Genomic DNA, 57,671 nt, shown 5'->3' on the forward strand with positions numbered 1-57,671 from the left:
GTCATAGCGGTAGAGTCGGCTGACGCCTTCATCGCCTTCGAACTGCAGCACCGAGAACGGCGCCGGATGCGGCGCAAGTTTGACCTCGTACGCCTGGGACGGCAGAACCATGAACCCCATCAACGACTCCCTCGAACACGTGTGACATCAAACACAACGAAGCCGGGCCGCCCATCACCGCAGGCCGGCCCGTTAAATCAACCGCAACAGGTCAGCTCTTCGCCTTGGGCATCTGCGACACCAGCGACAAACCGATGTCCATTCCCTCCACCTGGAAGTGCGGGATGACAAACAGCTTGATGCGGAAGAATCCCGGGTTGTCCTCGATGTCCTCAACCGTCACCTTCGCCTCGCGCAACGGATGCGACGCCTGCAACTCGTCGCCCGGATCCTTCATCTCGGTCACCAGCCCCTTAACCCAGTTGTTCAGCTCAAGCTCGAGCAGACGGCGGTCCTTGGTCGTGCCAATGTTCTCGCGCTGGATCAGCTTCAGGTAGTGCGCGATGCGCGAGAGCAGGAAGATGTACGGCAGGCGCGAGTTAATCCGGCTGTTGGCCGTCGCTTCCTTGGTCTCGTACAGGGCCGGTTTCTGCGCCGAGTTGGCCGAGAAGAAGCACGCGAAGTCATGGTTCTTGTAGAACGACAGCGGAATGAAGCCGAGATTGGCAAACTCAAACTCGCGCGTCTCCGGGATCAGCACTTCGGTCGGAATCTTGGGCTGATAGCCGGTGCCGAGGTCATACAGGTGAACCGGCAGGTCCTCGACCTTGCCACCCGCCTGCGGGCCGCGGATCTGCACGCACCAGCCATTGCTGGTGAAGCTGCGCACCATGTTGGCAGCGAACGCAAACGATGCATTGACCCATAGATAGCGGTCGTGGTCTGGTCCCTTCACCGCCTCTTCATAGTTGAACGCCCGCACCGGTGTCGTGTCCTTGCCGTACGGCAGACGGCCCAGCACGCGTGGCATCGTCAGTCCCACATAACGGGCATCGTCCGTGTCGCGAAAGCTTTTCCACTTGATGTACTCCGCCCGGTCGAAGTAGTTGCCGATATCCTGAATCGCGGCCACCTCTTCCATCGACTGCTTGCCGAAGAAGGCCGGTCCGACGGAACCGATGAACGGCATGTGTGCGGCGGCGGCCACCTTCGAGATATTGCGCAGCAGGCCGATGTCCTGCGGTAAATTCGCGAACTCGAAGTCGCTGATCAGGGCGCCGATCGGCTGGCCACCTGGGGTGTCGTATTCCTCGATGTATGTGAGGCGATACAGGCCGCTCTGGATGAGTTCCGGCGTGTCCTCAAAATCACGGATCAACGCATCCTTCGACACGTCGAGCAACTCGATACGCGTGTTCTTGCGGAAATCCGTGCGGTTCACGAGCATCTTGAGGCCCCGCCAGCGTCCTTCCAGCGCCTGGAATTCCGGCGTATGCATCACGGCGTCCAACTGACGGCTGATCTTGCGGTCGAGCTGGCCAATGTGGAAATCGAGCAGCGACTTGTCCAGCCGGTCCACCGGCTTGCTTGCTTCACCCACCAGTTGCAGAAAGGCGCTCATTCCCCGCGCCAGCCGCTCGTCGGCCGACGACTCGGAGAGCAGGTCGTTATCCCGGAACGCTTCGAGCGGGCGCGCCGCGCTCACGGGCTTCAGGTTGATCTTGCTGCATAGCGACTCATAGACGCTATTGCCATGCCCCGCCCCAAGGGCGCTTCCTTCGGGGCGCAAGGGAACTTCCTTATGGGCGTCGAGCACGACCGTCTTAGTCGTGCCACCTTGCTGGGATTCGTTACGTGACATGTTGGATCCTATCTCTACCGTCCCACCGGGACTCGCGTTGCTCGTTGTCCGAAATGCAGTGAAGGCCGTCTTGCCTTATGCATGACCCTCCGGCTGCGTGGCCGCCGTTGCGATCTGCGCAAGCTCGCCGCGCAGTTGCTGCGAGAGCGCGTTGTCCTTGAGGATCTTCTCGAACTCGCGACGGAATGTGCCGTTGTCCAGCAGGTTCGACTTGAGATCGCGCAGCAGATTGCGCATCGCAAGCAGTGCCTGCAGTTCGGGGATCTGGCGCGCCACCTGCTCCGGCTCAAAATCCTTCATCGACCTGAAGCTGAGCGACACCGGGAGCTCGGAACCGTCTTCGGCGAGCGTGTTCTCGGCGCCCACGTTCAGTTCCGGCGCCAGGTCGGACAGGACAGCGTCGAAGTTGTTCTTGTCGATATTGGTCTTGTTGCGCTCCGCGAGCGGCGCCTGCTCCTTGCCTGCGCTGAAGTCCCCGGCGACAAGCAGCTTGAGGGGCAACTCGACCTTCTTCTGCGCGCCGCCCGTGTGGAGATCCAATGTGATCGAAACCCTTGATTTAGGAATTTCTCGCTGGAAGCTATCCATTATGTAGTCCTTGACAAAAGGATGGTCACCATGACATCGCAAGAACTCGCTCCGTGCATGCGGCAACCCCTTCGTCCCTCCCAGGCGGCAACTGCATTCCGCTTTCGAATGACGCTTTCAGGCACCCCATAACGCGGCCCGCATTTATGCGATTGTTTTTAGTTGGAATCGCATTAAACACGGAACTCAACGACCAAGTCAAAGGCTCCGTTACTTAATCGCCACTGTCTAAATTTACGATGTCTGATAAAAGCAATTTGCAGATTGAGAATAATTGAGATCATTCCTATCTTCACCATGAAAGATGACTATCTTTAATCATCACCGCCAACCCCCTTGAGCCATGCCAGTCATGGATATCAAAATAATACAAGCCTCGATTTCAACAAAATAATTATGAGATATTAGTTTTGAATCGATGCGCGCCTATTGTTTGATATAGAGCAATATCGCAAGCTGCCGACACTTCTCCACCAGTCGATATAAAAATATTTATCGAGGGGTATACCGGCTTTGTTTATCGCGTATAGAATCCGCAATCCAGACCAAAGATAATCAGAGAAGACCACACTCATGCGGATCGACAAACCGCTCTGGCACGAAGGCCTGATCCTCAACCAGCAGCAATTCCAGCAGCAAGACCGGTGGACCGATTTCGTGCACCGGCAGTTCGCTTCTACCGTAATCGCCGAGCCGTGGGGCACGCTCGATGTAGGGATTGACGAGGAAGCGCTGCCCAACGGACGTCTCAAACTCACGCGCTTGAAACTTCGTTTTCCTGACGGAACGCTGTTCGACACGTCAGTGAGCGACGCATTGCCCTCTGCCCGCGATCTGACGCAAGGCCTGTCACCCGATACACAAAGCGTTGTGGTGCTGGCGGCGTTGCCGCTGATGAATGCCACGGGCAGCAACTGCCGCTTTGATGAAACAACGCTCGCGCGGCCACGTCGTTCATATAGGGAGTTCGTGAAAGTCACCGATCTGAACGGCACGGGCGAGGCGGAGATGGCGGCCGAACGGCACGCAGTGCGACTGCTGTTCGACGTCGAACAGCACGCAGACGACACGGTCTGTGCAATCGCCCGTCTTACGCGTGGCACGGGCGGTCATTTCCAGGTCGACCACCGCTACGTGCCACCGTGTCTGACCTTGGCGGGTCACCCGCTGCACGTCGAGCGGGCGAAGCGTCTTGCCGACATCCTGCAGGCAAAGAGCGCCGCACTGGGGGCACGCAAAAGCGAGCGTCTCGAGGCCGTCGCGGAATACGGCGTCGCCGACGTTTCACTGTTCTGGCTGCTCCACTGCATTCACACGTACTGGCCACAGCTCCGGCTTTTCGCCACACACCCAAGCCAGCCGCCTGAGCGGCTCTATTCGACACTCGCCCAACTGGCCAGCGTGCTGATGACGTTTTCGACCGGCGCACAACTGAACGAGATCCCGGCATACGACCACGCACGGGCCGACGAGATTTTCGCGAAACTCGAAACGACGATTCGCGACCTGCTCGACTCGATCATTCCATCGCGTGTGATATCCATTGGACTGACACGCAAGAGTCCCACCACATGGATGGGCCAGTTTCTGGACGAACGGCTCGGCGCCGGCGCGGATTACTACCTGTCGGTCAACGCAGCGGTCGCGCCGTTCGAACTGGTCGAGCAATTGCCGAAGCTGTGCAAGATCGGCGCACCCGACGACGTTGAACACATCGTCAATTCCGCGCTTGCAGGCGTTCCTCTCAAAGCGATTCAGCGCGTACCCGCAGCAATTCCTGTGCGTCTCGACAACCTGTATTTCGCACTCGATCCGAGCAATCCGGCCCACGCGAGGATGGTGGCTGCTCGTGCCTGCCAGATCTACCTGCCAACGACAGTGGCGGACCCATCGCTTGAACTCTACGCGGTACTGCGCTCATGACAACGATCAGTAGCCTGAATAATATCCAGTTGATGGACGCTCAGCCTGTCGCCAGCCGGGTAGCCGGCGGCGGTATTCGCGACCTGCTGCGCGACACGGCACTGCTCGTCAGCATGCTCACGCAAGGTGGCAACACCGAACCCGTAGGGCAGTTACGCCAGCGCTGCGTGCAACTGATGGCAACATTCTCTGCCGCACTCGAGCAGCGTGGCTTCGCCGCGGACGTGCGGGAAGATGCGCAATACGCCCAGTGCGGACTACTCGACGAGGCCGTGCTGCGCTGTCCGTCGATAAAAGACAGGTCCAGCTGGGAAGCTCATCCGCTGCAGGTCGAGCGGTTCGGCAAGCTGGACGCCGGCGATCACGTCTTCGACCGGCTCGCGGAACGCTTGCGCGAGACGCCGCCCAACGTCGACCTGCTCGAATGCTACGCTGCTGTCCTTGGACTCGGTTTCATGGGCCGCTACGCGCGTGAAGGCGAAGCAAAGCTCCCGACGTTGAGGACCACACTCAATGCGAGGCTGGAGAACCTGAGGCCTGCCGTCGCACGGACATTTATCGCGGATCGCACGGGTCGACGTGTGGCGGACTGGTTCTATCGTCTCTCACCGTGGGGAATCGCCGGACTCGGCTGTATCGTTGCCGCACTCGTCTACCTGATCTGGGGCCAGGCGCTCGATGCGCAGCTCGCCCATCTGGTGTCGTCGGCACCTGCGATCAAACCGTGATGTCCGATCTGCGTCTGGGGTATCCGTTTCGCGCAGTGATCATTCTTGCGGTGGTGCTGGCGCTTGCCGTGCTGTTTCAGGTTCTTCCCGCCGGCCGCGAAGTGGCCTGGGTAGTCGCCACTGGCGTGGTGCTGGTTGCACTCGCCGCGGTCGTCCTTCGTACGCTGCAACGCAATCGGGCCCGCGAGCAAAGCGCGCATGTGCTGGCCGCGTTAGGTGCCACGACCGCCGATCTACCGGTGAGCCTGCGCACGCGCATGCCGCTTGTGCTGGTCACGGGAGATTCGCTCGTCCAGCTGTTTAACCGCGCAGGCGACGAAGAGCGGCTGACGCACGTCGGCGACGGTGCGATCTGGCTGCGGGTCGACAACCCACGTGACCTGCCGCGAGTCGCCGTTGCAGTGAAGCAGTGGCGCGACGGCCGCGCACCCGACGGTGTCGTGCTGTCGATCGCGCCTGCCTTGCATGCAGGCGAAGACGTGCTGACGCAGGCGCTGCGCCTTGCGCGCCAGGCGGTAAGCGACGCTTCACGAATGCTCGGCACGAGGCTGCCCGGCTACATCGCAATCTATCAGCGGCTCACCGCGACGCCCGCTGCGGCCGCTGCGGCCGCGGGCCTGCGATGGTACGGCGTGTCGTCGACAACCAGACTTGCAGACGCGCACCGCTTCGAAGCCGTGATGCAGGCAGCCGAAGCGCAGGTCCACCAAACCGGAGGCGATCCTGTTTCCGCTGCGCGCGCGGCAGCGCTTGCGTCGGTCATCGGCTGGACGCAGCGCGTCGTGATCGGCCCGCTCACCGGACGGTTGCAGCCCGCGACGCCCTGGGCGCTTTTCGGCATGGGCTGGATTGATTGCGGCCCGGCAAGTGACCCTCGCTCACCGTGGGCGAGAGACGTCCGCGCGCGATCGGGAATCATGCCGCCGCCGATGGCCGCCTCTCCGGTTCCGTGGCCAATGCCGCAACCGTTGATCGAATCCATGCCCCGGCGACTGTGGGTGTCGCCTCGCCTCGCTGCGCTCGCTCACGCGATCGCCCTGCTCGCCTGCGCCGGAGCACTTGCTATCTGGGGATCGGCGAAAAACAACCAGGCATTGCTCGCGCACATCGGCGCCGATCTCGGCCGGTTCTCGATGATTCCGGCGGCGCATGACACCGCGCGCCGCGACGCCTTGCAGGCACTCGTCGCCGATCGCGACCAGATCGACCATTACGCACGCCTGGGCGTGCCTGCGCGCCTGTCGTTTGGCATGTACCGTGGGGCGCCTCTCATGCCTGTACTCAACGATGCGATCGCCTCTTATGAGACGCCGCCCCCGCCGCCTGCAGTGGTGACGCTCGACAGCATGTCGCTCTTTGACAGCGGTCGCGCACAGCTCAAGCCTGGGTCAAACCGGGCGGTGATCGGCGCACTTGAAATGATCAAGGCCCACCCGGACAAACGGATTCTGGTCGCCGGCTACACCGATAACGTCGGCAACGCCGACGGCAATCTGAGGCTGTCAATGGCGCGTGCTGGCGCGGTACGAGACTGGCTGGTCGAAGCGTCGGGCATTCCGGTGACGCAGTTTGCGATTCAGGGCTATGGCGATACCCGTCCGATCGCAGGTAACGACACTGACGCCGGACGAGCGAAGAACCGGCGCGTCGAGATCACGCTGGTGCCGGACGCCCCGAAAGAAGTCCCGTTGGGAGGCGCCCAGAAGGAAGCCCCCAAAGGGGGAGCGACTGGCGCCTGAGCAGGACACGAGCGCGCCGCTCGAAACAGTTCGGACCCGGAGCATCGCTTTGGGACATTCGCGGTCCGGGGATCGACTCCGGACGATTGTTGCAGTCAAAACGAAGGAGAATGAAAAAATGGCAATTCCGGCATACATGTGGATCAAGGACGATGGCGGCGCCGACGTCAAGGGCTCCGTCACGGTCCAGGGCCGCGAAGGCAGCGTCGAAGTGGTCGCCCTCGATCACAGCATCAACATCCCGACCGATGCGAATACCGGCAAGCTGACCGGCACGCGTGTGCATGCCCCGATCACCTTCACGAAGGAAACGGATGCCTCGACGCCGTACCTGTACAAGGCGGTGACCAGCGGCCAGACTCTGAAGTCGATCGAAATCAAGTGGTACAAGATCGACGATGCGGGCAAGGAGAAGGAATACTTCAACACCAAGCTCGACAACGTGAAGGTCGTCGCGGTCAAACCGACGATGCTCGACATCAAGAACCCGGCCTACGAGAAGCACAACCATCTCGAACACGTCGAACTGCGCTACGAGAAGATTACGTGGTCGTACAAGGACGGCAACATCATTCACGCCGATAGCTGGAACGAACGCTCGTAAGGTTCTGCGTTGATCGCCTGATCCCCTGCGTCAGGTGTACGTCAGCCTCTTTTCGCCAGCCCACCCTGTGTGCGCTGGCGCTTTCTCTTCACATCCCGGCGCCGGCCAAGGCCCGGGCTCTCTTTATTCGTGACGATCATGACGCTGCGCGACTCCACGTTTCTGCTTCGCAAGCTCAACCCGCACTGCGCGAGCGCGCTGGCCGACGCAGCCAGTCTGTGCAACGCCCGCGTGCACGGCGAGATTACGCCTGAACACTGGCTGCTGAAACTGATCGAGCGCGGCGACGGTGATATCCCGGCGATCCTGCGACACTACAAAATCGATATCGACTCGGTGTGGGATGCGCTGCTTGCCTCGCTCGAACGTCTGCCACGCGAACTGCGCGGTAAGCCTGCGTTGTCGCGAACGCTCGCCGACGTTCTGCAAGGCGCATGGCTCCGTGCGTCCGCCGGTGGGGACGGGCCAACGATACGTTCGGGCCATGTGTTGCAGGCATTGGTGGACGCCCCTCATTGCCTGCGTGCAACCGATGCGTGGCCGCTCCTGTCCATCAATGCGGCACAGATCCAGCGGCTCGCCGCAGTGATCGACCGACATTCTGTCGAAGCCCATGACAATGCAACTGCCGGGCCTGTCGACAGCGATTCGCCTGCGCAGACCACCGGTAAGGAAGACGAAGCGCGTCCGGGTCTATCGACGAAATCGAAACCGCAACCGCACGGGCGCGCGAGGCAACCGGAGGGTGAAGCCCTCGCCCGCTTCGCCATCGACCTGACCGCAAAGGCACAGCGCGGTGAAATCGATCCGGTATTTGGACGCGATCGCGAAATCCAGCAGGTTGTCGACGTACTCGCGCGACGTCGCAAGAACAACCCGATCCTCGTCGGCGAGCCCGGCGTGGGCAAAACCGCCCTCGTCGAAGGCCTGGCGCTTCGCGTCGCAGAAGGATCCGTGCCAGACGTGATCCGCGACGTACGCATTTTGACACTCGACCTGGGCCTGCTGCAGGCGGGTGCCGGTGTGAAGGGCGAATTCGAGCAGCGCCTGAAAACCGTGATCGACGAAGTGCAGCAATCGGACATACCGGTACTGCTCTTCATCGACGAGGCGCATACGCTGATCGGCGCCGGCAACGCGACCGGTGGTGCCGATGCGGCGAACCTCCTGAAGCCGGCCCTCGCACGCGGCGAACTGCGCACGATCGCCGCAACCACCTGGTCCGAGTACAAGGAATATTTCGAGCGCGATGCGGCGCTTGAGCGGCGCTTCCAGGTGATCAAGGTCGACGAACCGGACGACACCGCCGCGTGCCTGATGCTGCGTGGCCTTGCGAGCCGCTATGCAAAGCACCACGGCGTACACATCCTCGATGAAGCCATCACGGCGGCGGTCAAGCTGTCACGCCGCTATATCCCGGCGCGTCAGCTACCGGACAAGGCGGTCGATCTGATTGACACAGCGGCCGCACGGGTGCGCATGGGGTTGGAATCGCCGCCCGTTGAACTCCAGCGGGCCGGCGCCGCGGTCGCCGCACTCGAACTGGAAATCAGCACGCTCGCCGCAGACCAGCGGGCTGGCGCACTGGACCTGCAGGAGCGGCATGATGCCCTGCAGGCCGCGCTCACCGATGCGCGTGCGAAACGGGATGCAATGCAACAGCGCTACACACACGAACTTGAACTGGTCAACGCGGTGCACGCGCAGCGCAGCGCGGATCGGGACGCATCGTGCCATGGCGATGATGCGCTCGCCAGCGCCAGGCAGGCCTTGACTGACGCACAGGGAAAGGCGCCCCTCGTCTTTGTCGATGTGGATGGACAGGCCATCGCCCAAGTGGTGGCCGAGTGGACCGGTGTGCCGGTCGGCAATCTGCTCGATGACGAACTGGCCGGACTGCTCACGCTCGAAGATCATCTCGCCACGCGCGTGGTCGCCCAGGACGATGCCTTGGGCGCACTCGCGGAAAGCCTGCGCACCGCGAAAGCCGGCCTGAAATGCGAGCATTCGCCGCTCGGCGTGTTCCTGCTGGCGGGGCCATCGGGGGTGGGCAAGACCGAAACGGCACTCGCGCTCGCAGACCTGCTGTTTGGCGGCGAAGCCGCGCTGACGACAATCAACATGTCGGAATATCAGGAAGCCCATACCGTTTCGCAACTGAAGGGTTCGCCGCCCGGCTATGTCGGATACGGCCGCGGCGGGATTCTCACCGAAGCCGTCCGGCAACGGCCCTATAGTGTCGTGCTGCTCGATGAAGTAGAGAAAGCGCACCGGGATGTGCTCGACATGTTCTATCAGGTGTTCGATCGCGGCACGATGCGCGACGGCGAAGGCCGCGAGATCGACTTCCGCAATTGCGTGATCCTGATGACGTCCAACCTCGGCAGCACGCAGATCGACGAGGCCACGACGGAGACCCCCGACATCCCGCACGCGGCACTCCTCGACGCGATGCACCCCCAGCTTGTCGCGCACTTCCAGCCCGCGCTGCTTGCGCGTTTCCAGACGCTGGTCTACCGGCCACTCGACGCCGCGGCACTCGCGTCGATCGTGCGATTGAAGGTCGCGAAGGTCGCCGAACGTCTGCGCCGTCTTTACGATGTTGCGCTCACCTGCGACGACGTGTTGACGGGATCGCTCGCGCAACTTTGCCTCGCACGCGAATCCGGCGCACGCAGCGTCGACGCGTTCCTCAACCAACGCATTCTTCCCGCCGTGTCGCGTGAACTCCTGACGCGGATGGGCCGAGGCTTGCTGCCGGCAGAAATTCATCTGTCGATGTCCTCCGAGGGGACTTCCTTCGGGGCGTCGCAAGATGAGCGTCTCGTGATTGACTTCATCGATCGCCACGACACCCCGTCGCCTGCCGACGTGACCGCTGACGATCTGGTTGCGGCCGGTACCTGACGGAGAATACGATGCCAGTCGGCCCTTCCCTGTGCGACAAGCTGCTTGGCCAGATCGATGGTGAGCCGCTGGACGCCTACGACGACAGGACACTCGAGATACTGAGCATCCAGCAGAACGTCCGCCGCATTCTCAACGCACGGGCGGGCGCGCTCAAGCACCTGCCCGATTACGGACTGCCGGATCTCACGAACATCTACAAGGCGCTGCCCGCTTCGGCGCATCTGCTCAAGCAGCAGATGGAGGCGACGCTGCTTGTCTACGAGCCGCGCATCCGTTCGATCGACGTGGAGTACGTCGACAATCCTGACCCCGGCATCCTGGTGAGCTACGAAATGACGTGTCACCTGAAGAAAGCCGGACTGGTGCGGTTCGGAACATACTTCGAACCGCCCGGCCGGATGCGTGTGCAGCGGATTCAGGGGGAACGCTGAGCCGGGCGGGTCAGGCGAAACCTGGCAAAGCGTGGTGCCCGTACGCAGCGGTCGACGCACGGCATCAAGCCGAATCGAACCCCGTCCTTGTTGAATCAGAACTGATGCTGAATGCCTGACGTCACCACCAGCTGGCGTCGTGTGCTCGACGGCGACACACCATAAATCTGCGCCACCGCATGACGCCCCTGCTGCGCGACGCCGATCAGATAGAGCGTCGTGCGCTTGGATATCGCGTATTCGGTGCCGAGGTTGATCTGATCCCAGCCTGGCTCCGCGTCACCCGTACCATTGCCCGAATAGCGCCCATTGGTGCGGATGTAGGCCACACCGGTCTCCCACGCAGGCGTGATCTGCCAGGTCAGGTTCGCCTCGTAGTTATCGAGCGTCAACGCGGTCGCGTCCAGATAGCGATACTGCGTTTTCGAGTACATGCCGCCCAATGTGAGCGCGCCGAAGAACTGGTACGAAGCCCCCGCGAGCCAGATACGCTGCCGTTTCACCCCCGCCGTACTGGCAATGCTGTTCGAAAACGTATTCTCATAGTCGTCGTACACGCCGGCACCCGGCGCACCCAATGCGCCGGCCGGCTGCGCATCAGGCCGGTCCGCCTGCAGAAAGCCGATGCCTGCCGCGAACGGCCCACGTGCATAAGCAGCCCCCGCGCTCATCATGCGATTGTTCGCGAAGCCCGACGAACCGTCCGCGGCCGCTGCCTGATTGCTGAAACCATAGGTCGCGCCGAAGCTCAGTCCGGCGAATTGCGGACTCGCGTATTTGACGGTGTTGCTGACCTTGAAGCTCGCATTGGTGTTATCCGCATCGCCAACGTGTGCGCCGATATAACCTGCCCACGTTTCGTTGCTCGCGAAACCCGACACCGTATCGATCGTCGTATCCCATTGCCGGCCCATCGTCACCGTGCCGAAGCGGTCATCGGCGAGGCCTACGTAAGCGACGTTGAATGCGCGGCCGGTGCCGTGTCCGCTCTGCACATCGAACGGGCTCATCAACCGGAAGATCGCATGCGATCCGCCACCCAGGTCTTCGCTGCCGGTCATGATCCAGCGCGACGCCGTCAACTGCCCGCTGGTCGTCGACCAGTCGGAATGCCCGCCGCTATTGTTCGCGTACAGGATGCCCGCATCGATAATGCCGCTCAGGGTCACGCGGCTTTGCGCATGAGCGCCGAACGGCACACCGAACAACCAGGCGCAGGACGCAGCGACGAGCGTCATCCTCACGGCTTTTTCTCGTGATTTCAAAGTACTCTCCAAATCCAGGTGATCAGTTTTTTGCGGGTGCTGCTAACGCAGGAGCGCCTATGACCCGGGTAATCTCAGAACTGTGCGAAAACCGATGTGATTGGTACCCATCGTCACGTCCTGCGCATGGCGCGCGCTCGGCCGGTAGCGTTTGCAATAGATCGGCGAACAGAGAAACGAGCCCCCTTTGATGGTGCCGAGTTCGGTGCTGCGCGCCTTCGCCACCAGCGCGTCTTCGAGATCGACGTTCGGGTTCGGCGGCGGCTCGCTCGCCTGTTGCGCGTGGTTCTGCTGCCACGGGTCCTTCACCCACTGCCAGACATTACCGACCATGTCGTATAACCCATAGCCGTTGGCCGGAAAGCAGCCGACCGGTGAAGTCGACACGAAGCCGTCTTTCGCGGTGTTCTGAAACGGAAAGGCGCCCTGCCAGGTGTTGGCCATCATCTTCGACCGAATCGCGAAGGTGTCGCCCCACGGATAAGTAGTCGAGGTGCCGCCGTGCGCCGCGTATTCGTACTCGGCTTCGGTCGGCAAATCGCGGCCGCGCCACTTCGCGTAAGCCAGCGCGTCTTCATACGCGATATGCACGACCGGATGATTGCCGAGCCCGTCGATCGAACTGCCGGGCCCGGTGGGATGACGCCAGTCGGCGCCCGGCACGAAATGCCACCACTGCATCGCGCCGACCAGCAGGTCCTTCGGCGGCAGAAAAACCGTCGAGCCAGGCCGCGTCATCTCCGCCGGCAATGAGGGATAGCGCTTCGCATCGAGCCCGCGTTCGGCGAGCGTCTTATAACCGGTCGCGGCAACGAAGCGGGCAAACTCCGCATTCGTCACGTCGTAGCGATCGATCATGAAGCTGCCCACCTTGACGCTGCGCGCCGGTGCTTCTTCCGGATTGCCGCCGTCCGAGCCCATCACGAAGCTGCCGGCCGGTACTCGCACCTGATCGCTATCCGACGATGCCGGCGGCAAACCGTTGAAGGCCTCGCACGCCTGCAGGGTACCGAGCGGCACGGCTTGCGGTGCGGCGCCGGCCGCCACCGTCCCCGCGAGCGCCACCTGAGTCAGCACGATGCATGCAGCCGTTGCCCCATGCCGCGCGATCAAACGTCGGATATGCATGCTCATGCCAACGCTCCTCAGTAGTCCATGCGCGGATACGAGGTATCGCGCCACGTCTCGACGACGTTGTTCTGCTGCACGTATTGCGCCCACTCGGTCAGCATCTGTTCGAGTACTTCAGGACGCTTCGCGGAAAGATCGTGCAACTCGGCGCGGTCGTGAGCGAGGTCGTACAGTTGCCAATGGCCCTTGCCGTTGTCGTAGGAATACACCAGCTTCCAGTTGCCTTTGCGCAATGCGTTACGCCCCATCAGTTCCATGCCGTACACGTAGTCGGCCACATGCACGTTTTTTTGCTCGCCAGTCAGATATGGTTTCATCGACATGCCCTGCATCGGCAGCACGGTATGCCCGTGGAATTCGATACCGGGTTGCTGGATATTGGCGAAGTCGAGAATAGTCGGCGTCAGATCCTTGACGGTGAGCACCTGTTCGCTCTTGCCGGGTTGAACATGTCCGGGAAACGACACAAAGGCCGGCGAACGGATCCCGCCTTCGTTGGTGTACGCCTTGAAGAGGCGAAATGGCTGCGCGCTCACCTGCCCCCACGCCGGCCCCTCGAACACGAACGAATTGGCGCGGCCGATGTTATCGAGCGAGTTGTCGAAGGTCTGCGCGATCCACTTCGCGTTGCCGCTGTCCTCGTCCCATTTGTTGCCTTCCGGGCCGTTGTCCGACAGGAACACGATCAGCGTGTTGTCGTATTGACCGCTCGCTTTCAGGTAGTCGATCAGACGGCCGACGTTACGGTCGAGATCGGCCACCAGCGCCGCGTAAGCTTCCATCGTACGGGCCGAACGCGCCTTCTCGTCGGCGCTCAAGGCGCTCCACGGTTTCGTCCCATCCGGCAGCGGCGCGGGCTTCGCGTCGTTCGGCACGAGACCGAGGCGCTTCATCTTGTCGATGCGGCGCTGCGCGATCACGTCATAGCCGACGTCGTAGTTGCCGCGCACCTTCCGCAATTCATCGTCAGGGGCTTGCAGCGGCAAATGCGCCGCCGTATAGGCTGCATACGCGAAGAATGGCTTGCCGGCGCGCTGCGAGTCCTGCAGATAGGCAATCATCTTGTCGGTGTACGTCCGCGACGAATAGAAGTCGGCAGGCAGATCGATCTTCTTGCCGTTCTCGCGGTAGGTCGGCTCCGGTGCATCCGACGTGATCGTCATCACCTTCTGCTTGAAATGCGACGCGCCGCCGTTGATCAACGCATACGAGCGTTCGAAGCCACGCTGGTCCGGACGCATACCGTCACTGCCACCCAGATGCCATTTGCCGGCCATCACCGTCCAGTACCCGGCGTCTTTCATGATTTCTGGCAAAGCCGCCACGCGCTGATTCAAGCCGCCTTCATAACCGGGATGGTTGACCTCTTCCGGCGTCAGATGCGGCGTGATCATCTCCGCCATGTTGCCGACGCCGGCCAGGTGATTGTCCATGCCGGACAGCAGCATCGAGCGGGTCGGCGAGCAGGTCGGCGCGACATACATCGTGTCGAGCAGGCGGCCGTGCGCGACCAGCGCATCGAGATTCGGCGTCGCGATCTCGCTGCCGAATGCGCCGAGGTCCGAGCGCCCGACGTCGTCGGCCACGATCAGCAGCACATTGGGACGCGCGCCGGATGCAGCAGTGGACGCAACCGGTGCGGATGCCGCGACGGCCGCGTCCGCTGCCTGCGAGAGCGGCATCACAACAGTACATGCGCCACCCACGAAGGTTGCGGCAAGGATGGTACGAAAGCTCATTTGATCTCCATTTCCACGATGTCTCCTAACCTCGATTCAAATCCTGTTGCCACGAAGCTTTGACGAAATGCTTTACAACCTCGACCGTCCGAGCCGTTCAAACGCGTTGCGGTCGCGTTGCTTGAGCCTCTTCGCCGCGAGCACGCCAGCCACCGCGAAGATCGGCAGCAAGGCGGTCAACGCATACGACACGCCCACGCCCGCACCGGTCAGCAGCGGAAAATTCACGATGGCGAGCACCAGCACAACCGTCAGGGCGATACCGGACAACACCGGCAACACACCCACGCGCATCACACCCGCCTCGTCCCTGCCGATACGCCTGAAGAACACGAACACCGCCGCCGAGGAAAGCGCCATCAACGCGATGATGCAAAGCGTCGCTACATTCGTGAGCCACGAGAACAGCGTCAGAACCGGATCGGCGTGCGCGACGATGAACACCAGCACAACGATTGCAGCCACCGCCGTTTGCAACAGCGAGCCGATATGCGGACTGCAATGCACACGATGCGTGCGGCCGAGCGCTTGTGGCAGCAAACCCTCACGGCCCGTTGCAAAGAAATAGCGCGACGCCGAATTGTGAAACGCCAGCAGGCCCGCATACACGCTGGTGATGAACAGCACGCTCATCGCCGCGGTCAGCGTCTTGTTGGCGTAGTGATCGGAGAGCGTGTAGAGGAACGTGGTCGGATCGGTCAGTGCGGTGAGTGTCTTGACGATCTTGTCACTGCCCGCGCCAATCACCATGCACCACGCGGAGAACGCATAGAACACGCCGATCAGCAGCACCGAAATGTAGGTCGCCAACGGCACCGTGCGCTGCGGGTCTTTCGCCTCTTCGCTATAGATCGTGGTCGCCTCGAAACCGATGAAGCTGGCGAAGCAGAACAGAAAGCCGATCGCGGGCGTGCCGCTCATGAAGGCATGCGGCGTGAACGAAGCCGCATTGATCCCGCTGTCGCCGCCGCTTTTCAGAATGGCCAGATCGAGGATCAGCACGACAATGTATTCGCCGAATACCAGCAGAGAGAGCACCTTCGCGGACAGATCGATCTGCCGGTAGCCGAACACGCCGATGCTGGCCATCGCCGCGAGCGAGCAGATCCACCATGGCGTATTCAGGTTGAAGTGCGCGCTCAGGAAGCCCGAGGCCACCGCGCCGAACATGCCGTACAAACCGATTTGCATCGTGTTGTAGCCGAGCAGCGCGATCAATGCCGCCGCGCCGCCCGCGGTGCCGCCGAGACCGCGAGCCGTGAACGCATAGAAGCCGCCGGCGTTGGTCACGTGCCGCGACATGGCCGTATACCCGGCGGAGAACATCAACAGGATCACCACCGTAGCAACCAGCAAGGCCGGCGTGCCCGCGCCGTTGCCGAGCATGATGCCGATCGGAAAGCCGCCTGCGATCGCGACCAGCGGCCCGGCCGCCGAGATCACGAAGAAGATGATGAAGCCCAGTCCCAACGCCCCCTTGCGCAACTCGGTTGACGGTGACGGTTCAGCGACGACGCTCATAGTTTTGGCTCCTGGATTTTCCTTCGCCTGCATCACGACGAAGTCGGACGCAGCGCAAGTGTTGATGCACTGTAGAAAACCAAAAATACCGAGCGGGAGCACAAATCGGCAACGCAGTGCGAACTTGGGTTTACGCCTAGACGTCGGCACCTGTAGCCAACCAGGCATCGAATCCAGACGTGAAAGATCAGGCGGGACGTGCGCAAGCACGCCCGCGAGCGGGAACCGTTCATGGGTGAAAATCGGGCAGTGAATCGGACAGAGAATCTGGCCGGCAGGACCACGCACCGGCGCGGACGTGGAAACGCGCGCCGGGCGTTAGCTCAAGCGCGGCGTCTGCGACGGCAATTCGCCGAACAGATCTCGATACTCGCGGGCAAAATAGCCAAGATGCGTGAAGCCCCACCGGCAAGCGGCATCGCCGATCAGGAGTTCTTCCGCGCTCGTCATGCGCAGCAGCCGATGCACAGCGTTGAGTCGGATCGAGCGCAAGTATTCGACAGGCGTCACATTGGCGACGCGCTGAAAGCTGGTTTGCAAGGTGCGGCGACTGCACCGCAGCGCGCGGCACAGATCGAGCACGGTGATCGGTTGTTCGGCGTTGTCTTGCAGAATGCGTTCGCAGCGCCGCACGATGTCGCTGTATGTGGTGTGCGTCAGATCGCGCGGTGGCGCCTGCGATGCGCTTTCGATCAGGCCGAGCAGGACGCTGATCATTTCGTCGCGGAATACTTTGGTCGCGGCGGGATGCGCAAACGCGGCAGCATTGCGTTCGGCGGAGTCGAGAAACGGCGCAAGCCGCTCGCGCAGCATCACGCCGTGTTCATCGGAGAGCGCCAGCACGCCGCCTTTCACCTGACGGCTGGCGTGCTCGCCCACCGTCACGCTTAGCAATTCGTCCATCATCTCGGCGGACACGCTGATGCCGGCATAGTGCATCGACTCCGGCGTGTAGAAGCGAAACTCCTCGCCGGCACCGAGCAGCAATAGCGCGTACCCATCCACGCGCCGCCCCTGAAACGTGCCGACGAGCGGTGCATAGAGCGGCACGGCGATCGAAGCCAGACCGGCCGGCGACACGCCATGCTGCGCCACACGGCGATTGGTGGTTTCGCGAAAGAAATGAAAGTCGGTCGAACTCGCCTGGACGAGCGTGCTCTGGAAGCGGCCGGGTGTCATCTGACGATAAACCTGCTCCCAGCCGCTCACTGCCAGCGAATGATCGTGCACGTCGGCAAGCGTGCTGATCCGGAAGTCCATGTCCCCTCCCGCCTACTCTGAACAGGCTACATTCATGCGATGACAGCCCGGCCTGTCGTAGCGGACGTCAACCTGGACGCAGACGAAAGCCGCAACGCGCGGCCCCTCTGCTGCAAATGAAGAAGCAATGTTATTCCAGGCTGACGGATATGGCTCGATATAAAAAAGCCGCGACACTTCCACGGATTCAATTTCATCGCGCGCCGCAGCAACCCGGAATGCACCTGTGCATTCTGCAGCGCGCCTCAACACTTGACCAAGTCAATTATGCAAATTTCACTTCATCGAAGCCCGCAGCCAATGCGCCGACCAGCGCATCGAGCTGCGCCGATTGGACCACCAGCGGGGGCGACAGGATGATTTTCGTGCCGACCGGCCGTACCAGCGCGCCGTGTGCGCGCACGACTTCGGCCACCGCATTTGCATAGCCGGAGGTCGGGTCGATCGGCTCGCGGGTTTGCTTCGACTTCACCAGATCGAGCGCGACCATCAGGCCTTTGCCGCGCACGTCGCCCACAGCCGCATAGCGTTCGCTGAACGGCCGCAGCGCTTCGAGCAGATGGGCACCCTGCTGTGCGGCGTTGGCCGGCAGGTTCTCGTCCTTGACGATCTTCAGGTTGGCCAGCGCCGCTGCGCATGCAACCGGATGCCCAGCATAGGTATAGCCGTGCATCAACGCGCCGGTGAAATTCGCGTTGCTCATGAAGGCCTGCTCGATACGCTCGTTGAACGCAGTCGCGCCAAGCGGAATGTAGCCGGAAGAAATACCCTTCGCAAAGCACATGATGTCGGGCTTCACACCCCAGCCGCGACTGCCGAACATGCTGCCGGTCCGGCCAAAGCCCGTGACGATTTCGTCGGCGATCAGCAGAATGCCGTACTTGTCGCACACTTCACGAATCAGCGGCCAGTAGTTTTCCGGCGGCACGATCACGCCGCCCGCGCCTTGCACCGGTTCCGCGATGAACGCGGCGATCGTGTCGGGGCTCTGGAAAATGATCTCGCGCTCCAGCATCTCCGCGCAAATCCGGCCGAGCTCGGCGGGATCCTGAGTGAACGGATTGCGATAGAGCCACGGCGTTTCCACGTGAAAACAACCCGGCAGGTTCGGCTCGTAATTGCGCCGGAACGCGGTGTTGCCGTTCACCGACGCGCCACCGAAATGTGTACCGTGATAGCCCTGCTTCAGCGAAATAAACTTCGTGCGGTCCGCTTCGCCTTTCAGCTTCCAGTATTGACGCGCGAGCTTCAACGCGGATTCGACCGCGTCCGAGCCGCCCGAACTGTAGATCACGCGGCGCATGCCTTCCGGTTCGAGCATGTCGATCAGCACCTTCGACAATTCTTCGGCGCGCGGATGCGAAATACCGTCGAAGAGCTGGAAGTATTCGAGTTCGTCCAACTGACGCACGATCGCGTCCTTCACTTCACGCCGGTTGTGGCCGACGTTGACGTTCCAGAGACCGGCCACCCCGTCGACGAGCTTATTGCCGCGATCATCGAACACATAACAGCCATCGCCGCGCACGATACGGATCGGCTCGCGCTGCTGCATTTCGGCGGGGTGCTGCATCGGATGCCAGAAGGCAGAATCGTTCGTTCCCATAGTGCTCACTCCATTAAGTTCAGTATGTTGGTAGGTTCGCGTGCCAGGCATATGCCTGCGTTCGGCTCAGTGCGCAATGCACACGGACTTGGTTTCCGTAAAACCTTCGATGGCGTACTTGCCGAATTCGCGGCCGATGCCCGACTGTTTGAAGCCGCCGAACGGCATGCCCGGATCGAGCGGTACGTGGCAATTGACCCACACGGTGCCCGCCTCGATTTGCGGCACGAGGTTCATCACGGTCTTGAGGTCATTGCTCCACAGGCTCGCGGCGAGGCCGTACGGCGAATCGTTGGCGAGGCGCAGTGCCTCGAGCGGATCGTCGAACGGGACAATGGCGAGCACGGGGCCGAACACTTCGTCGCGTACGATGGCCGCGTCGTGCGGCACGTCGGCGATGACCGTGGGGCGAACGTAGTAACCCGGCAGATCGACCGGCTTGCCGCCCGCAAGGAACTTCAGTCCGGCGGCCTGAGCACGTGCGATGTGCTGATCGACGCGGTCCCGATGCAGCGCCGACACGAGCGGATTGATCTGCGCAGCCGGGTCGAGGCCCGGTCCCAGCGTCATGGCGTTGGCGATATCGGCAAGACCTTCGGCCACTTGCCGGTACTTGCTGCGATGCACGTAAATGCGCGAGGCTGCCGCGCACACCTGTCCCTGGTTGAAGAAACCACCCGCCAGCGCGCCTTGAATCGCCTGCTCGACGTCGATATCCGCAAGCATCACCGCGGGATTCTTGCCGCCGAGTTCAAGCGAAAAACGCGTCATGTTCTGCACGGCGGCCGTGCCGACCAATTTGCCTGTCGGCGTTGAGCCGGTGAACGAAATCTTGCTGATGCCCGGATGCGCCGCGAGCGCGGCCCCGCATTCCCGACCACCGGTGACGACGTTGAACACACCCGCAGGAACACCGGCTTCCAGTGCCAGCTCGGCCAGACGCAGCGCTGTCAAAGGCGTTTCCGGCGACGGCTTGATCACGATGGTGCAACCCGCTGCAAGTGCCGGCACCAGCTTCCACACGGCGATCATCAGCGGGAAATTCCACGGCACGATGCCGGCAACGACGCCGATCGGCTCCTTGCGCGTGAACGCCGTATAACGCGTCCCCGGCGGGAAAGGAATCGACACGTCCAGCGTCTCGCCGGTAATCTTGGTCGCCCAACCCGCCATATAGCGCACATATTCGATCGTCGCGCCCACTTCCACCGCGCGGGCGATGTTGATCGACTTGCCCTGATTCAGGGTCTCGAGTTGCGCGAGGTCTTCGGCATGGGCTTCGAGTAGATCGGCGAAACGCAGCAGAATGCGCTCGCGATCAGCGGGACGCAGACCGCTCCACACACGCGCATCGAAGGCGGCACGCGCGTTGCTTACCGCGCGATCGACGTCGGTTGCGTCAGCGTCCACTACCGTCGCGAGGCGTTCGCCGCTCGCCGGATTGAACACGTCCAGACGTCGCTCCGAATGCGCGCGTTGCTGCGCGCCACCGATAAACAGGCCGAAATCGCGTTGCACGAACGCACGAACCGCGTCGCTGACGACAACCGTTGCATCGTTACTCATATCCTGGGTCTCTCGTTGGTGTCTCGTTGCTGTCTGATCCATGGCCGCGGGGCCATCGTGTTGAGGAATGGTGTCACGCTGGTTTGGCCACCGTTAGCGCAAATCGGCAGGCATGCCATTGCTTTAGGGAAAACATCTAGCAATCGCGTGCGCTCAGGTGCCTTGGAGTTGCGCGCTCGCAATTGACCGCTTGCGGTTCCGCGTACAGGCAATGCTCGAATGCGTCGCGCTGCACGAACAATCGTTCGGGCAGCAGCACCGCTTCGGCCGCATTGATCTGCATGAACAACGCAAAACGCACACCATCGCTATGGCCGACAATTGCGCAATTTGCTTCGACGAAACCGCGGTTAAAACGCGGATCGCCGCTCAGAATATCGACGTCGTCATGCAAGCCGACGCACCGTGCGCCGTCGACGATGTTCCAGCTATCGGGCAGGCGCAGCAGAATGTCGGACACGTCTTCTTCGCGAGAGATCACCGCGGCCAGCGCGGCCGGCCTGCGTTGGAACCAGCGCATGCCATGCCTGCTGTCGGCGCGCTCCACCGCGACAGCCGCGACGGCGTAGAGCAGCATCGGCTCGTCGGCCTCGACCGCTTCGACGCGTGTGCCATCCATCGCCCAGGTGTCGATCATGGCATCGGCCCTCTATAGAAACAGCGCGCCGATCATTTCCGTGCGGCTCGACACGCCGAGCTTGCGGAACATGCGCAAAAGGTGGGTTTTGACGGTGGGCTGCGCGAGCGCGAGGTCCCGTGCGATTTCCTTGTTCGACAAGCCGTTGCGCACGAGACGCGCGATCTGTTGTTCGCGATGCGTCAGGTTTGGACGGATATCGGCGTCGACGTCTGCGCCGATGCGCACGTGTGTGCGCATCGGCCGCTGGTCACGCAGCGCCGGCACCAGCGCGGCTTCCAGAAGCGGTTGCACCGCCCTCGCGTGCTGCTGGTCGTTCACGGAGAAGGCTTCCGCCGGCGCCATGCGCAGCAGCGAAAACGCCGCCACCGGCCGCGTGCCTCGCGTGCCTCGCGTGCCTTGCGTGCCTTGCGTGCCTTGCGTGCCTTGCGTCCCGTCACGCAGCAAGACCTCCATCACATCGACTACCTGATGCGGATTCAGGAAGCGCCGCCAGTACACCGAGCCGCCGCGCGCCGTCTCGGGCAACGCGCCCGCGAGCGTGAGTACGCTGCCTGTCTGCATCGAAAAGCGCGACGGATGCATCGGATCAAGCGTGCAGTAACGCTGCAAATACGTGCGATGCATCGTCTCGGCCATGCCGAACAGCTCGAAGCCCGACGGTTCGTTATCCGCGCCGACCCAGTAGAAGACCGTCGCCGAAGGCCGGACCAGTTGCGCGAGCGTGCTCACTGCGGCGCCCAGCGCGGGCATGAAGGCGCTTTGGGACGCAGCTTCGTCGCGGATCGTGTTCAACATGACGCTCTCCCGGTTCACCAGCTCAAGACCATCGTACGAACGTGCGATTCCGTAGCGTGAGCACGAATTGGCAAATCGACGCGAGCTACGCGCTCAAACGGCGATTGCGTTGTCATCCTTTTGCCTGATTCCGTGCTGCGGGACGTGTGTCTAGACTCTGGGTTCACGCTTCACTCCTTTCATCAAGTCCAATCACGTTCATAAGGAACGCCATGTCCAAACAACGCACGGTTGTCATCACAGGCGCGGGCACCGGTATCGGTGAAGCCTGCGCCCGGCTGTTTGCTTCGCGCGGCGCACGCGTGGCGCTGATCGGCCGGCGCCGCGCGCCACTCGAACGGGTGGCGCGCGAAACCGGCGGGCTCGCGCTCGACGGCGACGCAGCCAGCGCCGCCGACTGGCAGCGCTTCATCGCCGCGATCAAGGCCGACGGCGGCGCTGTCGATGCATTGATCGCCTGCGCCGGCGGTTTCGGCACGGGCACCGCCACCGAAACCGACGACGCGGCCTGGTCCGCCGCGATGCGCGCGAATCTCGACACCGCCTTCGTCGCCGCCCGTGCCTGCCTGCCCGATCTGATCGAACGGCGCGGCGCAATCGTGCTGGTCGCTTCGATCGCGTCGCTCGCAGCGGGCCCCGCCGTATGCGGCTACACCACGTCGAAGCACGCGCTGATTGGCCTGACGCGCTCGCTCGCGCGCGACTACGGCCCCCACGGCGTGCGCGTCAACGCGGTATGCCCAGGCTGGGTCCGCACGCCGATGGCCGATGCGGAAATGCAGCCGCTGATGCAGCGCTACGACGATACGCTCGACGCGGCCTATCAGCGCGTCTGCGCCGATGTGCCGTTGCGCCGTCCCGCGCACGCAGAAGAGATCGCCGGTATCTGCGAGTTTCTGGCGTCGCCCGCTGCGTCGATCGTGACGGGCGCCACCCTCGTTGCCGACGGCGGCTCCTCGATCGTCGATGTGCCGACGCTGGCGTTCGACCATCTGTAGGCGGGGCCTTAGATCATGACGGCGGTCGACTCGGGCAAGGTCGAACCGCCATCGACCACGATGGTTTGGCCGGTGATGTACGAAGCCGCGTCGGAGGCCAGAAACAGCATGGCCGCCGCGATATCCGACGGTTCGCCCAGCCGCCCGAGCGGAATCGCCTGTTCGATGCGACGGTTATGCGCGTCGTCACCGAGATTGCCCATCGCAGGCGTGCGGATCATGCCGGGCTCGACACCGTTGACCGTGATCCGGTGCTTCGCCAGCTCCAACGCCGCGGCGCGGATGAAGCCGTTCACGCCCGCCTTGGACGCCGCATAGTGCGCGAGCCCCGGGTACGCCACGCGCGGCCCCGTCACCGACGAGGTGGCCAGCATCCGGCCGCCGCCCTGCCGGACGAACGCGGGCGTCGCCGCCTGCGCGAGCCAGAAGAGCGCGGCGAGATTCACGGCGAAGGTGCGCTGCAGAACCTCGGGCGTAATCGCATCGAAGGCGGTAAGCGGGAAATAGGCGGCGTTGTGCACGACCACGTCGAGCCTGCCGAAGTCCGCTTCCACTTCGGCAACAAGGCGCTCGATCTGCGCGTGCTCGGCCATATCCGCTTCGTACGCGCGGGCCGCGCCGCCCTGCTGCGCGAGACCATGCACCGCTTCCGAGGCAGCGTCGATGCGCAGGTCCGCAATCGCCACCGAGGCACCGCGCGCGGCAAACGCCAGGGCAATGCCGCGTCCGATGCCTTGCGCGCCGCCGGTCACCAGCACCGCCTTGCCGGCAAAATCACGCATGCTCGCCGCATGCTGCGCGGCGCTGCTCATTGCGGATGCCGCGTCACGTTAAGCACTTGTGCAAGCGCGCCGACCGGGAAATTCGACAGCGTGTCGAACTGGTTGCCCTGATAGCCGAAAATCTTGCCGTCGGTCTTCTTGCGTTCGAGGTCGATCATCACCACACCGAGCGTCGGAATGATTTTTTCGCGCCAGACGAACAGGTACAGATCTTTGGCGATGGCGATGTAGTGGCAACGGTCCACATCGGCGAGACCTGCTTCCACGCCCGCGAGGCATTGCCACGCATAGAAGTTGTCGTTCAGATAGACGTGTTCGTACTGTTCCGTGGCGCTGTACGTGTACAGGTTGCGCATGCCGATCAGTTCGCGAGTCGGATGATGCAACGCCCCTTGCGTCCCTGCTTGAGCACCCTGCTGCACGATCCTGCCGTGACGGAACTGCGCCTGTACGCCGGTCAACTCCAGGCCTCGCTCCACACGCGTGAATGCATCGGTACGGGCTTCGCTTTCATTCGGCAACGTGCCGACCACCGAGGTGCACAAGCCCTGTTTCACATCGAGCACGTAACTCGTCGCTGCCGGCCGCGAGCCGTCGCCACCGCCGATGTAATCGACGAAGTAAATGCCGTCGCGCACCGACGTGATCCGGCATTCGAATTGACCGTTTGTCGTACGCACCAGATCGGCGGAGACGAACGTCAACGCCTCCTTGGGCCCATCCACGAATTCGAGCTGCAACGTACGGCCAGTCAGATCGTCGACAGGCGGCAGGATGTGGCTATCGGGTGCGAAGCCTTCGGCCAGTGCGCCGACCTGGATGAAAACGGGTTGAGATGTCATATCTGTATGGCTCCAGTAGTTCGATGATTTGCCGCGGCTTGACTCGCGTCGAGCGCTAGGCCGCGGCGCCTTTGACTACTGTACGGAGGACGCGGGCGCGGCGGCATCAACCAGAAGGATGACAAAGCCCGCGACTTCAAGCGCCCTGAAAACACCCGATAGGCCTATCGCCCATGGGCCCAGAAGGCTTTAGATGTTTCAGCGCCGCGAAAGGCATTACAGCCCGAATTCGCCCGCCAGTTCATCGATCAGCCCGCGCTGAAACGCCTTGAAGCGCTCGTTAGGCTGCTGCGCGATCGCGAGATCCAGCATCGGATCGGTCACCTGCGTTCGCACGTCCGCCAGCGTCTCGACGATCGCGTGGCCGCAGAACGGCACATACGCTTCCGAATACCCGCCCTCGTGCACGATCACCAAGCGCCCGCTGCAATAACGTTCGGCAGCGTCACGCACCAGTTGCGTCATCGTGCGATAGCTCTCGCTGTGCAGCAGCATGCGCGCGAGCGGATCGACTGCACTCGCGTCGAGCCCGCTCGCCACGACGATCAGATCCGGCCTGAACGCGTCGAGTGCAGGCAGCACGATGCGCTCGAACGCATACAGATAGGCGTCGTGCCCGCCGCCCGGCAACAGCGGAATGTTCACGTTGGCGCCCACACCCGCGCCCGCGCCGCGCTCGTCCGCCCCGCTGTAGCCCGGCGGAAAGCAGCGATCCTGATGGAGCGAAATCGTCAGCGTATTGGGGTCGTCGTAATAGATCGACTGCGTGCCATTGCCGTGGTGGACATCCCAGTCGATCACCGCGACGCGTTCGACACCATGCCGTGCGCGGGCCGCTTCGATCGCAATGGGAATATTGGCGAACAGGCAGAAGCCCATCGGCTTGTCGCGCAGACAGTGATGACCAGGCGGGCGCGACAGCGAGAATGCGTTGCTTGCCCGCTCGCCGAGCACAGTGTCGATCGCGCTGATGGCGAGCCCCGCGGACAGTGCAGCGATCTCATAGCTGCCCTTGCCGAACGGCGCGAGGTCACCCAGATCGCCACCAGTCGTGTCGCTAAGCGCCTTGAAGCGGTTCAGATAATCGCGCGGATGGACGCGCAGCAAATCTTCTTCCGTGGCAAGCTCCGCACCCTGCATGTCGAGCGAAGCCGCCAGCCCCGAGGTCTGAATCAGCGCCAGCAGCCGGCGTTTCGAATCGGGCGATTCCGCGTAGCCGCTGCTCGACGGCGGCTGTACCCAGCCACCGACGGGAAAGAACAGCGCATGCGTGCCACCTGTATGCCAGAAGGTGCGTTCATCCGTGAAAAATGCTGTTTTGCTCATGATTTCTCTTACCTGTAGTTCACCTGCGGATTCAAATCGACTGAAGTCGACTGTTCGGTCACCGGCGTGTACCTCGCACTTCGCGCCCGTTACGCTCGACACGTAGCAGGCAAACGAATGACAAGATGCAGATCACCGCCGCGCCCTGAAACAACGTATTGAGTCCCGCACCGGCGTCGAGGAGAAAGCCGGCGATCAGTGGACCGACCGCGAGTCCCGCGCCGATCACGAAGTTCAACGTGGCGATCAATCGCCCGGACGTATCGGTTTTTGCGGCTGCGGCGAGGATGAACGGCAGCACGAAGGTCCACGCAAATTTGAAGGCGAAGATCGCCGCGGCGTAGCCCGTCGAACCAGGATGCGCCGACAGACCGAGCAAGGCTGCGACGAGAATTGCGTAACCCGTCAGCAGCATCGCGGCACGCGCGATCCGGTTGCCGATGAACGACGCGCACGCCGCGCCGACGATGCCCATCACGCTCGCGACCGCCAGCAGTTCGCCGGCGTGTCCGGCGTCGAGTCCGGCGAGCGACGCCGCCTTGCTCGCGAACGTCCAGACGCCGCCGATCGCCACATAGAAAGCGAGCACGCCACCGATGACCAGCGTCGCGAGAAACCCCGTGCTACTTCTGCTGCTCGCGCTATTCATGCCAGACGCGGCCTGTTGGGCCTCTTTGCCGCTAGCCCTGCCCAACGCCGGATCGAAACCGCGCGTGAGCGGCGACGCGATCAGCGCAAGCACGGCCAGCGCCACGTACAGTGCGCGCAAACCGAACGCGTCGAACAGATGCGGCAGCACGAACAGGCCGAGCGCACCGGCCACTAATTGACCGACCACCCATAAGCCATACACGCGGTCACGATTGCCGCTCGTCGCCGCACTCGTCATGCACAGCACCATCAGCGTGCCGCCGCCGAGCGCGGTCAGCGCGCGCAGCGCCAGCAGCGCGACGAAACCCGGCATCAGCAGCGCCGTGGCGAGATTGCCGATGCAGAACACCGCCGTGGCGATCGCCGCGACACGGCGCGCGTCGACACGTCCCAGCCACAGGAGGGACGGCAAGGTCGCGCAACTGAACGCGCCGAGTTCGACGAAGAAATACGTGCCGATCTGCGAGGCGCTCAAACCGAGTTGTCCGCCGAGTTGCGCAGCCACCGCCGGCGCGACAAGCAGCAGGAGCGGCGTGATGGCGGCGAACACCACCAGCGACAACAGCGTGGACGTCGCGAATTGGCGCGGCGCGGCCGTGGGCATCGCGGATGTGGCGGCCGTGGCAAACGAGGAAGTCGAAGAAGTTTTCATGGGGCTCAGAGGTAACGATTGCGGTTGCAACGAAGGGGGATACGAAGCCTCTATCGGACGACGACAAGCCGACGCTGTCGAAACTGAAGCGCCACGCCAGCGGCGGGCAATCAGAACGTGTGATACATACCGAGCATCGCGCCGAACTGGGAGGCTCCGTTGAGCGGCGTTGCGTCGTATTCGTAGACCGGCTGCGAGCTTTGACTGCTGTTACGCGAGTAGCCGAGATTCACATACGCCACCGTGCGCTTTGACAATGCATAGGTGCCGCTCGCGATGAACAGCGTCGGATGACCGACGCTCGGCGTGTTCGACCAGGTCTGATAGACGCCGCCCGCGAGGCCGACGAAATTGTTGACCTGATAGCGCGCCCCGCCCCACGCCACCGTTTTCGACGGCGCGAGCGATCCGGTTTGCCGCTCCGCGCCGCCATACAGCGAAAGCGTCGCGATGTCCCAATGCGCGGCCAGCGTACCGATGGTCTGCTGCAGTCCCGAGGTATCGCCAGCCGTGGACGCCGTGCCTTGCGCCCGGTGCAAGGCCGCGCTGATGCCGTAGCCGTTGCCACCGTATTGCGCGCCGATTTCCAGCACCCGGCCCGAGCGCGAATTGCCGGCCACGCCGCCGGTCGCCGCCAACGCCTCAGCGCTGAAGCCGGCGTAGTCGGCGGTCTTGAACTTCACCGAGTTGTCGATGAAGTTGGCCGACAGCGGCACCAGCACACCCTGCCCGCTGTACGCCGCATACAGCAGCGGGTCGTAGAAAACCGTGCGATCGAACAGCACGCTGAACTGCCGTCCGAGCGTGACGGTGCCGAATTTGCCGGTCAAACCGACGTAAGCACCGCGAAAAAATGCGTAACCCGGCACCGTGGCCGTGCCGTCATTCACGTTGATGCCCTGCTCGAGGCGGAAGATCGCCTGCAGGCCGCCGCCCAGATCTTCCGTGCCCGTCAAACCGATCTGCGACGGCAATACGCCGTAGTTCTGCAAGTTGACCGCGCTGTGCTGGCCGTCCGCGTTCGTGCGGTACTGAATGCCCGCGTCGATCAAACCGTACAGCGTGACACTCGATTGCGCGTGGGCAGTCGCGGCGCACAAGCCAGCCGCAGCACTCAATGCCGCCAACGTCTTTCGTCGACCGCCGCGCTGCCGTGATTCGTTTCGTTTCATCGAGAAGCTCCAAACCGTCTGATGTTTTTTTAATGTGTCCGTCGCTGCGGGCTGCATCCCTGATCGAGTGCAACGGCAGTGTCGGTAGCGGCAATTGCGCTGAATAGACGTCCAGATGAACGGTATGGAAAACCCGCACGCGATCGCGCCGAGCCCCGGCGCGGTTGACATGCGCGGATGTGTCGAACGGCCCGGCGTCACGACGCGGCGTGGCATCGCCGGCCCGGGACCGTTCAAATGAGGGGGCGTAGCGCCATTTCCATCACTGCGTTTTTCAAAAAAGCGCCACGTATAATCGGTCGGCACGCCGCACGAGCGGCTGGACGCGCCTTATCGACAGCCGAAGGAGCCAGCGTGACAGTCACAGAAGACACGAAGCGGGTTATCGGTCAGTGGGGTGAAATGCCCCCTGCCATTCCGCTCGACGACTACGCAGGCGCACCGCTCGAACAGCGCAGCGCCGACTTCGAAGGGACGTTTTCCGGTAACGGCACGGCTGCGCGCGGCCTGAGCCTTTTCCTGCTCGACCTCTATGCGCTCGCGAACCGCACCGGCATCGGCGAATTCGAGCACGGCTTCTTCCGTCTTCTCTCGCAGCATTTACCGTTCGACGCCGGCTGGACCGGCGTGACCACGCACACGGCTAACGGTCCCGTGATGCACAACAGTTTCGTCTATGGCCTGCCCGGCGAGTTCTTTACCGACTGGCAGCGCGTGCGCGACTGCGATCCGCTTGCGCTCGGCTCGATGAACCGCTACGGCCGCGCGCTGGAAGTGTCGATCGTCGCGCCCGGCATCGATCCGCGCTTTCGCAACTGGGCCATCAAATACGGGCTCGCACAATTGATGGTGGTGTCGGCGCTCGATCATCGCTTCGGGCTCGCGACTTTCCTCTCCGTGTACCGCCGCGCGCTCGACAAACCGTTCTCCGCGGCAGATGCGCAAACGCTGGAGGATGTGATTCCGCATCTGAGCGCGGCGCTGACCATCAACCGCTCGTTTCAATTGACGCGTGAGCGCGGTGAAGGCGTCTCAACGCCCGCACGTGCGATTTGCGATGGCTACGGTGCAGTGCACCAGGCGGATAAAGCGTTCGAAACCATCCTGCGCGGCGAGTGGCCGGCCTATCAGAACCAGCATCTGCCGGCGCCGTTGATCGCGCATCTGCATGCGGACACGGGCCAGCCGTATGTCGGCGAAACGGTGACGGTGAACTGCTCGCCCGTGGTGGGTCTGTTTCAGCTGGAGGCGCGCCAACGCTCGCCGCTCGACCGCTTGAGTCCTCGCGAACTGAGTGCGATCAAGCTCTACGGCGACGGTCTCTCGCACAAGGAAGTCGCGCAACGCATGGCGATTTCGCCCACCACCGTGCGCCACTATCTGCGCTGCGCTTATAAAAAGCTCGGCATGCACGACAAAAGCCAGATTCCGTGGCTGCTCGGGCTCAGGGAGAACGCTGCTGCAAACGCCGCGGCGCCCAGCCAGAGCGATTGAGCGACGGCTTTACTCGTCCTCTTCTTCGAGGCCGGCAAGCAGATCGTCGACCGCGCGATACACACGCTCGACGATTTCCGGTCCCACCTTGCGCTCCAACTCGCGATAGTGCGCTTCGAGATCCTTCGAGATCACGCGCACCAGGTCCACACTCGTGTCGGTGAGCGACACCAGCACGCGGCGCTGATCTTCCGCGAAACGCTCCTTCGTCACCAGTTCCATGCTCTCCATGCGCGCGAGCACGCCGGCCATGCTCGGGCTCGAAATCGTGCAGATATCGGAGATGTGCCGCGGCTCCATCGGGCCGTGCTCATTGAGGGCGCGAATCACGCGCCATTGCTGTTCGGTCAGTCCGTGCGCGGTAATCAATGGGCGGAAACGCTCCATCATTTTTTCTCTGGCGCGCAGCAACAACATCGGCAGGTTGCGGTGCAAAACTCGGGTGGAAGCAGAAGCGGACATGGCGGAAGATAGGTAAAAGCAGCCGTCGAAACTTAAGGGAAAACCCGCAATCAGCCGACAGGCTATTGACCGTGGATGATATCAAGCGCAATACTACTAACATGTTAGTGTTTTTTGCGAGAGACAGCTGAATTATGTTTGCACTTGCCGATCACCTGCTGCATCCCGAAGGCGACGCGCTGCCTCGTGACGTGGATGCGCACACCGCCGCCGCGCTGCTCGCACGCGGCGTGGCCTGCCGCGCGCCGGTTTCCGGCGCTGTCTATGGAACCTTGCTGAACGATCGAGTCGCGCTGGAAGCATTGGGCGATGCGGTTCATGCCGCTCCGTATAAAGCACCGCCCAAAGCGCCCGTGCTCTATCTGAAGCCGCGCAATACGTTCGCCGGTCATCGCGCGCGTGTCGTCGTGCCTGACAATGCCCTGGGTGTGGAAGTCGGTGCTTCGCTGGGTATCGTGATGGGTCGCACGGCAACGCACGTCGGCGTGGGTCAGGCGTTCGATTACATTGCCGGCTACACGGTGGTCGCCGACCTGAGCGTGCCGCATGCGAGCGTGTACCGGCCGTCGGTACGGTTTCGGGCACGCGACGGCTTTTGCGTGATTGGACCGGCGGTGGTTGCAGCGCGTCATGTTGCTGCGCCGGACGATCTGACGATCACGGTTGCGCTTGCGGGACGTGAGATCTTCACTGCGAGTACCGCGTCGTCGATACGCAACGTGGCGCAATTGATCGCGGACGTCACCGATTTCATGACGCTCAGCGCGGGTGACGTCATTACGCTTGGCGTGCCGCATGGTTCGCCGGTTGCGCATATCGGCGACACGGCCACGCTGTCGATCGGCGGATTGCCGCCGCTTGAGGTGTCGTTTGTCGGTGCGGAAGAACAAGATGGAGAACAGCAATGATGCGCGGCCGTGTTGCGTATGCAGGGGCGATTCACGAAGCCTATCCGGACGCCAACGGCGTGCGCCTCGCCGACGGGCGCGTGCGTCGTGAGGATGAAGTGGTATGGCTCGCGCCGATCGAAGTCGGCACGATCTTCGCGCTCGGCTTGAACTATGCGGAGCATGCGAAGGAATTGCAGTTCAACAAGCAGGAAGAGCCTTTAGTTTTTCTCAAAGGCCCGGGCACGGTCATCGGTCACCGTGGCTTCACGCGCCGCCCTGCCGACGTCACCTTCATGCACTACGAGTGCGAACTTGCTGTCGTGATCGGCCAAACCGCGCAGAACATCAAGCGCGAAAACGCCATGCAGCATGTGGCCGGCTACATGATCGCCAACGACTACGCGATCCGCGACTACCTGGAAAACTATTACCGCCCCAACCTGCGCGTGAAGAATCGCGACGGCGGCACCGTGCTCGGCCCCTGGTTCGTCGATGCCGCCGATATCGAAGACGTCACGCAACTCGAATTACGCACGTTTGTGAACGGCACGCGGCAGCAACACGGCAACACGCGCGATCTCGTCACCGATATTCCGGCGTTGATCGAATACCTGAGTAGCTTCATGACCCTCGCACCCGGCGACGTGATCCTGACCGGCACGCCGGAAGGCATCGTCAATGTCAATGCGGGCGACGAAGTGGTGTGCGAAATCGACGGCCTTGGCCGTCTCGTCAATACGATTGCATCCGACGCGGACTTCGGCCGCGCCTGATCAAATTGTTTTAAATGGGATCGGAGCAAGCCTAAAGCGCTAACTCCGATCGACAGAGAAAGGACAAGGCAATGCGAATCGAACATCTGATCAACGGCAAATCGAGCGCGGCGAAAGACTACTTCGAGACCGTCGATCCGGCGACACAGAACGTGCTCGCTGAAGTCGCCCGCGGCGATGCGGAAGATGTCGACGCCGCCGTGCGCGCGGCCAAAGAAGCGTTTCCTGCTTGGGCCGGCAAGCCCGCTGCGGAACGCGCAAAAATCATTCGGAAGCTCGGCGAGTTGATTGCGAAAAACGTGCCGGAAATCTCGGAGACCGAGACGAAGGACACCGGCCAGACAATCTCGCAGACGCGCAAGCAACTCGTGCCGCGCGCCGCCGACAACTTCAGCTATTTCGCGGAGATGTGCACACGCGTCGACGGCCATACGTATCCTACCGATACGCATTTGAACTACACGCTGTTCCATCCGGTCGGCGTCTGTGCACTGATCTCGCCGTGGAACGTTCCGTTCATGACGGCAACGTGGAAAGTCGCACCCTGTCTCGCGTTCGGCAATACCGCCGTGTTGAAGATGAGCGAACTGTCGCCGCTGACCGCCTCGATGCTCGGCAATCTCGCCCTTGAAGCCGGCATTCCTGCCGGCGTGCTGAACGTCGTGCATGGCTTCGGCAAGGACACCGGCGAACCGCTGGTGGCGCACCCGGATGTGCATGCGGTGTCGTTCACCGGATCGACGGCAACCGGCAACCGCATCGTGCAGACCGCGGGCCTGAAAAAGTTTTCGATGGAACTCGGCGGCAAGTCACCGTTCGTGATTTTCGACGACGCCGATTTCGAGCGCGCGCTCGATGCCGCCGTGTTCATGATCTTCTCGAACAACGGCGAACGCTGCACCGCGGGTTCGCGCATTCTGGTGCAACGCTCGATTTACGCCCGCTTTGCCGAGCGTTTCGTCGAGCGCGCGAAGCGTTTGACAGTGGGCGATCCGCTGGCCGACAGCACGATTGTCGGCCCGATGATCAGCCAGGGGCACCTGGCCAAAGTGCGCAGCTACATCGAACTGGGTCCGAAAGAAGGCGCGACGCTCGCGTGCGGCGGACTCGATGTACCCGACTTGCCCGAGGCCATGCGCAAAGGCAACTTCGTTCAGCCGACGGTGTTCGTCGATGTCGACAACCGCATGCGGATCGCGCAGGAAGAGATTTTCGGCCCGGTCGCCTGCCTGATTCCGTTCGACGACGAAGCCGACGCGATCAAACTCGCCAACGACATCTCCTACGGTTTGTCGAGCTACATCTGGACCGAGAGCACCGGCCGTGCGCTTCGCGTCGCCGCAGCCGTCCAGGCGGGTATGTGCTTCGTCAACAGCCAGAACGTACGCGATCTGCGCCAGCCGTTCGGGGGCACCAAGGCATCGGGGGTGGGCCGCGAAGGCGGCACGTGGAGCTACGAAGCGTTCCTCGAACCGAAGAACGTGTGCGTATCGCTCGGCTCGCATCACATTCCGCGCTGGGGCGTCTGAAGCGCTGCTCATCTGCGCGAGTGCATCACGCCTCGCGCGACACAGAATAGGAGATCGCGATGGGCAAACTCGCGTTGGCAGCAAAAGTCACTCACGTCCCGTCGTTATATTTGTCCGAACTCGACGGTCCACATAAGGGCTGTCGTCAGCCCGCAATCGACGGCCATCATGAAATCGGCCGCCGTTGCCGGGAATTGGGTGTGGACACGATCGTCGTATTCGACGTGCATTGGCTGGTGAACAGCGAGTACCACATCAATTGCGCCCCGAAGTTCGAAGGCGTCTATACGAGCAACGAACTGCCGCATTTCATCAAGAACATGCCGTACGCGTATCCCGGCAATGTCGGGCTCGGCGATCTGATCGCGGAAGTCGCCAACGAAATGGGCGTGAAGAGCCGCGCGCACAGCGAGACCACGCTCGAACTCGAGTATGGCACGCTGGTGCCCATGCGCTATATGAATAGCGATCAGCACTTCAAGACCGTATCGGTAGCCGGCTGGTGCATGTGGCACGACCTCGAAACCAGCGCGCGCTTCGGCCTCGCAGTACGCAAAGCCATCGAAGAACGTTACGACGGCACCGTGGCGATTCTGGCGAGCGGTTCGTTGAGCCACCACTTCGCCAACAACGGCACTGCCGAGCAGTTCATGCATAAGGTGTGGAACCCGTTTCTCGAACAGATGGACCGTAAAGTGATCGAGTTGTGGGAAGCAGGCGACTGGAAAACCTTCTGCGAAATGCTGCCGCTCTATAACGAGAAATGCTGGGGCGAAGGCGGCATGCACGACACCGCGATGCTGCTTGGCGCGCTCGGTTGGGATCGTTACGACGGCAAGGTCGAAGTCGTCACGCCGTATTTCGGCAGTTCGGGCACTGGCCAGATCAATGCGATCTTCCCCGTGACGCCCCTGCCCGCTTAAGTACCTAGTACTGAGAAAGGAGCCTGCCGTGCCGCATCTGACACTTGAATATAGCGCTAATCTTGCCGGCGCAGAAAGCATCGACGAGCTATGCAAAACGCTGGCTCGTTGCCTCGACACACAGCGCGAGAACGAACAACACGTTTATCCGCTTGGCGGCATCCGCGTGCGCGCCTTGCGCTGCGAGCAGTACTGCATTGCCGATGGCAGGGCCGACGCCGCGTTTCTGCACGCGAACCTGAAGATCGCCGCAGGCCGCTCGGACGCCGCAAAAAAGGCGACCGGTGATGCACTGTTTGACGCGATCAAACAGCACTTCGCTGCTGAGTTTGAAAAACACGGCCTGGCGCTGTCGCTGGAGATCAATGAATTCAGCGAAGCGGGCACGTGGAAACACAACAATTTGCACGCGCGGCTTAAGGCTTAGTACCCGGGCTTTGTACCCAGGTTTAGTACCCGGGCCTGGTAGCCGCTTATAGAGAACCATCATGCTAGACGAACAGACTATCCGCGATCTCGCGGCGCAACTCGACAACGCTGAGAAAACGCGCACTCAGCTCCGCCACTTCTCGGCCCAGTATCCCGGGATGACAGTCCAGGACGGTTACGCGATTCAGCGCGAGTGGGTGAAGCTCAAACTGGCCGAGGGCCATGTGATCAAAGGCCGCAAGATCGGCCTGACCTCACGTGCGATGCAGCGTTCGTCGCAGATCGACGAACCTGACTATGCGCCGCTACTCGACAGCATGTTCATCGAAAGCGGCCAGGACATCCGCGCCGACCGCTTTATTGCACCGCGCGTGGAAGTCGAATTGGCGTTCGTGTTGAGCAAGCCCTTGAAAGGCCCTGGTGTCACGCTATTCGACGTTCTGGACGCCACGGCCTACGTGACCCCGGCGGTGGAGATTATCGACGCGCGCATCGAACAATTCGACCGCGAGACGAAGGCGCCGCGCAAGGTCTACGACACCATCTCCGACTTCGCGGCCAATGCCGGCATCGTGCTGGGCGGCCGCCCGGTGCGTCCGATGGACGTCGACCTTCGTTGGATTGGCGCCTTGCTTTACAAGAACGGCGCGGTGGAAGAAAGCGGACTTGCTGCCGCGGTGCTGAATCACCCTGCCACTGGCGTTGCATGGCTCGCCAACAAGATCGCGCCCTACGATGAAGTACTGAACGCGAACGACGTGATTCTGAGCGGCTCGTTCACGAGCCCGATTCCGGCGCGAGCGGGCGACACGTTCCACGTCGACTATGGTCCGCTGGGCGGCATTGGTTTGAATTTCATTTGAGTCGCTGACATGTCTCTCCCGCAAAACACATTCAAGCGCGCATTGGCTGAGGGCAAGCCGCAATTCGGCTTATGGGCGGCGCTTGCCGATGCATACGTGACCGAGTTGCTGGCCACGGCCGGGTTCGATTGGTTGTTGATCGACAACGAGCACGCACCGAACGATGTCCGCAGCACGCTGGCGCAATTACAGGCTGTGGCTGCGTACGCTTCGCATCCGGTGGTGCGTCCGGTGCGCAGCGATAGCGCGTTGATCAAGCAGTTGCTCGATATCGGCGCCCAGACCTTGTTGCTACCGATGATCGACACTGCGGAGCAGGCCGCGGACGCCGTCGCGGCGACGCGCTATCCGCCACAGGGCATTCGCGGGGTGGGGAGTGCGTTGGCGCGGGCATCGCGTTGGAACCGGATACCGGACTACCTGAACACGGCGGCGGAAGAGTTGTGTGTGCTGGTGCAGGTAGAGACGGTGCAAGGCATGGAGAACGTGTCGGCGATCGCGGCGGTGGACGGTATTGACGGCGTGTTTTTTGGTCCGGCGGACCTGAGTGCATCGATGGGATTGCTGGGCAAGCCGGGGGACGCGAGCGTACGCGAGGCGATATGCAACGGCATCAGGAAGGTGCGGGACGCCGGCAAAGCGGCGGGCGTGCTGGCGCCGGATTCGGGGATTGCCGCCGAGTACCTGGCGGCGGGCGCGACGTTTGTGGCGGTGGGGACGGATACGGGGTTGTTGAGCCGCGCGGCGGCGGATCTGGCGGCAGCGTACAAGAAGACTGCCGGGGTGGCGGCGCCGGTGAAAGGCGGGTATTGAGGGGTGCCTGCCAGGCAGCGGGGGGGCGCCGCGGGGCGGCGGTTTTTTGCCTGCTCGGCGGTTTGTCTGTTTGCCTACAGTGTTGGGCTTTTCTTGATTTGAGTGCCTGCGCGGCGCTTTTTTCTGTGCGCCTGCGGCGTTGGCCTTTCCTTGAATTGGGTGCCTGCGCGGGGCTTTTTTCTGTGCGCCTGCGGCGTTGGCCTTTCCTTGAATTCTTATTGGTTTATTAGCGTCGCCCCTGTGCGGGGCGGCACCTACTTTTCTTTGCCTGCTGCAAAGAAAAGTAGGCAAAAGAAAGCAGCTCACACCGCTAGCTCTTAAGCGGGTCCCCTAGCTTGGAGGAGGTAGTGGTGCATCTGGAATCCGTGCCCTCGCACATTCAGCGTAAGTGACAAAGCCGTCATACTTCCGGCGGCGCTGCGCGCGCCGATGGGCACTTCATAAAACCAGTCACTACGGTTTCGCACTCGCGCTTCATTCGGCGCTTCGCCGAGGCGAAGCCGACGGCCCCCACCTCATCGAAACGAAGCCATGGGTTTGCATGTGAACCCTTCCGGCGAGCACGGAGTGCGAGGCGGGAAGCATGACTGCTTTGTCACTTACGCGGAGTGTGCGAGGGCACCGATTCCAGATGCACCACTACCGCGACAGTGCGGGGGACCCGCTTAAGAATTAGCGGTTTGAGCTGCTTTCTCTTGCCTACTTCTCTTTGCAGCAGCAAAGAGAAGTAGGTGCCGCCCCGCACAGGGGCAACGCTAATAGACCACTAACAATTCAAGGAAAGGCCAACGCCAAAGGCACACAGACAAAGCGCCGCGTAGGCAAAACAACCAAAATCAATCTCCCGCTGGCCACGGCAACCCCACGGCCGACCAATCCAACTCCACCCCCACAACAGACCTCTCACTAGCAAACTGCACAGCAAGCGTAACCGCAACACAAGGCCGGCCGCTGGCCAAAGAAAGATAAGGATTACTAGCCACAGCCACCCCCGGCAACAAAACCGCATTGCGAAAATAAGGCCGATGATCCCATCTGGCATCCCGCGGATTCGCCACAGGATGCAACGAAGCCCCTTCGCTATTCCACGCCGGCCCTGGCACTTCAAGCCCGATCTGCCGCCCTGAATCATCGAGAATAAAACAGCTGATACAGCGATCAAACGTGGCCAGAGAAGCAAACGCCTCCCCCATCACGACACCCGCCAGCAACCCATCGGCAGCCTGCCGCAAGGCAACCCGATAAGGCTCGACCTCCGACTCAAACAACGCATACTGATGCGCCCTGCCCTGGGCAATCACATCGAATGCATCATCGATCCGCCGTTGCACCGGCTCCGGTGGCGCAATCTCCGCAGCCGGCCGTCCAAGCAGATACCCCTGCGCGAAATCCACATTCGACTCCACAGCAAGAATCAATTCCTCCGTGGTCTCCACGCCCTCCACAACAACCAGCATCCCCGCCTGATGCAACAACGAAACAAGCTTCGGCAAGATCGGCTGCTCGGTGCCGTGACTGGTCGCGCGAATCAACTCGCCGTCGAGTTTCACAAGATCGGGCCGAATCCGCAACAGCCGGTCGAGGTTCGATTGACCGGCGCCGAAGTCGTCGACGGCAATCAGGAAACCATGCTCGCGGTACAGCGCCGCCGCCCGCGACATGTCGTCGACGCTGCCGCCATGCGATTCGAGAATCTCGAGAATCACCTGCTCAGGTTCGAGTCCCGCCGTCCGCACGAGCGTCGCGAGCCGGTCGGCATAGCCTTCGGCGATAAATGTGGCGGGCAGAATGTTGAGGAACAGCCACGCGTCACAGGGCAGCGACTTGCGTGCATTGGCCAGATGCACAGCATGACTCGCGCGATCGAGCGCGCCTTCGTCACTGGACGGCCTCGGCGCGAACAGCACCACGGGCGGCACCAACGTGCCGTCATCCTGCTCGCCGCGCAGCAAAGCCTCGAACCCCACCTGCTTCTGATGCGACAAACTATAGAGCGGCTGAAAGTGCGAGGTCAGGTAATAGTCCTCCCAGCGATACCGCCGCGCGGCCGTATCACCCTCCTCATGCGCGGCATCGAAGAGCATGTGCAGCGCCTCGAGCGGCAACGCGCGTTCGGCGCATACGCGGTTTCTGCCCGAATGCTTGGCGCGCAGCAAGGCTTCGTCGGCGCGATCGAGCAACACCATGATGCTTTCGCCGCGCCGGTGTTCGGCTACGCCGAAGCTCGCAGTCAGTTGGCCGTCCGGCCGCTCGATCGCGGCAATCGCGCCGCGCAGCCGCTCGGCCAGCGCCAGCGCGCCAGCCAGACCGTCGCACAGCAGCACCGCGAACTCCTCGCCGCCGATCCGGCTCACGCTGTCGTCCGCGGAGGTCCCATCCATCAGCACCCGGGCGACCTGGTGCAGCGCATGGTCGCCGACCGCGTGGCCGAAGCGGTCGTTCAGCGATTTGAAACTGTCGATGTCGAGAAAAATCGCGCTGACCTGCAAATCAGGCGCCATGGTTTCGAGGCGGCGCTCGGCCTGCTTCACAAACGCGCGGCGGTTCTGCAGACCGGTCAGCGGATCGGTCGCGGCGAGCTGTGCGAGTTGGCTTTCGAGCAGAAAGTGGTTGCGCCGGAACCGGTAGAAGCCGAAGTGAAACACAGCGGAAGTCGGTAAGCCGATCGCCACAACCCACATCCACACGACGACATCGACTTCATGCGTGCGCGGCTCACCGAACAGCAAGGCAAACGCCGCCGCGTAGAAGAGCGCGCTGCCAAGGAAGAAATGCGTCGGCGTGAGCCAGAGCGGCGCGGCGCAGATCGGGATCACCACCATCGCCGGCAGCACCCACAGCAACGGTTGTTCGACACCGGAGACGTTCAGCGCGAGACCGGCCACCAGAACCAGCGTATACGCTACGCCGATTGCGCCAAACGTCCAGATCGAGCCGGCGCGTGGAATCGCCATCACCAGCAGGGCGAGCACCAGCGCACAGGAGAGCCGGTAGGCGAGCGGCGTCGCCGGGCCGTTGACCATGTTGCGCGCGCCCACTAAACACAGGAACGCGACAACAGTGAACGCCATCGTCACGGTCGAAAGTGGACGCTGGTGTTCCAGCGATCGTCGATGAAAACGATCGCGCAAACCGGAATCGGACGGTTGCTTCGTTAAAGTGGAAAGCATATTGATAGATATCAGGCTGGCTCCGGTCACTCTGCCAATGTATAACGGCAACCGTCTGACAAATATTTATGCCCTGCCCGCAAATAGAATTGCGCCCCGCTCCATAAGGGTTACGCGGCCATCACGCGATCGCGTCCCGCGGCCTTGGCGGCATACAACGCGCCGTCGGCACGCGCCATCAACTGGGCAAGCGATTCATCGCGCCGATGCTCGTCTACCCCGACGCTGAAGGTGTAGGTCAGTCCTCGTGGCAATTCGGCCGGCGCAGCGGCCGCGAGCCGTACCCGCAGACGATCCATCAGTCGCACCGCCTCGGCGGCGCTCGTCGCCGGGCACAGCACGCCGAACTCCTCGCCGCCCAGCCGCCCGAACACGTCGCCGATTCGCAGATTGCGGGTGATAAAAGCCGCGAAGTGGCTCAGCACCTGGTCGCCGGCGGCGTGGCCGTAGCCGTCGTTGACCGCCTTGAACGAATCGATGTCGATGATCGCCATCGCCACCGGCGAGCGGGTGCGCAACGACGCCTTCAGCAGCGCGTCGCCAATCGCGAGAAACGCCCGGCGCGACAAGGCGCCCGTCAGATCGTCGACATTGGCAAGCCGCTCGAGCCGCTCAGCGAGCCGATCGTGCGCCAGCATCACCACCCCGATCGAAAGGCACGGCGGCGCAAGAATGCCGAGCGCCAGAAAAGCGACATTGCTCGGCGTCACCTGCATCAAACTGGACTGCAACAGCATGCCGAAGCTGTACATGACGCCACGCGAGGCATGTCCTGCGCATAACAGCGCCGCCGCTACCGCGAGAAAGTAATAGCTGTAGCGCGGCCGGTTCGAGGGGCGATCGCGCACCATCGTCACGGCGAGCATGGCGTAGAGGCCCGTGTGAAACGCCGACACCACGGCCACCCGTGCGTTGAAGTCCGGCGTGACAAAGGTCCAGTAGGTAATGCCGATCAACACAAGAAGCGCGCCGGCGTAGGCCGCCCAGGGTCGTGTACGGCGGCCCAGAAAACGGTAGCAGCCTTCAAGCACCAGCAGCAGCGAGACGGCCAGCAGTTCGTTGGCTGCCACGAAAGTCAGCCAGCGCGATGCGTGTCCTTGTAAGGTAAAGGCAAGCAGCGCCACGATCGCGACCGCGTTGGCCGAGATCCAGTAGCCAACACCGGGTATCGTCGCGCGCCAAAGCGAGCCGAGCACGGCGATCCCAATGGCGCCCGACAAGACCGTGACAGCCAGAATAGTGAGTGGATTGAGCATTGTTGTTTTGAGTCGAACCGCATCGCCATAGCGGGCCACGGCTCTGCTGCCTGGGCTATTTGTGTCGTAGCGCGCACAACCGGGCTGCGTAAATTCGCAAGCTTACTGGCCCTGATGAAAGTTGGGGGCGCGACGACGCAGCAGGATTCTGCAAGAACTCCCGGTGAAGGCAAATGCTTATCGCGTCCGCACGGACGCAAAGCGTTGCATTTGCCACGAAAAGAAAGCTGAACCAGCGGCGAGACCGATCGCCGCTCGGACGATGAGGACGATGAGGACGATGAGGACGATGAGGACGATGGCGATAGCGGACGCTTGCACAGTCGGCATCCCCCGCAGGGAAGCGCGAAGGGCAATTCAGGCTGCATAAATTACGTGTTCGGCAGATATCCATCGCAATCGTTTGCTTCTATAAAGCAGACGAATGTAAAGTGGCTAAAAGTTAATGTCTTAAGTAGACTCCTCCGAAGTGTGGCGGACAGACTAGACAGATTCGGAAAAAGGTACTCACGGACGCGTGCAACGCGCGGCTTCCCGTAACACTTGCACTTGCATTCGGCCGTCGGCAACCGTTTTTGTACACGGCTGAAGCAACGCCATTTCCCGGAAAACATGGTCCCAATTCTCGACTACCTGCTGGAACGCCAGATCTCGTCACAGTGGCGCGGCATGCTGACTGCATTGGCCACGGAGTTCGAAGCGCAGATCGGTCGCGACGAATTGCGCCAACTGATGCATCGCGTCGGTTGCCGCTTTGCCGCGGCGCATCAATTGCCCGCTTGCGGGTCGACGGCCGAACTCGCTCAGGTGTTGAATCTGTACTGGCATGACATGGATTGGGGCTACGTCGCGTTGTCCGACGAAGCCGAGTCTTTGCGCATCGTTCATTACTGTGCGCCGCTGCAGGCATTCGGCAACGCAGCGCTCGCATGGACTCCGGCGTTTCTCGAAGGCGTCTACCAGACCTGGTTGAGCGCGTTGGGCGCGCAGGGCCTGTCCGTGGCGCAAACGAGCGGGTACGGCGAGGACACCGCGATCGAGTTCCGGCTGGGCCGGCACCCGGTCTGAACGGGCCCGGCAAACGGACCGCGAAGTTGAACCAATCGGGCCCGAGCCGGCAATACCGGCTCGCAGCCGGTAGATACTCGTTGAGCAACAGGCAGTAGAGGAACGCGCCAGACCGGTGCGCGTGAAGTGGCAGCACCCGCGTTTTAGCGCCGCGAGCAAGTGGTTGAATCGGGGCAAGGCAAGTCATGAACAAGACGGCGGCACTATGAGTTCATCGAGCGACATCGAAAAGCTGTTCGATCATTTTGGCGGCGACGCCAACGCGTACCAGGAAATCGGCCGCGAGAACGAAGCGCGTTCGGCGCGCACACGTTGGCCGCTGCTGGTGACGCTGGATCTGACACAGCCGACGATCCCCGCGATCGGGCAACGCCGCGAGCTTGCTCGCGAGGCATCGGCGCAAGGTGTTGCGCCGGCCGTTGATCGTCAGGACACGACGCCCAAAGATTCCGTCCTGGTCACGCGTGCAAAGGCACCGCTGTTTACGCGGTCACATCGGCGGGACATTCCGCCGGTCGCCGTCGCCACTCAGCCTGTTGCGCCGCGCGCCGCTTCGCGCTTCGGCGCGTTCGAAACGAACGATGACGCCGCAGCGCCGATCGATGCGGTGCCCCAGGTGACCGTACACGCACCGGCGCCGCTCTCAGCAGCCGCGCCGACGTGGGCACAAGCGCCCGCCCCCGCTCATGTCCCGACATGGGCGCAGGCCTCCGCACCCACCCACACCTACACGACTGCGCCCGCGGCACCGAAGCCGCCCGCGTCGATCCTCGGCAAACTGTTCGCCCCGCAACCCGAACTGGCGCCGCCGCAACCCGCCGACCGCCCAGGCGAATCCGTGCCGCTGCAATCGGTCTTCGACCGTCTGCGCGGCACACCTGCTCAAACTGCCGCTGCGCCGGCGGGCGTGCCCCGCGCCGCCACGCCCGCCGCCTCCAACTCGTGGCTGATCAACGGCCCTCGTCGCTCATGAAAGTCATTGCGGTCGTGTCCGCTAAAGGCGGGGTCGGTAAAACCACCCTCGCCGCCAATCTCGCTTCCGTGCTGGCCGCCGGCGGCCGCCGCGTGATTGCCCTCGACCTCGATCCGCAGAATGCGCTGCGTCTGCATTTCGGCGTGCCGCTCGACAGCATCGACGGTTTGTCGCGCGCGACATTGACGGGCGATCCGTGGCAATCGGTGATGTTCGACGGCGTGGACGGAGTGACCGTACTGCCCTATGGCGCGGTGCTCGAAGACGACCGCCGCCGCTTCGAAGCGACGATCGACCAGGAGCCGGGGTGGCTCGCGAAGTCGCTGCAAACGCTGCGGCTCGACCCGTCCGATATCGTCATCATCGATACGCCGCCGGGTTCGTCGGTATATGTACGCACTGCGTTGTGCGCGGCCACCTTCACGCTGAACGTAGTGCTCGCCGACGCGGCTTCGTACGCGGCCATTCCGTTAATGGAACGGCTCATCGAAACGTATGCGGCGCCGCGCCCTGAGTTCGGGGGCGAAGGCTACGTGGTCAACCAGATCGACCAGTCACGCCAGTTGACCAAAGACGTCCTCAAGGTCTTGCGCCAGATGCTCGGCGACAAGCTCTTCCCGGGCGTGATCCATCTGGACGAAGGCGTGAGCGAAGCGCTCGCGTGCGACACCACGTTAATTCACTACGATCCACTCAGCCAGGCAGCGGCCGATTTTCGCTCGTGCGGCAACTGGCTGATGGCGGCGGTCGACGCGATCGCTGTCTCGCCGAGGAACGTCGCATGAGCACGCATCCGTCGCAGGACATCGAGGCCCGCGATCCGTCACGGCTCGAACGCTTCGTCGACGCACGTTTCTGGAATAGCCGGATCGTGACCGGTCTGGTCACGCTGTTCGCGCTGACGATGCTGTACTTCGTGTTCACCGTGCCGCTCGCGTTTTACGAGCAACTGACGTTCGCGACCTGCTGCTTCGTCACCGCCCTGCTGTTCCGCCGCCTGCCCGGCCGTTACGCGACGATGGTGATGATCATGCTCTCGATCGTCACGTCGGGCCGCTATATGTACTGGCGGCTCACGTCGACGACTTACTGGGAACATCCGCTCGACGCCGCGTGGGGCCTGCTGCTGGTCTCGGCCGAAGTCTATTCGACCATCGTGCTGCTGCTCGGCTACTTCCAGACCGCGTGGCCGCTCAAGCGCAAGCCGATGCCGCTGCCCGCCTCGCGCGACCGGTGGCCGACCGTCGACGTGTTCATCCCGACCTACAACGAGCCGCTCTCGGTGGTAAAGCCGACCATCTACGCGGCGCTTGCGCTCGACTATCCGGCCGACAAGATTGCGATCCACGTGCTCGACGACGGCCGCCGTCCCGAGTTCAGAGCATTCTGCGAGGAAGTCGGCGTCAACTGGACGATCCGCACTCACAACCGCCATGCAAAAGCCGGCAACATCAATGAAGCGTTGAAGATCACCCAGGGCGAGTACCTCGCGATCTTCGACTGCGATCACATTCCGACCCGCTCATTCCTGCAGATCGGCCTCGGCTGGTTCCTGCGCGACAAGCTGTTGTCGATGTTGCAAACACCGCACCATTTCTTCTCCGCCGATCCGTTCGAACGCAATCTCGGCACCTTTCGCAAGGTGCCGAACGAAGGCGAGCTGTTTTACGGTCTCGTGCAGGACGGCAACGATCTGTGGAACGCCACGTTCTTCTGCGGCTCGTGCGCGTTGCTGCGCCGGACCATGGTCGAAGAGATCGGCGGCATCGCCGTGGAAACGGTCACCGAAGACGCACACACCGCATTGAAGCTGCACCGCCTCGGCTACACCACCGCCTATCTGGCGATTCCGCAAGCGGCGGGCCTCGCGACCGAAAGCCTCTCCGGCCACATCGGCCAGCGGATTCGCTGGGCGCGCGGCATGACGCAGATTTTCCGGATCGACAATCCGTTGACCGGCAAGGGTCTGAAAATCGGCCAGCGGCTCTGTTATCTGAACGCGATGATGCACTTCTTCTACGGCATTCCGCGTCTCGTGTTTCTGACCGCACCGCTGTCGTACCTATTCTTCGGCGCGCACGTGATCGAAGCCGCCGCCAGCACGATCGCGGTCTACGCACTGCCGCACATGATGCACGCGAGCATCACCAATTCGCGGATGCAGCGCTCGTTCCGCCATTCGTTCTGGGCCGAGGTGTATGAATCGGTGCTGGCGTCGTACATCACTGCGCCCACGCTGCTCGCGCTGATCAACCCGAAGCTCGGCAAATTCAACGTGACGGCCAAGGGCGGCCAGATCGAGAAGAACTATTTCGACTGGGCGATCTCACGGCCGTATCTGTTCCTGTTGTTGCTGAACCTGATCGGCTTTGTCGTCGGCATCGTGCATATCTATCTGAACTGGCACATCCGCAGCGTGGTGAACACGACCATCCTGAACCTCGGCTGGACCACCTACAACATGCTGATTCTCGGCGCGAGCGTGGCCGCGGCGAGCGAACGCCGGCAGATTCGCGCGGTGCACCGCGTGGCGATGCAGATGCCCGTGATGCTGAAGTTCTCGACCGGTCGCACGCTCGCCTGCGAAACCATCGACTACTCGGAAGGCGGTGTCGGCGTGGCGCTGCCCGCCAAAATCGAAGTGCCGATGCACGAACGCGTGAGCGTGTCGCTGTTTCGCGGCGACGAGGAATACGCCTTCCCCGCCACCGTCGGTTTCACGGAGCCGGGCCGCGTGGGCCTGCGCTTCTCGGCGATGACGCGCGAGCAGGAATACGAGTTCGTCAAGACCACTTTCGCGCGCGCCGACGCGTGGACCGGCTGGGCCGAAGGGCGTCAGCAGGACACGCCGTTGCGCGGTCTGTCGCATGTGCTGACGGTCGGCGCACGCGGCATTGTGGGTCTCTTCGAGCATCTTTATGCCGACCTTCGAAGCTCGATGAAAAGCCGTCCGGCGGACGTCAAGAAGCTAAAAACCAAAGACTGATCTATGGGCAACAGGATGGCGAAGGGACACGTCGAACGCTCGAATCACGGGCGCAGTGGGATGGAAGCGGAGGCGCGCCGGTTTGGACGTAGGCGCCCCCGTTCGCAACGGCTGATGCGCGGGCTTGCCTGCTGGCTCGCGTTGCAGACCGCGTTGGCGGCGCCGCTTGCCTCGGCGGCTGAAGTGGCCGCAGCGGCCATGAGCGGTGCGAGCGCGTCACAAGCCGGCCAGGCGGCAGTGGCCCAAGGCGCGCCCGCTGCGCGCGCCGCCACTGGCGTGGGCAATGTGCCCGCGCCGAGCGCAGCCGTCCTCTACGATCCGAACACCATCGCCCAGGCGCAGTTGGCCACGCCCACGCCGGCGCTGACCGCGTCGTCGGTGAAAGCCTTGGGTATCAGAACGCCGACCACCGCCGAACCGGGCACGCTGGTGCCGGGCGGCCGCCGCCAAACGCTCACGTTCGCCGATCTCGGCGCGCACGATCCGCTGCAACTGCGTGGTACCGACGGCCAGAACGGCGTCGCGTTTTCCGTGCGCGGCGACGAAGTGGTGACCGGTGCGATCCTGCATCTGGTCTACAGCTACTCGCCTGCGCTGCTGCCGAATATTTCCCAGCTGAAAGTGCTGGTGAACGGCGAAGTCGCCGCGACATTGCCCGTGCCGCACGAACAGGCCGGCATGTTGGTAGCGCGCGATGTCTCGATCGATCCGCGTTTCATTACCGAATTCAACCACCTGAACGTGCAGTTGATCGGCCATTACACGACGAGCTGCGAGGACCCGGCGAATTCGTCGCTGTGGGCCACCGTCAGCAATGCGAGTTCGCTCGATCTGACCTACGCGTCGCTCGCCAGCAAGCCGGACCTGGCGGCATTGCCGCAGCCGTTCTTCGATCGCCGCGACGTGCGCCGTCTCGAGCTGCCGTTTGTGTTCCCGCAAAAACCCGGCACCGCTACGCTTGAAGCAGGCGGCATTGTCGCGTCGTGGTTCGGCGCACTCGCCGGCTATCGCGGCGCCGTGTTTCCTGCACAACTGGATAACGCGCCGCTGTCGGGCAACGCCGTGGTGTTCGCGACCGACGACCAGCGCCCGGCCGGCGTGACGATTCCGGCGATCTCCGGCCCGACTATCGCCGTGGTGGATCGCGAGGCGCCGGCGCGCGGCAAGCTGCTGCTCGTGCTCGGACGCACCGAGGCCGAACTGAAAACCGCCGCGAGAGCACTCGGCATCGGCCAGAACACGCTGAGCGGCCCGAGCGCGACGATCACGCAGTTGAGCGAACTCACACCGCGTGCGCCGTACGACGCGCCGAACTGGCTGCCGACCAACCGTCCGGTGCGTTTCGGCGAACTTGCCGACGCGCGCGACCTGACAGTCTCCGGCTACGACGCCGACGCCGTGCGCGTGAACCTGCGCGTGCCGCCCGATCTGTTCATGTGGCACACCAAGGGCGCGCCGATCGATCTGCGCTACCGCTACACCGTGCGTCCGCTGCGGGACCGTTCGTCGCTGAACGTCAGCGTCAACGACGGCTTCGTGCAGGCGCTGCCGATTCCGGCTGAGTCGGCCTCGGTGTTCGAACTGAGCCACTACTTCGCGCGCGTCTTACCGGACAAGACCGCCGAAGCGCGTCGCACAGTCCATATTCCGCCCCTGCTGCTGACCCCGCGCGCGCAAGTGCGTCTGTATTTCTACTACGACATTCCGAACACCGGCGAATGTCATGGCCGCCTGCTGGAAAACGTGGTCGGCGCAATCGATCCGAACTCGACCATCGACCTGTCGTCGTTCCCGCATTACATGGCGCTGCCCGATCTGGCGGCCTTTGCCAATAGCGGCTTCCCGTTCACGCGGATGGCCGACCTGTCCGAGACCGCAGTGGTCCTGCCGAACGATGCCGATTCGAGCGACTACAGCCTGTACCTGCTGACCATGGGCCGCATGGGCGCATCGACGGGTTATCCGGTGAACGGCGTCACCGTCGGCACGGCCGACGACGTCGACAAATACGCCAACAAGGACCTGCTGATTTTTGGCGCGCCGGGCAAGCAACCGCTGCTGCAGCGCTGGGCCAAGTCGATGCCGTTCTCCAGCGACGGCGATTCGCGCACCTTCGCGCTCTCCGACATTGTCTTCAAGCTCGAGGACTGGTGGCATGGCGAGCGCGGTGTCGAACGCTCGCCCGCACGCGCCGACCTGACGCTCGTGAGTTCGAACGGCGATGCGCTTCTGACCGGTTTCGAATCGCCGCTGCAGAAGAGCCGCAGCGCCGTCGCGCTGGTGAGCGCGGCCGGCCAGTCCGACGCCGATCTGTCCGCCGCCCTGCTCGACGCCGACGTGCTGCCGGAAATTCAAGGCGCGATGGCCGTGATCCACGGCCGCACCGTCACCATCACGTCGAACGGCGAAGCGTACTATGTCGGCCGTTTGTCGCCGCAAGAGTATCTGCGCTGGGCGCTGTCGTCGCATCCGCTGTTGTTGATGCTGGGCGGCGTGCTTGCCGCGCTGATCATCGCGGGCCTGTTCTACCGGACGCTGCGTTCGATCGCCGCGCGCCGCCTAAGGGACTGATAGGACTGATATGCGGGTTCGAAACAATAAGACACGCGTGGCGCTGACGCTCGGGCTTGGCTTTGGCTTTGGCCTTGCCTTTGCAGCGACCACGAGTTTTGCCGGTATCACCAAGGTGGCCCAGACCACGTCGACGCCCGGCCAGCCAGGTCCGTGCAACAACGACTGGCCGGCGTACCGACCGTTCGTCGAACAGTTCGTGCAGGCCGACGGCCGCGTGATCGACTACTCCTCGCCACAGCTGAAAACCACCTCGGAAGGCCAGTCGTACGGCTTGTTCTTCGCGCTGGTCGCGAACGACCGCGCGACCTTTGACCGCTTGCTCAACTGGACCCGCACCAATCTCGCGGGCAATCAGTTCGATCCGCAAAACATGCGGCTGCCGTCGTGGCTCTGGGGCAAGAAACCGGACGGCTCGTACGGCGTGCTCGATCAGAATTCCGCGTCCGACTCCGACCTGTGGATCGCCTACGATCTGCTGCAAGCCGGCCGCCTCTGGCATGAAGCAAGTTATACGCAACTCGGCCAGGCGCTCGCCGCGCAGATCGCGCGCCAGGAAATGACCACGCTGCCGGGCGTCGGCCCAATGCTGCTGCCCGGACCGCAGGGCTTCAGGAATGGCGGTGTGACGCGCCTGAATCCAAGCTATCTGCCCTTGCCGGTATTACGCGCACTTGCCAAAGAGATGCCGAACGGCCAGTGGGCCAAGCTCGCCGACAGCGCCTTCAGGCTGATCAAGACGACGGCGCCGCAAGGCTTCGCGCCCGACTGGGCCGCGTGGCAGAACGGCCAGTTCGTGGTCGATCCCAAGGAAGGCGACACCGGCAGCTATGACGCGATCCGCGTCTACCTGTGGGCCGGTCTCACCTCGCCCGCCGATCCACTCGCCAAACCCTGGCTCACGGCGCTCGGCGGCATGCGCGCGAAGGTTGCGCAAACCGGCATTCCGCCGGAGAAGGTCTCATCGACCACCGGCGCGGCTAGCGGCGAAGGACCGTTGAGTTATTGGGGCGCACTCGCGCCGTATTTCAAGGCGCTCGGCGACGAGCGCGGACTCGGTCTCGCGCGCACCCATCTCGCCGTGCTCGACACCAGCGTGCCGGGCCGCGAACCGGTCTATTACGATCGTGTGCTGGGTTTGTTCGGCACCGGATTCATCGACGGCCGCTATCGTTTCGACGAAGCCGGCCGTCTCGTGCCGAGTTGGAGAAATGCATGCGATTGAGCGCCCTCGCGTTGTCATTGCGGTTCGCGCTGAGCCTCACGGCCGTCTGCTGCGTGGCGACGGCTTCGCCTGACGCGTTGGCTCAGGATTCGAAAGATCCTTTGAGCGTGCTGATCGATCAGGGCAAGTACTGGCAATCGCATCACCGTGGCGATCTCGCCGAGCAGGCGTGGCAGAAAGTGTTGCGCATCGACCCGAAGCAACCCGATGCGCTCTTCGGCATGGGCATGGTGCTCGCCGACCGCAAGGACGGTGCGGGCGCGCAGCAGTATCTGGCGCGTCTGAAAGCAGTCGCGCCGAACTATCCGAACATGGACGAACTGGGCCGCCGTCTTGGCGAATCGAGCCTGCGTGACCAGACCGTCAACGACGCGCGGCGGCTTGCGCAAAGCGGCCAGAGCGCGAGCGCGGTGCAGGAATATCAGCGCGCGCTCAACGGCAAGCCGGCCACGCCCGAGCTGCAACTCGAGTATTACCAGGCGCTGTCGGCCACCCCGCAAGGCTGGGATCAGGCGCGCCGCGGCCTGGAACAACTCACGCGCGACAACCCCGACGACCCGCGCTACGCCCTCGCCTACGCACAGCATCTAACGTATCGCGACGTGACGCGCCGCGACGGTATCGCGCGGCTGCAAAAGCTGGCCGCGGACAGCACGGTTGGCGCATCGGCGAAAAAGAGCTGGCGGCAGGCGTTGTTGTGGCTCGACGCACGGCCTTCGGATGCCGCGCTGTATGAAGCGTATCTGCAAGCCGCGCCTGACGACGCCGCGGTCAAGGCGCGCTTCGAATCGATGGTTCAGCAGGACAAGGCGGCCCGCGACCGCGCCCAGGAAAATGCCGCCGTCGACGTCCGCGGCCGCACCGTCGCCGACGGTTTCGCCGCCCTCGATCGTGGCGACCTCGGCACGGCACGCGCGAAGTTTTCTTCAGTACTGGCGAATAGTCCGAACGACACTGACGCGCTCGGCGGCATGGGTATCGCCGCATTGAAACAGGAAAAATTCGCCGAAGCCCGCAACTATCTCGAACGCGCCTCGCGCAGCGGTAACCCGGCGCGCTGGAAAACCGCGCTCGATAGCGCGACCTACTGGACCTATACCAGCGACGCCATCGGCGCGCGCAGCAACGGCGAATTCGCGAAGGCGAAGTCGCTGTTCGAACGCGCGATCGCGCTGAATCCGTCCGACGTCACCGCGCAGGTGCTGCTCGGCGAAATGCTGCTGTCGAACGGCGATCCGGTCGGCGCGGAACAGGCCTACCGGATGGCGCTGCGCCGCCAGGCCGACAATCCCGATGCGATTCGCGGCCTTGTCGGCGCGCTCGCCGCGCAAGGCCGTGGCGACGAAGCGCTGCAATTCGCCAATCAGCTGAACAGCGAACAACAATCGAAGGCCGGCGGCATCAACCGTCTGCGCGGCGAAGCGCAGGCGGCGCAGGCGCGCGCGGCCGAAGCGCGTGGCGATCTCGGCAGCGCGCGCAGCCTGTTCGAAGACGCGCTGCTGAACAACCCCGACGATCCCTGGCTGCGTCTGGACCTCGCGCGCGTTTACGTGCGCCAGGGCGCGGTGGCGAATGCGCGCAGCATGATGGACGGGCTGCTTGCCGCGCATCCCGACATGACCGACGCGCTCTATGCGAGTGCGTTGCTGTCGGCGGAAACGCAGGACTGGGCAACCGGTCTGGCGCAACTCGAACGGATTCCGGTCGCGCAACGCACCGACGCGATGACGACCTTGCAGCACCGCTTGTGGGTGCATCAGCAGGCCGACCTCGCGACGCGAATGGCGCGCAATGGCCAGACGCAACAAGCGCTGGCGACCCTGCACGCCGCCGAACCGGTGGCGGACAACAGCCCCGAGTTGATCGGCGTGATCGCCACCGGATATCAGCAAGCCGGCGACCCGAATCGCGCGTTGGGCCTCGTGCGCAGCGCGATGAACGCGGCGCCGGGCAACACCGATTTGCTGCTGCAATATGCGGGCATTCTGTCCGCCACGCATCAGGACGCCGAACTCGGCATGGTGATGCGACGCCTCGCATCGATGCAGTTGACGCCCCAGCAGCGCACGGATTTCGGCAATCTGAATCTGGGGATCGTCATCAAGCAGTGCGATACGGTGCGTCAGCGTGGCGACCTCGCCAGCGCCTACGACGTGATCGCGCCCTGGCTTGCGGCGATGCCCGACAATCCCGATCTGCAAGCCGCCCTCGGCCGCCTCTATTCGAGCGCCGGCGACGACCGCAATGCACTCGCCAGTTACCGCGTCGCGTTGCAGCGCAAGCCCGACGACCTGAACCTGCTGCAAGCGACGATCCCTGCAGCGGTCGGTGCCAAACAGTTCAGCTATGCCGAATCGCTCGCCAATCAGGCCCTTGCTGCGGCACCTGGCGATCCGGGCGTGCTGGCGACGGTCGGCCGCATGTATCGCGCCGAAGGCAAGCTGTCGCTCGCCTCGACTTATCTGCAACGCTCGCTGGTCGCGGCCAATACGCCGCTGATGGCCAACGCCCCGCGCGCCAATGCGCCGGGCAACGTGCCGCGTGGCTGGGAAGTCGCGATGCGCCGGATCGGTGCGACGCCGCTGCCGGGCACCAATCCCTTCGAAGGCAAAACCGCAACGGTCTCGCCGACCGACGCAGACAACGCCGCGTTTGGCCAGAGCGGCTCCAATGCCGCGCGCGCTTCGCTTCCGTACTCGCAGTCCTCCTTGCCGTCCCAGACCGTGCCGAACTATCCGCCTCCCTCGCAGCCCGCGCCTTACGTCGCGCCTTATGTCGCGCCGTATACGGCGCCCACGCAGCCGTATGCGCCAAACGCCGCGCCCACTGCCGTTCCCTATAACGCGCCGAGCCCAGGTGTCAACACGGGTGGTTACGGCCAGGAAACCAACGGGTCCAGCCAGTCGGGCGCGCCATTGCAGCCGTATCCGGGTCAAGGCCAGCCGCAGATGCAAACACAGATGCCGCCGATGCAGCAGGCCCCACAACAGCAGTACAACGGGGGGTATCCGCAGCAGGCCGGCTACCCGCAACAAGCTGGATATCCTCAACAGGCGCAATATCAGCAGCAGGCGCCCTACCCGCAGCAGGCGCCGGACGGCTATGCGATCACGCCGTGGCCGATGTCGCCCGCGGCACGCGAAGCGCAAGCCAATGCCGGTTCAATGCAACAGCCGCGTTACACCGGCTCCGCGACGAATACGAAGCGCTCGACCAGCAAGAAGCAAAGCGCGCCGAAGAGCACCCCCAACGCGCAAGCCTATGCACAGGCACCGTATGGGCAAAGCCAAGGCTATCCGCAGCAGCAACAGCCCTACTACGGCCAGCAGCCTTATCCGCAGCAACAACAGGGCTATGCGCAACAGCCCTATCAACCGTATCCGCCGCAGCAGGCTTACGGTCAGCAACCCTATCAGCCGTATCCGAATCAGGGCTCGGGTTATTACGCGCAGCAACAGCAGCCGTATATCCCGCAGCCGCCGACCGGTTATGCGCAGGCGTATTACCCGCAACAACCCGGCGCGAACGGCAACGGCGGCAACTATTCGCAGCCGAATGTGGCCAACACGCAAACGCTCGGCGTGGCTGAAGAACTGGCGCAGGTCAATCGCGAACAGGCGAGCACCGTGTCGGGCGGGATCGTGTTCCGCAATCGCGAGGGCGAAGACGGCCTGTCGACGTTGACGGATATCGAAGCGCCCATTCAAGGGCGTATAAAGGCCGGCAATGGCCACATTGTCGTGACGGCGACCCCGGTTACGCTGGACGCCGGCACGGCCTCGGGCAATGTGTCGACGCTCGCGCGATTTGGCGCGGGGTTATCCAATAGCACGTCCGCGGCGGCGGCGGTTGCCGGCAACAACATCTATGGCAGCCAGACCGCTAACGGCGTGGGGTTATCGCTCGGCTATGAAAGCCGTGGCTTTAGCGGCGATGTCGGCGTGACGCCGCTTGGTTTCCCCGAGAAGACCGTCGTGGCCGGCTTGCAATACAACGGCGCCATTACTGACAAGGTGTCGTATTCACTGGCCGTCGCGCGCCGCGCGGTGACTGACAGCTTGCTGTCGTACGCCGGCGCGCGCGATTCGGGCTCCGGCCTCGAGTGGGGCGGCGTCACGTCCAATGGCGGACTCGGCAGCCTTGCATGGGATGACGGCACCAGTGGCCTGTATGTGAACGCCGCGTACCAGCACTACATGGGCGATCACGTCGCGAGCAATAACGCGATCAAAGGCGGCGGCGGTGTTTACACGCGGCTGTTGAAGGATGCCGATCAGACCTTGACCATCGGCGTGAATACGACGCTGATGTCCTATGACAACAATCTGTCGTACTTCACCTATGGTCAGGGTGGATACTTCAGTCCGCAACAGTACGTGATCCTGAATTTGCCGGTAGAGTGGACTGGGCGTAATGGCGCGTTTACCTATGACGTGAAGGGGTCGATCGGCGTGCAGCATTATCGGCAGGATGCATCGAATTACTTCCCGCTCAATGATGGCTCTACCCGCCAGGGCGACGCGGCGGCGGAGGCCAAATTCATCGGCACGGGGGTGGATAGTGGTGCGGTTTATCCTGGGCAGAGTAAGACTGGGGTTTCTTATTCGCTTAGCGCGGTGGGGGAATATCAACTGGCGCCGCAGTTGGCGTTTGGGGCGACTGCGTCGCTCGGCAATGCTTATGAATATCGCGAGTGGCTTGCTGCTGTTTATGTGCGGTATAGCTTCAGTAAACAGACGGGCTTGCAGCCGTTTCCGCCTACGCCGCTCAGTTCGCCTTATTTGTCGTTGTCGAATTAGGGTTTTTGGCCTGCTCGGCGCTTTGTCTGTTTGCGTGTGGTGTTGGCCTTTCCTTGTTTTGTTAGTGGTCTATTAGCGTTGCCCCTGTGCGGGGCGGCACTTACTTTCTTTGCCGCCGCAAAGAAAGATAAGCAAAGAAAGCGGCTCAAACCGCCAGCTCATAAGCGAGTCCCTCGCGCAGTCACGGCAGTGGTGCATCTGGAATCCGTGCTCTCGCACATTCGGCGTCAGTGACAAAGCGTTCATCAGTTCCCACTCCGCACTGCGTGCGTCGCGGACGGGTCTACATGGGAAACCCGGAGCTTCGCTTCGCGCAGCGGGGCCATCGGCTTCGCCTCGGCAGAACCGCTCCTGCGCTCGTAGGCAAACCCGTGCTCCAAGTGATATTCCGGTGGCTTGAAATTGAAACCGCAGTAGCAGTGGCGGTAGCGGTGCAATGACGTGTCACGGTACCGGAAAAACCACGAGAACCCAAACTCAGCGGCAGGTTTTATGAAGTGCCCGTCGGCGCGCGCAGCGCCGCCGGAAGTATGACGGCTTTGTCACCAGGGCTGAATGTGCGAGGGCACAGATTCCAGATGCACCACTACCGCGACTGTGCGGGGGACCCGCTTATGAGCTGGCGGGTTGAGCCGCTTTCTTTGCGGCGCCAAAGAAAGTAAGTGCCGCCCCGCACAGGGGCAACGCTAATAGACCAATAGCAATTCAAGGAAAGGCCAAAAAACCACACCAAGGCACCCCCCATGTGCCCTTCTTTCCGCTATTCACCGCACCTCTTAAAACAGCCAGGTAAAACTTGTCAACCCTCTCCCGCACACTGTTCGGCTAAACCCGTAAAGCCCCCCCGGTGCGGTCACCGGCCCCCCGTTGTAGCCTACAATTATTCCTGCCGCATGGCCGCTTCGCCCCCGCGTCGCACAGCAGAAGACTCATTCCGCCTTCAGCGGAACATCCATGCGCCCGGGGCAAAGTGGGAACACACTCATCGACGTGACCTCTGTGGAGCGCAGCAATGCCATTTCCGGCTCAAGATCATGGCTGCCCCGGCTGGAACGGGGAAATGGCGCGGCGCATCAGCGAATTCGACTGGCCCGCAACCAACCTCGGCGCGATAGAAAACTGGCCGCGCAGCCTGACCGCCACCGTTCAAATGCTGCTGGCCTCGCCCGTGCCCCTCGTGCTTCTATGGGGCAAACCAGGCTACATGATCTACAACGACGCCTACGCGATATTCGCGGGCGGACGGCATCCGTATCTGCTCGGCTGTCCGGTCGAACACGGCTGGCCGGAGGTCGCCGAATTCAACCGTCATGTGATGACGACTTGCCTCGCCGGCGGCACCCTCTCCTATCGCGACAAGGAACTGGTCCTGCTGCGCGACGGCAAGCCTGAAGACGTCTGGATGGACCTCTACTACAGCCCTGTCGCCGACGACAGCGGTGCACCCGCGGGCGTGCTCGCGGTGGTCGTCGAAACCACCGCGCGCGTGCTGACCGAACGCTGGCGGCAACATGCCGAAACGGAACTGCGCGAGACCAACGAACGGCTGCAACTCGCGCTCAATACCGGCGCCGTGCTCGGTACATGGGTGCTCGACGTGCGCACGGGCACCGTCACCGGCGACGAACGTTTCGCACGCACTTTTTCGTTTCCACTGGAAGAGGCGGCAAAAGGCGTCGAGCGCCATACCGCGGCGCAAGTCATCCATCCGGACGACAAGTCGCTCAACGACCGCCTGACGAGCGAAGCGATACGCACCGGCCAGCCGTTTCGCGCCGAGTACCGGATTCGCCGGCCCGATGGCGACTATATGTGGGTGCAGGCGAACGGTCAGTGCGAGTTCGACGAACTTGGGGAGCCAACTCGCTTCCCCGGCGTGCTGATCGACATCCACGAACGCAAGATCGCCGAACAATCGCTGCGCCAGTTGACCGAAACGCTTGAACAACGCGTCGCCGATGAGGTCGCGGCACGGGCGCTCGCCGAAGAGCAGTTGCGCCAGGCTCAAAAGATGGAAGCGATCGGCAGCCTCACAGGCGGCGTCGCGCACGACTTCAACAACGTGCTGCAGGTGATCAACGGCAATCTGCAGATGCTTGCCGCCGACGCCGATGGCAATCCGGCCACGCTGCGGCGTTTGTCCGCCGCGACCGATGCCGTCAGACGCGGTGCGAAACTGGCCGCCCATCTGCTCGCCTTCGCGCGGCGCCAGCCGCTCTCGCCTACCGTACTGAATCCGCGCCGCCTGCTCACCGGCATGAGCGAAATGTTGCATCGCGCGCTCGGCGAGACCGTCAAGATCGAAACGGTGTTGAGCGACGACCTGTGGCATGTTCAGGCCGATCGCAATCAACTCGAAAACGCGCTGCTCAATCTCGCGATCAATGCGCGCGACGCCATGCAAGCCGATGGCACGCTCACCGTAAGCGCGACAAATCGCCTGCTGGACCAAGCGTTTTGCCGCGGCAAGCCAGAGCTCTCGCCGGGCGAATACGTGGTGTTCTCGGTGACCGACACCGGCACCGGCATGAAGCCCGAAATTCTGGAACACGTGTTCGAACCGTTCTTCACGACCAAGCCCGACGGCCATGGCACCGGCCTCGGCTTAAGCATGGTGTTCGGTTTCGTCAGACAAAGCGGTGGTCACACGGTGATCGACAGCGAAGTGGGACGCGGCACCACCGTCTCGCTGTTTTTCCCGCGCTGCTGCGAGCCGGAAACAGTCGAAGCCGTCGATCAGACCACGGCGCCGGCAGGCGGCGGCGAAACGATTCTGG

The 57,671-nt window shown here is 62.7% G+C and carries 42 protein-coding genes (1 of these 42 running past the window's edge); 23 read left to right on the forward strand and 19 right to left on the reverse strand.

Annotation, left to right across the window (positions count from 1 at the left end):
* Positions 1 to 211: 211 nt before the first annotated feature.
* Both tssC and tssB read right to left on the reverse strand, forming a co-directional pair.
* Positions 212 to 1,801 (reverse strand): type VI secretion system contractile sheath large subunit, encoded by a 1,590-nt coding sequence (gene tssC / locus KHO31_RS33505; RefSeq protein WP_201084176.1) that lies wholly within the window; start codon positions 1,799 to 1,801, stop codon positions 212 to 214.
* Between the two features lie 75 nt (positions 1,802 to 1,876).
* Entirely contained in the window at positions 1,877 to 2,389 is a 513-nt protein-coding gene (tssB, locus tag KHO31_RS33510; protein ID WP_201084175.1) for a type VI secretion system contractile sheath small subunit, read from the reverse strand.
* Between the two features lie 573 nt (positions 2,390 to 2,962).
* On the opposite strand from tssB, the gene tssK reads away from it, so the two are divergent.
* The 6 genes from tssK to tssE all read left to right on the forward strand — a co-directional run bounded on the left by tssK (position 2,963) and on the right by tssE (position 10,724).
* Entirely contained in the window at positions 2,963 to 4,312 is a 1,350-nt protein-coding gene (gene tssK, locus KHO31_RS33515; RefSeq protein ID WP_201084174.1) for a type VI secretion system baseplate subunit TssK, read from the forward strand.
* On the forward strand, positions 4,309 to 5,040 hold the full coding sequence (locus KHO31_RS33520) for a DotU family type IV/VI secretion system protein (protein ID WP_201084173.1): 732 nt from the start codon (positions 4,309 to 4,311) through the stop codon (positions 5,038 to 5,040). The genes tssK and KHO31_RS33520 overlap by 4 nt, the downstream gene beginning before the upstream one ends.
* Positions 5,040 to 6,779 (forward strand): OmpA family protein, encoded by a 1,740-nt coding sequence (locus tag KHO31_RS33525; RefSeq protein ID WP_201123128.1) that lies wholly within the window; start codon positions 5,040 to 5,042, stop codon positions 6,777 to 6,779. Before KHO31_RS33520 ends, KHO31_RS33525 begins: the two co-directional genes overlap by 1 nt.
* Before the next feature lie 118 nt (positions 6,780 to 6,897).
* Positions 6,898 to 7,383, forward strand: coding sequence for an Hcp family type VI secretion system effector (locus KHO31_RS33530; protein ID WP_201084171.1), 486 nt, complete (start codon positions 6,898 to 6,900; stop codon positions 7,381 to 7,383).
* A 138-nt stretch (positions 7,384 to 7,521) separates the two neighbouring features.
* Positions 7,522 to 10,290: a type VI secretion system ATPase TssH gene (tssH, locus tag KHO31_RS33535; protein WP_211625327.1), complete on the forward strand. Its 2,769-nt coding sequence runs from the start codon at positions 7,522 to 7,524 to the stop codon at positions 10,288 to 10,290.
* Positions 10,291 to 10,301: 11 nt separating this feature from the next.
* The gene (tssE, locus tag KHO31_RS33540) at positions 10,302 to 10,724 is read left to right on the forward strand and encodes a type VI secretion system baseplate subunit TssE (RefSeq protein WP_201084169.1); all 423 of its coding nucleotides are present in this window, start codon (positions 10,302 to 10,304) and stop codon (positions 10,722 to 10,724) included.
* Between the two features lie 95 nt (positions 10,725 to 10,819).
* On the opposite strand, the gene KHO31_RS33545 is transcribed toward tssE, so the two are convergent.
* The 9 genes from KHO31_RS33545 to KHO31_RS33585 all read right to left on the reverse strand — a co-directional run bounded on the left by KHO31_RS33545 (position 10,820) and on the right by KHO31_RS33585 (position 22,247).
* Positions 10,820 to 11,989: a porin gene (locus tag KHO31_RS33545; RefSeq protein ID WP_201084168.1), complete on the reverse strand. Its 1,170-nt coding sequence runs from the start codon at positions 11,987 to 11,989 to the stop codon at positions 10,820 to 10,822.
* Positions 11,990 to 12,046: 57 nt separating this feature from the next.
* Entirely contained in the window at positions 12,047 to 13,123 is a 1,077-nt protein-coding gene (locus KHO31_RS33550) for a formylglycine-generating enzyme family protein (RefSeq protein ID WP_201084167.1), read from the reverse strand.
* 11 nt (positions 13,124 to 13,134) lie between these two features.
* Positions 13,135 to 14,859 carry an arylsulfatase gene (locus KHO31_RS33555; protein WP_201084166.1) on the reverse strand — a complete coding sequence of 575 codons (1,725 nt, stop codon included), beginning with the start codon at positions 14,857 to 14,859 and terminating at the stop codon, positions 13,135 to 13,137.
* A gap of 72 nt (positions 14,860 to 14,931) precedes the next feature.
* Positions 14,932 to 16,380, reverse strand: a complete 1,449-nt coding sequence (locus KHO31_RS33560; protein WP_201139373.1) for an APC family permease — start codon at positions 16,378 to 16,380, stop codon at positions 14,932 to 14,934.
* A gap of 318 nt (positions 16,381 to 16,698) precedes the next feature.
* The gene (locus tag KHO31_RS33565) at positions 16,699 to 17,640 is read right to left on the reverse strand and encodes a helix-turn-helix domain-containing protein (protein ID WP_201084164.1); all 942 of its coding nucleotides are present in this window, start codon (positions 17,638 to 17,640) and stop codon (positions 16,699 to 16,701) included.
* Between the two features lie 265 nt (positions 17,641 to 17,905).
* On the reverse strand, positions 17,906 to 19,246 hold the full coding sequence (locus tag KHO31_RS33570; protein ID WP_201084163.1) for an aspartate aminotransferase family protein: 1,341 nt from the start codon (positions 19,244 to 19,246) through the stop codon (positions 17,906 to 17,908).
* A gap of 66 nt (positions 19,247 to 19,312) precedes the next feature.
* Entirely contained in the window at positions 19,313 to 20,812 is a 1,500-nt protein-coding gene (locus KHO31_RS33575; RefSeq protein WP_201084162.1) for an aldehyde dehydrogenase family protein, read from the reverse strand.
* A gap of 136 nt (positions 20,813 to 20,948) precedes the next feature.
* Positions 20,949 to 21,449: a hypothetical protein gene (locus KHO31_RS33580; RefSeq protein ID WP_201108627.1), complete on the reverse strand. Its 501-nt coding sequence runs from the start codon at positions 21,447 to 21,449 to the stop codon at positions 20,949 to 20,951.
* 12 nt (positions 21,450 to 21,461) lie between these two features.
* Complete coding sequence (locus KHO31_RS33585; protein WP_211625329.1) at positions 21,462 to 22,247, reverse strand: helix-turn-helix transcriptional regulator; 786 nt, start codon at positions 22,245 to 22,247, stop codon at positions 21,462 to 21,464.
* A 212-nt stretch (positions 22,248 to 22,459) separates the two neighbouring features.
* On the opposite strand from KHO31_RS33585, the gene KHO31_RS33590 reads away from it, so the two are divergent.
* Positions 22,460 to 23,245: an SDR family NAD(P)-dependent oxidoreductase gene (locus tag KHO31_RS33590; protein ID WP_201084159.1), complete on the forward strand. Its 786-nt coding sequence runs from the start codon at positions 22,460 to 22,462 to the stop codon at positions 23,243 to 23,245.
* 8 nt (positions 23,246 to 23,253) lie between these two features.
* On the opposite strand, the gene KHO31_RS33595 is transcribed toward KHO31_RS33590, so the two are convergent.
* The 5 genes from KHO31_RS33595 to KHO31_RS33615 all read right to left on the reverse strand — a co-directional run bounded on the left by KHO31_RS33595 (position 23,254) and on the right by KHO31_RS33615 (position 28,670).
* Positions 23,254 to 24,057 (reverse strand): SDR family oxidoreductase, encoded by an 804-nt coding sequence (locus tag KHO31_RS33595; protein ID WP_201085952.1) that lies wholly within the window; start codon positions 24,055 to 24,057, stop codon positions 23,254 to 23,256.
* Complete coding sequence (locus KHO31_RS33600) at positions 24,054 to 24,869, reverse strand: MoaF C-terminal domain-containing protein (RefSeq protein ID WP_201084157.1); 816 nt, start codon at positions 24,867 to 24,869, stop codon at positions 24,054 to 24,056. The genes KHO31_RS33595 and KHO31_RS33600 overlap by 4 nt, the downstream gene beginning before the upstream one ends.
* A 216-nt stretch (positions 24,870 to 25,085) precedes the next feature.
* Positions 25,086 to 26,195, reverse strand: coding sequence for a class II histone deacetylase (locus KHO31_RS33605; RefSeq protein ID WP_201084156.1), 1,110 nt, complete (start codon positions 26,193 to 26,195; stop codon positions 25,086 to 25,088).
* A 58-nt stretch (positions 26,196 to 26,253) separates the two neighbouring features.
* The gene (locus KHO31_RS33610; RefSeq protein WP_407945977.1) at positions 26,254 to 27,498 is read right to left on the reverse strand and encodes an MFS transporter; all 1,245 of its coding nucleotides are present in this window, start codon (positions 27,496 to 27,498) and stop codon (positions 26,254 to 26,256) included.
* Between the two features lie 110 nt (positions 27,499 to 27,608).
* Entirely contained in the window at positions 27,609 to 28,670 is a 1,062-nt protein-coding gene (locus tag KHO31_RS33615; RefSeq protein ID WP_201085953.1) for a porin, read from the reverse strand.
* A 354-nt stretch (positions 28,671 to 29,024) separates the two neighbouring features.
* Between KHO31_RS33615 and KHO31_RS33620 the strand changes: the two genes are divergently transcribed.
* Positions 29,025 to 30,164: a helix-turn-helix transcriptional regulator gene (locus KHO31_RS33620; RefSeq protein ID WP_407945978.1), complete on the forward strand. Its 1,140-nt coding sequence runs from the start codon at positions 29,025 to 29,027 to the stop codon at positions 30,162 to 30,164.
* 9 nt (positions 30,165 to 30,173) lie between these two features.
* On the opposite strand, the gene hpaR is transcribed toward KHO31_RS33620, so the two are convergent.
* A complete protein-coding gene (hpaR, locus tag KHO31_RS33625) occupies positions 30,174 to 30,581 on the reverse strand; it encodes a homoprotocatechuate degradation operon regulator HpaR (protein WP_169488206.1) in 408 nt (135 codons plus the stop codon).
* A gap of 179 nt (positions 30,582 to 30,760) precedes the next feature.
* On the opposite strand from hpaR, the gene KHO31_RS33630 reads away from it, so the two are divergent.
* From KHO31_RS33630 to hpaI, 7 genes are all read left to right on the forward strand, one after another.
* The gene (locus KHO31_RS33630; RefSeq protein ID WP_201084153.1) at positions 30,761 to 31,534 is read left to right on the forward strand and encodes a fumarylacetoacetate hydrolase family protein; all 774 of its coding nucleotides are present in this window, start codon (positions 30,761 to 30,763) and stop codon (positions 31,532 to 31,534) included.
* Entirely contained in the window at positions 31,531 to 32,289 is a 759-nt protein-coding gene (locus tag KHO31_RS33635) for a fumarylacetoacetate hydrolase family protein (RefSeq protein WP_201085955.1), read from the forward strand. Before KHO31_RS33630 ends, KHO31_RS33635 begins: the two co-directional genes overlap by 4 nt.
* A 71-nt stretch (positions 32,290 to 32,360) precedes the next feature.
* A complete protein-coding gene (hpaE, locus tag KHO31_RS33640) occupies positions 32,361 to 33,818 on the forward strand; it encodes a 5-carboxymethyl-2-hydroxymuconate semialdehyde dehydrogenase (protein WP_211625331.1) in 1,458 nt (485 codons plus the stop codon).
* A 59-nt stretch (positions 33,819 to 33,877) separates the two neighbouring features.
* Positions 33,878 to 34,741 (forward strand): 3,4-dihydroxyphenylacetate 2,3-dioxygenase, encoded by an 864-nt coding sequence (hpaD, locus tag KHO31_RS33645; protein WP_201084150.1) that lies wholly within the window; start codon positions 33,878 to 33,880, stop codon positions 34,739 to 34,741.
* Between the two features lie 28 nt (positions 34,742 to 34,769).
* On the forward strand, positions 34,770 to 35,168 hold the full coding sequence (locus tag KHO31_RS33650) for a 5-carboxymethyl-2-hydroxymuconate Delta-isomerase (RefSeq protein WP_211625333.1): 399 nt from the start codon (positions 34,770 to 34,772) through the stop codon (positions 35,166 to 35,168).
* A 61-nt stretch (positions 35,169 to 35,229) separates the two neighbouring features.
* A complete protein-coding gene (gene hpaH, locus KHO31_RS33655; protein WP_201085959.1) occupies positions 35,230 to 36,033 on the forward strand; it encodes a 2-oxo-hept-4-ene-1,7-dioate hydratase in 804 nt (267 codons plus the stop codon).
* A gap of 9 nt (positions 36,034 to 36,042) precedes the next feature.
* The gene (gene hpaI, locus KHO31_RS33660) at positions 36,043 to 36,846 is read left to right on the forward strand and encodes a 4-hydroxy-2-oxoheptanedioate aldolase (protein ID WP_201085960.1); all 804 of its coding nucleotides are present in this window, start codon (positions 36,043 to 36,045) and stop codon (positions 36,844 to 36,846) included.
* Between the two features lie 836 nt (positions 36,847 to 37,682).
* Here the strand turns inward: hpaI and KHO31_RS33665 are convergent.
* Together KHO31_RS33665 and KHO31_RS33670 are read right to left on the reverse strand one after the other, a co-directional pair.
* Positions 37,683 to 40,016 carry a bifunctional diguanylate cyclase/phosphodiesterase gene (locus KHO31_RS33665; RefSeq protein WP_201080975.1) on the reverse strand — a complete coding sequence of 778 codons (2,334 nt, stop codon included), beginning with the start codon at positions 40,014 to 40,016 and terminating at the stop codon, positions 37,683 to 37,685.
* Positions 40,017 to 40,126: 110 nt separating this feature from the next.
* Complete coding sequence (locus tag KHO31_RS33670; protein ID WP_201141035.1) at positions 40,127 to 41,272, reverse strand: sensor domain-containing diguanylate cyclase; 1,146 nt, start codon at positions 41,270 to 41,272, stop codon at positions 40,127 to 40,129.
* A 612-nt stretch (positions 41,273 to 41,884) separates the two neighbouring features.
* On the opposite strand from KHO31_RS33670, the gene bcsD reads away from it, so the two are divergent.
* From bcsD to KHO31_RS33710, 8 genes are all read left to right on the forward strand, one after another.
* On the forward strand, positions 41,885 to 42,340 hold the full coding sequence (bcsD, locus tag KHO31_RS33675) for a cellulose biosynthesis protein BcsD (RefSeq protein WP_201080971.1): 456 nt from the start codon (positions 41,885 to 41,887) through the stop codon (positions 42,338 to 42,340).
* 205 nt (positions 42,341 to 42,545) lie between these two features.
* Positions 42,546 to 43,313 carry a cellulose biosynthesis protein BcsP gene (bcsP, locus tag KHO31_RS33680; RefSeq protein ID WP_211625335.1) on the forward strand — a complete coding sequence of 256 codons (768 nt, stop codon included), beginning with the start codon at positions 42,546 to 42,548 and terminating at the stop codon, positions 43,311 to 43,313.
* On the forward strand, positions 43,310 to 44,098 hold the full coding sequence (gene bcsQ, locus KHO31_RS33685; protein ID WP_201080967.1) for a cellulose biosynthesis protein BcsQ: 789 nt from the start codon (positions 43,310 to 43,312) through the stop codon (positions 44,096 to 44,098). The genes bcsP and bcsQ overlap by 4 nt, the downstream gene beginning before the upstream one ends.
* Complete coding sequence (gene bcsA, locus KHO31_RS33690; protein WP_201080965.1) at positions 44,095 to 46,299, forward strand: UDP-forming cellulose synthase catalytic subunit; 2,205 nt, start codon at positions 44,095 to 44,097, stop codon at positions 46,297 to 46,299. The genes bcsQ and bcsA overlap by 4 nt, the downstream gene beginning before the upstream one ends.
* Before the next feature lie 3 nt (positions 46,300 to 46,302).
* Entirely contained in the window at positions 46,303 to 48,870 is a 2,568-nt protein-coding gene (gene bcsB, locus KHO31_RS33695; RefSeq protein ID WP_201085965.1) for a cellulose biosynthesis cyclic di-GMP-binding regulatory protein BcsB, read from the forward strand.
* A gap of 10 nt (positions 48,871 to 48,880) precedes the next feature.
* Positions 48,881 to 50,095 carry a cellulose synthase complex periplasmic endoglucanase BcsZ gene (gene bcsZ, locus KHO31_RS33700; RefSeq protein WP_201080961.1) on the forward strand — a complete coding sequence of 405 codons (1,215 nt, stop codon included), beginning with the start codon at positions 48,881 to 48,883 and terminating at the stop codon, positions 50,093 to 50,095.
* Complete coding sequence (locus KHO31_RS33705; protein WP_201108417.1) at positions 50,086 to 54,894, forward strand: cellulose biosynthesis protein BcsC; 4,809 nt, start codon at positions 50,086 to 50,088, stop codon at positions 54,892 to 54,894. The genes bcsZ and KHO31_RS33705 overlap by 10 nt, the downstream gene beginning before the upstream one ends.
* A 1,012-nt stretch (positions 54,895 to 55,906) precedes the next feature.
* Positions 55,907 to 57,671: the 5' portion of a response regulator gene (locus KHO31_RS33710; RefSeq protein WP_201123148.1), read on the forward strand. It continues 917 nt past the right edge of the window; only the first 1,765 of its 2,682 coding nucleotides appear in the window; its start codon is at positions 55,907 to 55,909; its stop codon lies off the right edge, out of view.

The organism is Paraburkholderia domus (assembly GCF_905220705.1).
GTDB classification, from domain to species: Bacteria; Pseudomonadota; Gammaproteobacteria; order Burkholderiales; family Burkholderiaceae; genus Paraburkholderia; species Paraburkholderia domus.

What these genes read in the sequence shown, in the direction of transcription:
- tssC (WP_201084176.1), bottom strand. Translation starts at nt 1,801, where the DNA reads ATGTCACGTAACGAATCCCAGCAAGGTGGCACGACTAAGACGGTCGTG.
- tssB (WP_201084175.1), bottom strand. Translation starts at nt 2,389, where the DNA reads ATGGATAGCTTCCAGCGAGAAATTCCTAAATCAAGGGTTTCGATCACA.
- tssK (WP_201084174.1), top strand. Translation starts at nt 2,963, where the DNA reads ATGCGGATCGACAAACCGCTCTGGCACGAAGGCCTGATCCTCAACCAG.
- KHO31_RS33520 (WP_201084173.1), top strand. Translation starts at nt 4,309, where the DNA reads ATGACAACGATCAGTAGCCTGAATAATATCCAGTTGATGGACGCTCAG.
- KHO31_RS33525 (WP_201123128.1), top strand. Translation starts at nt 5,040, where the DNA reads ATGTCCGATCTGCGTCTGGGGTATCCGTTTCGCGCAGTGATCATTCTT.
- KHO31_RS33530 (WP_201084171.1), top strand. Translation starts at nt 6,898, where the DNA reads ATGGCAATTCCGGCATACATGTGGATCAAGGACGATGGCGGCGCCGAC.
- tssH (WP_211625327.1), top strand. Translation starts at nt 7,522, where the DNA reads ATGACGCTGCGCGACTCCACGTTTCTGCTTCGCAAGCTCAACCCGCAC.
- tssE (WP_201084169.1), top strand. Translation starts at nt 10,302, where the DNA reads ATGCCAGTCGGCCCTTCCCTGTGCGACAAGCTGCTTGGCCAGATCGAT.
- KHO31_RS33550 (WP_201084167.1), bottom strand. Translation starts at nt 13,123, where the DNA reads ATGAGCATGCATATCCGACGTTTGATCGCGCGGCATGGGGCAACGGCT.
- KHO31_RS33555 (WP_201084166.1), bottom strand. Translation starts at nt 14,859, where the DNA reads ATGAGCTTTCGTACCATCCTTGCCGCAACCTTCGTGGGTGGCGCATGT.
- KHO31_RS33560 (WP_201139373.1), bottom strand. Translation starts at nt 16,380, where the DNA reads ATGAGCGTCGTCGCTGAACCGTCACCGTCAACCGAGTTGCGCAAGGGG.
- KHO31_RS33565 (WP_201084164.1), bottom strand. Translation starts at nt 17,640, where the DNA reads ATGGACTTCCGGATCAGCACGCTTGCCGACGTGCACGATCATTCGCTG.
- KHO31_RS33570 (WP_201084163.1), bottom strand. Translation starts at nt 19,246, where the DNA reads ATGGGAACGAACGATTCTGCCTTCTGGCATCCGATGCAGCACCCCGCC.
- KHO31_RS33575 (WP_201084162.1), bottom strand. Translation starts at nt 20,812, where the DNA reads ATGAGTAACGATGCAACGGTTGTCGTCAGCGACGCGGTTCGTGCGTTC.
- KHO31_RS33580 (WP_201108627.1), bottom strand. Translation starts at nt 21,449, where the DNA reads ATGATCGACACCTGGGCGATGGATGGCACACGCGTCGAAGCGGTCGAG.
- KHO31_RS33585 (WP_211625329.1), bottom strand. Translation starts at nt 22,247, where the DNA reads ATGTTGAACACGATCCGCGACGAAGCTGCGTCCCAAAGCGCCTTCATG.
- KHO31_RS33590 (WP_201084159.1), top strand. Translation starts at nt 22,460, where the DNA reads ATGTCCAAACAACGCACGGTTGTCATCACAGGCGCGGGCACCGGTATC.
- KHO31_RS33595 (WP_201085952.1), bottom strand. Translation starts at nt 24,057, where the DNA reads ATGAGCAGCGCCGCGCAGCATGCGGCGAGCATGCGTGATTTTGCCGGC.
- KHO31_RS33600 (WP_201084157.1), bottom strand. Translation starts at nt 24,869, where the DNA reads ATGACATCTCAACCCGTTTTCATCCAGGTCGGCGCACTGGCCGAAGGC.
- KHO31_RS33605 (WP_201084156.1), bottom strand. Translation starts at nt 26,195, where the DNA reads ATGAGCAAAACAGCATTTTTCACGGATGAACGCACCTTCTGGCATACA.
- KHO31_RS33610 (WP_407945977.1), bottom strand. Translation starts at nt 27,498, where the DNA reads ATGAAAACTTCTTCGACTTCCTCGTTTGCCACGGCCGCCACATCCGCG.
- KHO31_RS33615 (WP_201085953.1), bottom strand. Translation starts at nt 28,670, where the DNA reads ATGAAACGAAACGAATCACGGCAGCGCGGCGGTCGACGAAAGACGTTG.
- hpaR (WP_169488206.1), bottom strand. Translation starts at nt 30,581, where the DNA reads ATGTTGTTGCTGCGCGCCAGAGAAAAAATGATGGAGCGTTTCCGCCCA.
- KHO31_RS33630 (WP_201084153.1), top strand. Translation starts at nt 30,761, where the DNA reads ATGTTTGCACTTGCCGATCACCTGCTGCATCCCGAAGGCGACGCGCTG.
- KHO31_RS33635 (WP_201085955.1), top strand. Translation starts at nt 31,531, where the DNA reads ATGATGCGCGGCCGTGTTGCGTATGCAGGGGCGATTCACGAAGCCTAT.
- hpaE (WP_211625331.1), top strand. Translation starts at nt 32,361, where the DNA reads ATGCGAATCGAACATCTGATCAACGGCAAATCGAGCGCGGCGAAAGAC.
- hpaD (WP_201084150.1), top strand. Translation starts at nt 33,878, where the DNA reads ATGGGCAAACTCGCGTTGGCAGCAAAAGTCACTCACGTCCCGTCGTTA.
- hpaH (WP_201085959.1), top strand. Translation starts at nt 35,230, where the DNA reads ATGCTAGACGAACAGACTATCCGCGATCTCGCGGCGCAACTCGACAAC.
- hpaI (WP_201085960.1), top strand. Translation starts at nt 36,043, where the DNA reads ATGTCTCTCCCGCAAAACACATTCAAGCGCGCATTGGCTGAGGGCAAG.
- KHO31_RS33665 (WP_201080975.1), bottom strand. Translation starts at nt 40,016, where the DNA reads ATGCTTTCCACTTTAACGAAGCAACCGTCCGATTCCGGTTTGCGCGAT.
- KHO31_RS33670 (WP_201141035.1), bottom strand. Translation starts at nt 41,272, where the DNA reads ATGCTCAATCCACTCACTATTCTGGCTGTCACGGTCTTGTCGGGCGCC.
- bcsD (WP_201080971.1), top strand. Translation starts at nt 41,885, where the DNA reads ATGGTCCCAATTCTCGACTACCTGCTGGAACGCCAGATCTCGTCACAG.
- bcsP (WP_211625335.1), top strand. Translation starts at nt 42,546, where the DNA reads ATGAGTTCATCGAGCGACATCGAAAAGCTGTTCGATCATTTTGGCGGC.
- bcsQ (WP_201080967.1), top strand. Translation starts at nt 43,310, where the DNA reads ATGAAAGTCATTGCGGTCGTGTCCGCTAAAGGCGGGGTCGGTAAAACC.
- bcsA (WP_201080965.1), top strand. Translation starts at nt 44,095, where the DNA reads ATGAGCACGCATCCGTCGCAGGACATCGAGGCCCGCGATCCGTCACGG.
- bcsB (WP_201085965.1), top strand. Translation starts at nt 46,303, where the DNA reads ATGGGCAACAGGATGGCGAAGGGACACGTCGAACGCTCGAATCACGGG.
- bcsZ (WP_201080961.1), top strand. Translation starts at nt 48,881, where the DNA reads ATGCGGGTTCGAAACAATAAGACACGCGTGGCGCTGACGCTCGGGCTT.
- KHO31_RS33705 (WP_201108417.1), top strand. Translation starts at nt 50,086, where the DNA reads ATGCGATTGAGCGCCCTCGCGTTGTCATTGCGGTTCGCGCTGAGCCTC.